At 59.4% G+C, this 57,152-nt stretch carries 54 protein-coding genes (2 of these 54 running past the window's edge); 16 read left to right on the forward strand and 38 right to left on the reverse strand.

Features of this window, described 5'->3' with window-relative positions:
• The 13 genes from KW403_RS04055 to KW403_RS04115 all read right to left on the reverse strand — a co-directional run.
• Nucleotides 1–66: the 5' portion of an NAD(P)(+) transhydrogenase (Re/Si-specific) subunit beta gene (locus tag KW403_RS04055; RefSeq protein ID WP_223021472.1), read on the reverse strand. It extends 1,332 nt beyond the left edge of the window; 66 of the gene's 1,398 nt are visible here — the first part of the coding sequence; its start codon is at nt 64–66; the stop codon falls past the left edge of the window.
• Nucleotide 67: 1 nt separating this feature from the next.
• Entirely contained in the window at nt 68–493 is a 426-nt protein-coding gene (locus KW403_RS04060) for a proton-translocating transhydrogenase family protein (protein ID WP_223021473.1), read from the reverse strand.
• Nucleotides 493–1,803, reverse strand: coding sequence for a Re/Si-specific NAD(P)(+) transhydrogenase subunit alpha (locus tag KW403_RS04065; RefSeq protein ID WP_223021474.1), 1,311 nt, complete (start codon nt 1,801–1,803; stop codon nt 493–495). The genes KW403_RS04060 and KW403_RS04065 overlap by 1 nt, the downstream gene beginning before the upstream one ends.
• Before the next feature lie 86 nt (nt 1,804–1,889).
• Complete coding sequence (locus KW403_RS04070; protein WP_223021475.1) at nt 1,890–2,117, reverse strand: aa3-type cytochrome c oxidase subunit IV; 228 nt, start codon at nt 2,115–2,117, stop codon at nt 1,890–1,892.
• A gap of 212 nt (nt 2,118–2,329) precedes the next feature.
• Nucleotides 2,330–3,163 carry an ABC transporter ATP-binding protein gene (locus KW403_RS04075; RefSeq protein ID WP_223021476.1) on the reverse strand — a complete coding sequence of 278 codons (834 nt, stop codon included), beginning with the start codon at nt 3,161–3,163 and terminating at the stop codon, nt 2,330–2,332.
• A gap of 77 nt (nt 3,164–3,240) precedes the next feature.
• Nucleotides 3,241–4,560 (reverse strand): ABC transporter substrate-binding protein, encoded by a 1,320-nt coding sequence (locus KW403_RS04080; RefSeq protein WP_223021477.1) that lies wholly within the window; start codon nt 4,558–4,560, stop codon nt 3,241–3,243.
• Between the two features lie 72 nt (nt 4,561–4,632).
• Nucleotides 4,633–5,709, reverse strand: a complete 1,077-nt coding sequence (locus KW403_RS04085) for a branched-chain amino acid ABC transporter permease (protein WP_223021478.1) — start codon at nt 5,707–5,709, stop codon at nt 4,633–4,635.
• 3 nt (nt 5,710–5,712) lie between these two features.
• Complete coding sequence (locus KW403_RS04090; protein ID WP_223021479.1) at nt 5,713–6,672, reverse strand: branched-chain amino acid ABC transporter permease; 960 nt, start codon at nt 6,670–6,672, stop codon at nt 5,713–5,715.
• A gap of 19 nt (nt 6,673–6,691) precedes the next feature.
• Nucleotides 6,692–7,516, reverse strand: coding sequence for an ABC transporter ATP-binding protein (locus KW403_RS04095; protein ID WP_223021480.1), 825 nt, complete (start codon nt 7,514–7,516; stop codon nt 6,692–6,694).
• Nucleotides 7,513–9,489, reverse strand: a complete 1,977-nt coding sequence (locus tag KW403_RS04100; protein ID WP_223021481.1) for an AMP-binding protein — start codon at nt 9,487–9,489, stop codon at nt 7,513–7,515. Before KW403_RS04100 ends, KW403_RS04095 begins: the two co-directional genes overlap by 4 nt.
• Before the next feature lie 269 nt (nt 9,490–9,758).
• The gene (locus KW403_RS04105; RefSeq protein WP_223021482.1) at nt 9,759–10,433 is read right to left on the reverse strand and encodes a Crp/Fnr family transcriptional regulator; all 675 of its coding nucleotides are present in this window, start codon (nt 10,431–10,433) and stop codon (nt 9,759–9,761) included.
• Between the two features lie 60 nt (nt 10,434–10,493).
• Nucleotides 10,494–11,273, reverse strand: coding sequence for an N-acyl amino acid synthase FeeM domain-containing protein (locus tag KW403_RS04110; protein WP_223021483.1), 780 nt, complete (start codon nt 11,271–11,273; stop codon nt 10,494–10,496).
• A gap of 169 nt (nt 11,274–11,442) precedes the next feature.
• The gene (locus KW403_RS04115; protein WP_246637884.1) at nt 11,443–13,452 is read right to left on the reverse strand and encodes a putative bifunctional diguanylate cyclase/phosphodiesterase; all 2,010 of its coding nucleotides are present in this window, start codon (nt 13,450–13,452) and stop codon (nt 11,443–11,445) included.
• 78 nt (nt 13,453–13,530) lie between these two features.
• Between KW403_RS04115 and KW403_RS19325 the strand changes: the two genes are divergently transcribed.
• Nucleotides 13,531–13,794, forward strand: coding sequence for a hypothetical protein (locus KW403_RS19325; RefSeq protein WP_246637885.1), 264 nt, complete (start codon nt 13,531–13,533; stop codon nt 13,792–13,794).
• Between the two features lie 46 nt (nt 13,795–13,840).
• Here the strand turns inward: KW403_RS19325 and KW403_RS04120 are convergent, their stop codons facing one another.
• Nucleotides 13,841–17,320: an indolepyruvate ferredoxin oxidoreductase family protein gene (locus KW403_RS04120; RefSeq protein ID WP_223021485.1), complete on the reverse strand. Its 3,480-nt coding sequence runs from the start codon at nt 17,318–17,320 to the stop codon at nt 13,841–13,843.
• 461 nt (nt 17,321–17,781) lie between these two features.
• Here KW403_RS04120 and KW403_RS04125 point away from each other — a divergent pair, with 461 nt between their 5' ends.
• Both KW403_RS04125 and KW403_RS04130 read left to right on the forward strand, forming a co-directional pair.
• Nucleotides 17,782–18,354: a TRAP transporter small permease subunit gene (locus tag KW403_RS04125; RefSeq protein ID WP_223021486.1), complete on the forward strand. Its 573-nt coding sequence runs from the start codon at nt 17,782–17,784 to the stop codon at nt 18,352–18,354.
• Nucleotides 18,354–19,745 (forward strand): TRAP transporter large permease, encoded by a 1,392-nt coding sequence (locus tag KW403_RS04130; protein WP_223021487.1) that lies wholly within the window; start codon nt 18,354–18,356, stop codon nt 19,743–19,745. Before KW403_RS04125 ends, KW403_RS04130 begins: the two co-directional genes overlap by 1 nt.
• Before the next feature lie 67 nt (nt 19,746–19,812).
• Here the strand turns inward: KW403_RS04130 and KW403_RS04135 are convergent, their stop codons facing one another.
• Nucleotides 19,813–20,907 carry a TRAP transporter substrate-binding protein gene (locus KW403_RS04135; protein ID WP_223021488.1) on the reverse strand — a complete coding sequence of 365 codons (1,095 nt, stop codon included), beginning with the start codon at nt 20,905–20,907 and terminating at the stop codon, nt 19,813–19,815.
• A gap of 348 nt (nt 20,908–21,255) precedes the next feature.
• On the opposite strand from KW403_RS04135, the gene KW403_RS04140 reads away from it, so the two are divergent.
• Nucleotides 21,256–21,864, forward strand: coding sequence for a TRAP transporter small permease subunit (locus tag KW403_RS04140; RefSeq protein ID WP_223021489.1), 609 nt, complete (start codon nt 21,256–21,258; stop codon nt 21,862–21,864).
• Entirely contained in the window at nt 21,857–23,704 is a 1,848-nt protein-coding gene (locus KW403_RS04145; protein WP_223021490.1) for a TRAP transporter large permease, read from the forward strand. The genes KW403_RS04140 and KW403_RS04145 overlap by 8 nt, the downstream gene beginning before the upstream one ends.
• A 69-nt stretch (nt 23,705–23,773) precedes the next feature.
• Here KW403_RS04145 and KW403_RS04150 read toward each other — a convergent pair whose 3' ends face one another.
• Entirely contained in the window at nt 23,774–24,880 is a 1,107-nt protein-coding gene (locus KW403_RS04150) for a TRAP transporter substrate-binding protein (RefSeq protein WP_223021491.1), read from the reverse strand.
• A gap of 269 nt (nt 24,881–25,149) precedes the next feature.
• Here KW403_RS04150 and KW403_RS04155 point away from each other — a divergent pair, with 269 nt between their 5' ends.
• The gene (locus KW403_RS04155) at nt 25,150–25,923 is read left to right on the forward strand and encodes a gamma-glutamyl-gamma-aminobutyrate hydrolase family protein (protein WP_223021492.1); all 774 of its coding nucleotides are present in this window, start codon (nt 25,150–25,152) and stop codon (nt 25,921–25,923) included.
• Here the strand turns inward: KW403_RS04155 and KW403_RS04160 are convergent, their stop codons facing one another.
• The 4 genes from KW403_RS04160 to KW403_RS04175 all read right to left on the reverse strand — a co-directional run bounded on the left by KW403_RS04160 (nt 25,924) and on the right by KW403_RS04175 (nt 29,184).
• Complete coding sequence (locus KW403_RS04160) at nt 25,924–26,331, reverse strand: hypothetical protein (RefSeq protein ID WP_223021493.1); 408 nt, start codon at nt 26,329–26,331, stop codon at nt 25,924–25,926. It lies immediately after the preceding gene.
• An 89-nt stretch (nt 26,332–26,420) separates the two neighbouring features.
• Nucleotides 26,421–27,413 carry a 2-hydroxyacid dehydrogenase gene (locus tag KW403_RS04165; RefSeq protein WP_223021494.1) on the reverse strand — a complete coding sequence of 331 codons (993 nt, stop codon included), beginning with the start codon at nt 27,411–27,413 and terminating at the stop codon, nt 26,421–26,423.
• Nucleotides 27,414–27,460: 47 nt separating this feature from the next.
• Nucleotides 27,461–28,480 carry a LacI family DNA-binding transcriptional regulator gene (locus tag KW403_RS04170; protein WP_223022437.1) on the reverse strand — a complete coding sequence of 340 codons (1,020 nt, stop codon included), beginning with the start codon at nt 28,478–28,480 and terminating at the stop codon, nt 27,461–27,463.
• A 227-nt stretch (nt 28,481–28,707) separates the two neighbouring features.
• Nucleotides 28,708–29,184 carry a MarR family winged helix-turn-helix transcriptional regulator gene (locus KW403_RS04175; RefSeq protein WP_223021495.1) on the reverse strand — a complete coding sequence of 159 codons (477 nt, stop codon included), beginning with the start codon at nt 29,182–29,184 and terminating at the stop codon, nt 28,708–28,710.
• Between the two features lie 172 nt (nt 29,185–29,356).
• On the opposite strand from KW403_RS04175, the gene KW403_RS04180 reads away from it, so the two are divergent.
• From KW403_RS04180 to KW403_RS04200, 5 genes are all read left to right on the forward strand, one after another.
• Nucleotides 29,357–30,121 (forward strand): creatininase family protein, encoded by a 765-nt coding sequence (locus KW403_RS04180; RefSeq protein WP_246637886.1) that lies wholly within the window; start codon nt 29,357–29,359, stop codon nt 30,119–30,121.
• 62 nt (nt 30,122–30,183) lie between these two features.
• Nucleotides 30,184–31,260 (forward strand): CobW family GTP-binding protein, encoded by a 1,077-nt coding sequence (locus KW403_RS04185; protein WP_223021496.1) that lies wholly within the window; start codon nt 30,184–30,186, stop codon nt 31,258–31,260.
• 3 nt (nt 31,261–31,263) lie between these two features.
• Entirely contained in the window at nt 31,264–32,238 is a 975-nt protein-coding gene (locus tag KW403_RS04190; protein WP_223021497.1) for a WD40 repeat domain-containing protein, read from the forward strand.
• A 108-nt stretch (nt 32,239–32,346) separates the two neighbouring features.
• On the forward strand, nt 32,347–32,997 hold the full coding sequence (locus tag KW403_RS04195; RefSeq protein ID WP_223021498.1) for an RNA polymerase sigma factor: 651 nt from the start codon (nt 32,347–32,349) through the stop codon (nt 32,995–32,997).
• 15 nt (nt 32,998–33,012) lie between these two features.
• The gene (locus KW403_RS04200; protein WP_223021499.1) at nt 33,013–33,402 is read left to right on the forward strand and encodes a VOC family protein; all 390 of its coding nucleotides are present in this window, start codon (nt 33,013–33,015) and stop codon (nt 33,400–33,402) included.
• 33 nt (nt 33,403–33,435) lie between these two features.
• Here KW403_RS04200 and KW403_RS04205 read toward each other — a convergent pair whose 3' ends face one another.
• From KW403_RS04205 to KW403_RS04215, 3 genes are read right to left on the reverse strand one after another with little or no spacing between them, the layout of a single operon-like run.
• Complete coding sequence (locus tag KW403_RS04205) at nt 33,436–34,707, reverse strand: glycerate kinase type-2 family protein (protein ID WP_246637887.1); 1,272 nt, start codon at nt 34,705–34,707, stop codon at nt 33,436–33,438.
• A gap of 14 nt (nt 34,708–34,721) precedes the next feature.
• Nucleotides 34,722–36,029 carry a guanine deaminase gene (guaD, locus tag KW403_RS04210; RefSeq protein WP_223021501.1) on the reverse strand — a complete coding sequence of 436 codons (1,308 nt, stop codon included), beginning with the start codon at nt 36,027–36,029 and terminating at the stop codon, nt 34,722–34,724.
• Between the two features lie 3 nt (nt 36,030–36,032).
• Nucleotides 36,033–37,247: a urate hydroxylase PuuD gene (locus KW403_RS04215; protein ID WP_223021502.1), complete on the reverse strand. Its 1,215-nt coding sequence runs from the start codon at nt 37,245–37,247 to the stop codon at nt 36,033–36,035.
• A 126-nt stretch (nt 37,248–37,373) separates the two neighbouring features.
• Here KW403_RS04215 and KW403_RS04220 point away from each other — a divergent pair, with 126 nt between their 5' ends.
• Entirely contained in the window at nt 37,374–38,294 is a 921-nt protein-coding gene (locus tag KW403_RS04220; protein ID WP_223021503.1) for a LysR family transcriptional regulator, read from the forward strand.
• A 3-nt stretch (nt 38,295–38,297) separates the two neighbouring features.
• Here the strand turns inward: KW403_RS04220 and KW403_RS04225 are convergent, their stop codons facing one another.
• Genes KW403_RS04225 through uraH form a run of 6 tightly spaced genes read right to left on the reverse strand, consistent with a single transcriptional unit; the run spans nt 38,298 to nt 43,853 of the window.
• On the reverse strand, nt 38,298–38,555 hold the full coding sequence (locus KW403_RS04225; protein ID WP_223021504.1) for a CopG family antitoxin: 258 nt from the start codon (nt 38,553–38,555) through the stop codon (nt 38,298–38,300).
• Complete coding sequence (locus KW403_RS04230) at nt 38,521–38,829, reverse strand: BrnT family toxin (protein WP_223021505.1); 309 nt, start codon at nt 38,827–38,829, stop codon at nt 38,521–38,523. The genes KW403_RS04225 and KW403_RS04230 overlap by 35 nt, the downstream gene beginning before the upstream one ends.
• Nucleotides 38,830–38,867: 38 nt before the next feature.
• On the reverse strand, nt 38,868–39,674 hold the full coding sequence (gene xdhC / locus KW403_RS04235) for a xanthine dehydrogenase accessory protein XdhC (protein WP_223021506.1): 807 nt from the start codon (nt 39,672–39,674) through the stop codon (nt 38,868–38,870).
• Nucleotides 39,675–39,679: 5 nt separating this feature from the next.
• The gene (xdhB, locus tag KW403_RS04240; RefSeq protein WP_223021507.1) at nt 39,680–42,022 is read right to left on the reverse strand and encodes a xanthine dehydrogenase molybdopterin binding subunit; all 2,343 of its coding nucleotides are present in this window, start codon (nt 42,020–42,022) and stop codon (nt 39,680–39,682) included.
• A 2-nt stretch (nt 42,023–42,024) separates the two neighbouring features.
• Nucleotides 42,025–43,488 (reverse strand): xanthine dehydrogenase small subunit, encoded by a 1,464-nt coding sequence (xdhA, locus tag KW403_RS04245; RefSeq protein ID WP_223021508.1) that lies wholly within the window; start codon nt 43,486–43,488, stop codon nt 42,025–42,027.
• A complete protein-coding gene (gene uraH, locus KW403_RS04250; RefSeq protein ID WP_223021509.1) occupies nt 43,488–43,853 on the reverse strand; it encodes a hydroxyisourate hydrolase in 366 nt (121 codons plus the stop codon). The genes xdhA and uraH overlap by 1 nt, the downstream gene beginning before the upstream one ends.
• A gap of 183 nt (nt 43,854–44,036) precedes the next feature.
• Here uraH and puuE point away from each other — a divergent pair, with 183 nt between their 5' ends.
• From puuE to KW403_RS04265, 3 genes are read left to right on the forward strand one after another with little or no spacing between them, the layout of a single operon-like run.
• On the forward strand, nt 44,037–45,473 hold the full coding sequence (puuE, locus tag KW403_RS04255; protein WP_223021510.1) for an allantoinase PuuE: 1,437 nt from the start codon (nt 44,037–44,039) through the stop codon (nt 45,471–45,473).
• Between the two features lie 16 nt (nt 45,474–45,489).
• Nucleotides 45,490–46,326: a bifunctional allantoicase/(S)-ureidoglycine aminohydrolase gene (locus KW403_RS04260; RefSeq protein WP_223021511.1), complete on the forward strand. Its 837-nt coding sequence runs from the start codon at nt 45,490–45,492 to the stop codon at nt 46,324–46,326.
• Nucleotides 46,323–46,850 carry an ureidoglycolate lyase gene (locus tag KW403_RS04265; RefSeq protein WP_223021512.1) on the forward strand — a complete coding sequence of 176 codons (528 nt, stop codon included), beginning with the start codon at nt 46,323–46,325 and terminating at the stop codon, nt 46,848–46,850. The genes KW403_RS04260 and KW403_RS04265 overlap by 4 nt, the downstream gene beginning before the upstream one ends.
• Before the next feature lie 47 nt (nt 46,851–46,897).
• Here KW403_RS04265 and pcaF read toward each other — a convergent pair whose 3' ends face one another.
• The 3 genes from pcaF to KW403_RS04280 all read right to left on the reverse strand — a co-directional run bounded on the left by pcaF (nt 46,898) and on the right by KW403_RS04280 (nt 49,802).
• Nucleotides 46,898–48,103, reverse strand: coding sequence for a 3-oxoadipyl-CoA thiolase (gene pcaF, locus KW403_RS04270; protein ID WP_223021513.1), 1,206 nt, complete (start codon nt 48,101–48,103; stop codon nt 46,898–46,900).
• A gap of 68 nt (nt 48,104–48,171) precedes the next feature.
• Nucleotides 48,172–48,948 carry a CoA-transferase subunit beta gene (locus tag KW403_RS04275; RefSeq protein WP_223021514.1) on the reverse strand — a complete coding sequence of 259 codons (777 nt, stop codon included), beginning with the start codon at nt 48,946–48,948 and terminating at the stop codon, nt 48,172–48,174.
• The gene (locus KW403_RS04280; protein WP_223021515.1) at nt 48,945–49,802 is read right to left on the reverse strand and encodes a CoA transferase subunit A; all 858 of its coding nucleotides are present in this window, start codon (nt 49,800–49,802) and stop codon (nt 48,945–48,947) included. The genes KW403_RS04275 and KW403_RS04280 overlap by 4 nt, the downstream gene beginning before the upstream one ends.
• 56 nt (nt 49,803–49,858) lie before the next feature.
• Between KW403_RS04280 and KW403_RS04285 the strand changes: the two genes are divergently transcribed.
• Nucleotides 49,859–50,665 carry an IclR family transcriptional regulator domain-containing protein gene (locus KW403_RS04285; protein ID WP_223021516.1) on the forward strand — a complete coding sequence of 269 codons (807 nt, stop codon included), beginning with the start codon at nt 49,859–49,861 and terminating at the stop codon, nt 50,663–50,665.
• 50 nt (nt 50,666–50,715) lie between these two features.
• On the opposite strand, the gene KW403_RS04290 is transcribed toward KW403_RS04285, so the two are convergent.
• From KW403_RS04290 to KW403_RS04315, 6 genes are all read right to left on the reverse strand, one after another.
• On the reverse strand, nt 50,716–50,973 hold the full coding sequence (locus KW403_RS04290; protein WP_223021517.1) for a hypothetical protein: 258 nt from the start codon (nt 50,971–50,973) through the stop codon (nt 50,716–50,718).
• Nucleotides 50,974–51,095: 122 nt separating this feature from the next.
• Nucleotides 51,096–51,998, reverse strand: a complete 903-nt coding sequence (locus KW403_RS04295) for a LysR family transcriptional regulator (protein ID WP_246637888.1) — start codon at nt 51,996–51,998, stop codon at nt 51,096–51,098.
• A 575-nt stretch (nt 51,999–52,573) separates the two neighbouring features.
• Entirely contained in the window at nt 52,574–54,817 is a 2,244-nt protein-coding gene (locus tag KW403_RS04300; protein ID WP_246637889.1) for a heavy metal translocating P-type ATPase, read from the reverse strand.
• Between the two features lie 85 nt (nt 54,818–54,902).
• Nucleotides 54,903–56,063 carry an N-acetylglucosamine-6-phosphate deacetylase gene (gene nagA / locus KW403_RS04305; protein WP_223021519.1) on the reverse strand — a complete coding sequence of 387 codons (1,161 nt, stop codon included), beginning with the start codon at nt 56,061–56,063 and terminating at the stop codon, nt 54,903–54,905.
• 25 nt (nt 56,064–56,088) lie between these two features.
• Nucleotides 56,089–56,847, reverse strand: a complete 759-nt coding sequence (locus tag KW403_RS04310) for a GntR family transcriptional regulator (RefSeq protein ID WP_223021520.1) — start codon at nt 56,845–56,847, stop codon at nt 56,089–56,091.
• Nucleotides 56,847–57,152, reverse strand: partial view of a glucosamine kinase nucleotide-binding domain-containing protein gene (locus tag KW403_RS04315; RefSeq protein ID WP_223021521.1) — the end only. It continues 585 nt past the right edge of the window; the window shows 306 of its 891 coding nt (coding positions 586–891); the start codon falls outside the window, past its right edge; its stop codon occupies nt 56,847–56,849. Before KW403_RS04315 ends, KW403_RS04310 begins: the two co-directional genes overlap by 1 nt.

Genomic DNA, 57,152 nt, shown 5'->3' on the forward strand with positions numbered 1-57,152 from the left:
CCTCAACGCGAGGATGAAGAGAATGCCGGAAACGAGATAAAGGAAGGATGCAAGATTGGCGCCCACGTCACTTGTCCTTCTTTTTGTACATGGCAAGCATGCGGCTGGTCACAAGGAAGCCGCCAAAGATGTTCACCGACGCCAGGATGAGCGCGATGAAGCCGAAGCCTGTGGCAAGGCCGGAGGCGGAGATGCCCACGGCAAGCAGCGCACCGACAACGATAACGGAGGAAATCGCGTTGGTGACCGACATGAGCGGCGTGTGCAACGCAGGCGTCACAGACCAGACCACGTAGTAGCCGACAAAGATCGCCAGCACGAAAATGGCAAAGCGGAACACGAACGGGTCGATTGCGCCACCGGATGCGCCATGCGCGAGTGCGCCGGCGGCATCGGCGACTTCGGCCGACTGAAGGCCTTCAAAGGCGGCGCGAACGCTCGCCGCGGCGCTGTCGAGCTGGTCGAGCGCCTTTTCTAGTGCGGTTGGTTCCATCAGGATTCTCCCCCCGATTTGGTTGCGGCAGGCTTATCGGCAGTGCTGGACGCAGCAGCCGGCTTATCTGCCGTTTTCTTCGTCGCGGCGGAGCCGGCAGCAGGTTTGGCTGCGGGCTTGCGCGCCGGCGTCTTGCGGGCCGGTGCCTTTTTCGGCGCCGCTGCCTTGGCAGCAGGCTTTGCGGTATCGACGAAATTGGGATGCACGACCTTTCCGTCATGGGTGAGCATGGTGGCCTTCACCAGCTCGTCTTCCATATCGACGGCAAGCACCTTCTTTTCCTTGTCGACCATGGTCTCCAGGAAGGTGTAGAGGTTTTTCGCATATAGAAGCGAGGCGGATGCGGCCACCCGGCCCGGCACATTGAGATGGCCGATGATCTTCACGCCATTGGCCGTTGAGACGACCTCTCCGGCCTTTGCACCTTCCACATTGCCACCACGCTCGACCGCCAGATCGACGATGATGGAGCCGGGCTTCATGGACTTGACCATGTCGGCACTGACAAGGCGCGGCGCGGGGCGGCCCGGAATGAGCGCCGTGGTGATGACGATGTCCTGCTTGGCGATGTGTTCGGCAACGAGCTCGGCCTGGGCTTTCTTCTCTTCGTCGGTCAGCTCGCGGGCATAACCGCCCTCACCCGAAGCATCCTTCAGAGCCTCGGTCATGATGAACTTCGCGCCGAGCGACTGGACCTGTTCACCCGCTGCCGCACGAACGTCGGTGGCGGTGACGACGGCGCCCAGACGGCGCGCGGTGGCGATGGCCTGAAGACCGGCAACGCCGGCACCCATGACGAACACCTTTGCGGCGGGCACGGTGCCTGCGGCGGTCATCATCATCGGCAACGCACGATCATATTCGGCGGCTGCATCGATTACGGCGCGATATCCGGCAAGGTTGGCCTGTGAAGAGAGAACGTCCATGGACTGGGCGCGCGTGATGCGCGGCATGAACTCCATGGCAAACGCTGTAACGCCCGCCGACGCCATGGCCGCCACATCGCCCTCATTGCCGTAGGGATCCATCGAAGCAAAGACGAGCGCGCCCTTCTTGTAGGTCTTGACTTCCGCCGGCGTGGGGCGACGCAGCTTCAGGACAACATCCGCCTTGCCGGCGTCAGAAGCCTTGCCGATCTTTGCTCCGACCTTCTCGAATTCACTGTCGACAATACGCGATTGTTCGCCTGCGTTTTTCTCGACGATCACGTCGAAACCGAGACCTACAAATCGCTTGACCGTTTCGGGAGAGACCGCAACACGGCCTTCCGTTACGTCAATTTCTTTAGGCACAAATATGCTTTGTCCCACCGTCATATCCTTTCGGTTGGACCGTCCCCCCAATTCACGGAGCTGAGGGAGCAGCTCCGCACGTCACATCACGGCAACAATGGCTCCTAGCGCAGCAGCCAGCTGCCGATCACCGAGAGCAGAATGAAGAGAACGGTGCTGGAGAAGAAACCAGCAGAGGTGAAGAAACCAAACGCCATAGCCACCAGAATGGCGACAACCACGACGCTTGAATATTTGATGACGGCCAGGAAAAGATCATAGGTCTTTTCGTGTTCGGCGTAGTCCATTTCCGCGCCCGTTTCGGCCGGTCCGGCCGGCAAATTCTCTGCCATCACAAAACCCCATGGGAATAGAATTGGTCTTGGGAGATAGCGAAAAGATGACCGAAGGGCAATGGGAGGATTGCCGCATGAACAAACCAATGCGGTTTGAGGCGCGATAAGAGAACCGTTTTCAGCAAATCGGTACGGAATGTGGAAAAATCAGCTCTTCTAGCGTGGAAAGGCGTTCCAAAATTCCGGCACCGAGCCCGAAAATGCATGAATCATGAAAGCCAGCGCTTGCGTCTCTTGTAGTGTTTGACATTGCGGAAGGAGCGCCGCCCCTCGCCGCCGACACCGAGATAGAACTCCTTCACATCCTCATTCTCGCGCAGCGCCTTTGCCTCGCCATCGAGCACGACACGGCCCGATTCCAGAATGTACCCGTATTTGGCATAGCGCAGCGCCACATTGGTGTTCTGCTCGGCGAGAAGGAAGGAGACGCCCTGCTCCTCATTGAGCTTTCTGACGATCTCGAAGATCTCTTCGACCAGTTGCGGCGCGAGCCCCATGGAAGGCTCATCGAGCAGGATCATTTTCGGTCGCGACATGAGCGCCCTGCCGATCGCTGTCATCTGCTGTTCGCCGCCTGAGGTATAACCCGCCTGCGAATTGCGCCGCTCCTTCAGACGCGGGAAATAGGTGTAGACGAGATCGAGATCCTCACGGATCGCCGTCTGCCCGTCGCGCCGGGTGAAAGCACCCGTCAACAGATTGTCCTCCACCGAGAGATGGCCGAAACAGTGCCGCCCTTCCATGACCTGAATGCAGCCGCGCCGCACAAGGTCGTTCGGCGAAAGATTCTGGACTTCAGCTCCGCCAAACAGGATGGAGCCCTTGGTCACCTCGCCGCGCTCCGCATGGAGCAGGTTGGAAATGGCTTTGAGCGTCGTGGTTTTGCCTGCTCCATTCGCACCGAGCAGCGCCGTGATCCCACCACGCGGAACCGAGAGGGATACACCTTTCAGCACCAGTATGACGTGGTCGTAGATGACCTCGATATTGTTGACTTCGAGGATCTGTTCATCTGTCTGCGGCGCGGGCGCTGGTGTCGTCATGCCGTCGGTTCCCATGTCTCGGAGATGTCTCGGAGAATGGCTCCCCGCACGCGGCGGGGAGCCGTGGCAAAAAGTGCCTACATGCTGCACTCTTCATTGAGCGGCCATGGCGCGTTGGCTTCCGCGTATTCCTTGGCCTTTTCATTTTCCAGTTTCTCGATTTCGGCACGGTCGGGTGTCAGCAGATCCGACGCCTTGACGAATTTCGCGCCGTCCCATTGCAGCATCCAGCCACCGCCATGGCCGGTGTGATCGGCGCAGGACGTGCTGAAGGGAACGAGCATGCCTTCGGCACCAAGCTCATTCAGGCGGGCTTCATCCAGATTGATATTCTCCAGACCCCAGCGCAGCTGCTCCGGGCTGGGATTGCGTACATCGAACTCTTCCTGCGCAGCCTTGATACCCTCGACCAGAATGACGGAGATCATGAGACCGCGCTGATAGAACACGGAATCGAACTCACCTTCACCCTGATTGATCTGCGACTTCCCGGCATCGACGACATATTTCTTGATGTCGGCCATGAGCGGAGCCTCCGAATTTGGCACGCTCCAGGAAATGGAGCGGTAGCCCTTGCCCTGATCGCCGACCAGCTTGAGGTCGCCGTCATGACCGGACCACCAGACGCCCACGAACTGATCCATCGGATACTTCGTCTTCACGGCTTCGGTGATCGCGCCGGCATTCATCGCACCCCAGCCCCACATCACCACGAAATCGGGCCGCTCGCGGCGGATCTGCAGCCACTGCGCCGACTGGTTCTGCATCTCCGTCAAACCGACCGGGATCGGAACCAGGTTGAAGCCATGCTTTTCCGCCAGCACTTCAAGCAGGGGAAGCGGCTCCTTGCCGAAGGGATGATCGAGATGAAGGAAGGCGATCTTCTTGTCTTTAAGACTGTCGAGATTGCCGTCCGAAATGTTCTTCAGGATCATCGATGCGCCATCCCAATAGGATGACGGCGGATTGTAGGCCCACTGGAAAACCTTTCCGTCGGCCATGGGCGAGAAGCCATAGCCCGGCGCGAGGATCGGGATCTTGTCGACATTCGACTTGGGCAGGACCTGAAGCGTGATGCCGGTCGACCAGGGCTGCGTGACCACGGCGCGCGCCTTGGTCTTCTCGTAGCACTCGACGCCTTTTTCAGTGTTGTAACCGGTCTCGCACTCGTCATATTCGAGTTTCACGCCGTTCAGCCCGCCATCGCGCTCGTTCAACAGGGTGATGTAGTCGCGCTGACCATTCATGAGCGGTGTGCCGGTGGCCGCGAAGGGGCCGGTGCGGTAAGCCAGGTTCGGAATGTAGATGCTTTCGTCCTGCGCGGCGGCAGGGACGGCAAAACCTGCGGCAGCGAACAACGCTGACGACAGGATCGCATTTCTGAGCATTCTCTTCATACTCTCTCCTCCACTTGTTCCGTTCTCCGAAAGGAAGGGGCGAACACTCCCCGTCTCACGCACCTTGCCCGCCTAATGCGGGAAAGGCCAAAGAATGAATTTCTCGCGGATCATCGCCCAGAATCGCGCGAGCCCGTGCGGCTCGATGATCAGGAAGGCGATGATGAGCGCACCAATGATCATGATGTTCAGATGCTCGACCATGGCGGAATCGAGCGGGATGCCGAATGCCTGCGGCACGCTGCCGATGATGACCGGCAGGGCCACAATGAGGATGGCTCCGAGGAAGTTTCCAAGGATCGAGCCCAACCCGCCAATGATGGCGATGAACAGCACCCGGAACGACAATGGGATGTCGAACAGGTTCGCCTCCGCCGCCCCGCGCCACAGAAAGACGAACAGCGCGCCGGCAATGCCCACCACATAGGACGAGACGAAAAAGGCCATGAGCTTGGAGCGCATCAGATTGATGCCGACAAGCTCGGCGGCGATGTCCATGTCGCGCACCGCCTTCCACATGCGGCCGATGCGCCCGCGCGTTATGTTGATGGCGAAGAAAGTGATCACGCAGACCACGCACAAAACAAAGTAGTATTGCGTGATGGCCGTGGCACGCGGGCCGGAAACGGTGATGCCGAACATGTCGATATTGGGCACCTGGATCGCGCCGGAGGCATTGTAATTGTAAAGCCATGCCCATTTCTGGAACAACCAGACAAGGAAAAACTGGGCTGCGAGTGTGGCGATGGCCAGGTAAAAGCCCTTGATGCGGAGCGACGGCAGACCGAACAGCACGCCGATCGCAGCGGAGAAAAAGCCCGACAGCGCAATGGCCACCACGATGTTCATCTCCGGGAAGATGGTGATGAGCTTGTAGCAGGCATAGGCGCCCACGCCCATGAAGGCCCCGGTGCCGAGTGACAATTGCCCGGCATATCCCGTCAGTATGTTGAGGCCAAGGGCGGCCAGCGAATAGATAAGCACCGGGATCAACAGCGCGCGGAAGGTGAATTCGCTTGCTGTGAGCGGGAAGATGATGAAGGCGAAGACAAGGACGACGCCGAGCAGGAACGCATCCTGCCGAATGGGAAAAAGCGCGTGATCGGCTTCATAGCTTGTCTTGAACTGGCCTGCTGTGCGGTAGAACATGAATTACACCCGCTCGATGATTTTTTCGCCAAAAAGCCCCTGTGGGCGGACAAGAAGCACAAGCAGCGCCAGCATGTAGGCGAACCAGGCTTCGGTGTTGCCGCCAAGCAGCGGCTGGCCCCAATAGATCTCGAAGAGCTTTTCCAGAATGCCGATGGCGAGCCCGCCGATGATCGCGCCCATGACGCTTTCCAGACCGCCCAGCATCAGCACCGGCAGCGCCTTGAAGGCGATCACTTCGAGCGCGAAGGACACACCGGCGCGTGCACCCCAGACAATGCCCGTGGCAAGCGCGATGACACCGGCAATGAACCAGACGATCACCCAGATGGTGGAAAGAGAAATGCCGACCGAAAGGGCAGCCTGATGGTCATCGCCAAGCGCGCGGATGGCGCGACCGATCTTGGATTTGTTGAGGAAGACCAGAAGAGCTGCCACCAGCACCATGGCGCCGATGACCGCCGTCAGGTCCTTTTCCTCGATAGAGACGAAGCCGCCAAACGGCTCGAACACGATGCTTCCGGTCGGAATGAAGAGCTGTTCGGTGATCATTACCTTGTTTTCGCCGCCGAAGATCAGTTCACCGAAGCCGATCAGAAACAGGGTGATGCCGATGGTCGCCATGAACAGGATGATGTCGGGCTGATTGACCAGAGGCCTGAGCACCACGCGCTCGATGGTCATGGCAAGCACCAGCATCACCGCCAGCGTGAGCGGCAAGGCAAGAAGCGCCGGAACGCCTTTTTCATAGAGGCCCACCAGCGTGAGGGCGGCGAACACGACCATGATGCCCTGCGCGAAGTTGAAGATGCGCGAGGATTTGTAGATCAGCACGAAGCCAAGCGCGATCAGCGCGTAGAGCACGCCGCCCACAAGCCCTTCCCAGAGCACCTGAAGCAGGAAATCGGGAGCGGCCGCCATATCGGCGAAGGGTTGCACCAGAACATCGTTCAAGAATTCCATGCGTTCCTCCGTCCTGCCTCTAGTGCGGGACGCCCAGATAGGCGTCGATCACGTCCTGATTGTTCTTCACCTCGTCGGGCGGGCCGTCGGCGATCTTCTTGCCGTAATCGAGCACCACCACGCGGTCGGACAGATCCATGACCACGCCCATATCGTGCTCGATCAGCGCGATGGTTGTGCCGCGCTGCTGGTTCACGTCGATGATGAAGCGGCTCATGTCTTCCTTTTCCTCAAGATTCATGCCCGCCATGGGTTCATCGAGGAGAAGAAGCGTCGGCTCCATGGCAAGCGCGCGGCCAAGCTCGACGCGCTTTTGCAGGCCATAGGGCAGTTTGCCCACCGGTGTGCGGCGAATGTGCTGGATCTCGAGGAAATCGATGATCTCCTCGACCTTCTCGCGGTGTTCGATCTCTTCGCGCAATGCCGGCCCGTGCCAGAGCATCTGCCAGCCAATGTTGCGCTTCATCCGGACAGAGCGGCCGGCCATGATGTTGTCGAGCGTCGACATGCCCTTGAAGAGCGCGACGTTCTGGAAGGTGCGGGCGATGCCCTGCCCCACCGCCTGATGCGGCTTCATGGAGCGACGCTCGCGCCCACGAAAGATGATGGTGCCCTGCTGCGGCGTGTAGAAGCCGTTGATGACGTTGAGCATAGACGTCTTGCCGGCACCGTTCGGGCCGATGATGGCGCGGATTTCGCCTTTCAGAACATTGAGCGAAATGTCGGTGATCGCCTTCACGCCGCCAAAGGCGAGCGAAACATTTTTCACATCGAGAAGCACGCCGCCCCGGGCGATGCCGTCATCGGCAGCAGCAAGCTGACCGGGATCCGGGCGCGGGTTCATTCGGCAGCCTCCCTTGCAATCTCTGCCGGAACGGCGTGGATCTCGGCATCGACGATCTTCACCGTCGCGCGGATGATGCCCTTGCGGCCATCCTCATAGGTGACCTGGGTTTCAACAAATTTCTCCGTCGAACCATCGTAAAGCGCCTCGATCAGCTCGCCATAGCGCTCGGCGATGAACTTGCGGCGCACCTTCTGGGTGCGGGTCAATTCGCCGTCATCGGCGTCGAGCTCCTTGTGCAGAACAAGGAAGCGCCTGATCTGGGAGGCCGCCATGAGCGGTTCGCGAGCGAGCCTGCGATTGGCCTCATTCACATGGGCGGCGATGGTCTCATAGACGCGCGGATGCCCGGCCAGCTCCTGATAGGACGCATAGGCGATGTTGTTGCGCTCGGCCCAGTTGCCGACCGCCTGCAGATCGATGTTGATGAAGGCCGCGCAGAATTCCCGCCCATGGCCGAACGCCACCGCCTCCTGAATGTCGGGGAAGAATTTCAGCGTGTTCTCGATGTATTTCGGCGCGAACAGAGCGCCATCGGAAAGCTTGCCGACATCCTTGGCGCGATCGATGATCTTGAGCTGCCCGTCGCTGTCGAAGAAGCCGGCATCCCCTGTGTGCACCCAGCCATCCTCGGTCTTGGTTTCGCGGGTTGCCTCATCGTTCTTGTAGTAGCCGACGAAAACGCCCGGCGAACGGTACATGACCTCGCCGCTCTCAGCGATGCGGATCTCGACCTCGGGCGACGGCAGACCGACCGTGTCGGGACGGATCTTCCCGTCCTCCTGTGCGGTGATGTAGACGGTGGCTTCCGTCTGGCCGTAGAGCTGTTTGAGATTCAGACCAAGCGAGCGGTAGAAGGAGAAAAGCTCCGGTCCGATAGCCTCACCCGCCGTGTAGCCGACCCGCATCTTCGAAAAACCCATGCGGTTTTTCAGCGGGCCGTAGACCATGAACTCCCCGAGCCCGTATTTCAGCCGATCGAGAAGCCCCACCTGTTCGCCATTCAAAATGCGCTCACCCACCTTGGCCGCATGGGCGAGGAAATGGTCGAACATGGCCTTCTTTATTTTTCCGGCATCCTCCATCCGCACCATGATCGCGGTCAGCATCGCCTCAAAGACGCGCGGCGGCGCGAAAAAATATGTCGGCGCGATCTCGCGGCGGTCCTCGTTCACCGTTTCGGGGCTTTCGGGACACGCGACGCAAAAACCCGCCGTGTAGGACTGGGCATAGGAAAAGAGGTGATCGCCCACCCAGGCCAAGGGCAGATAGGCGATGATCGTTTCGTCCTCGGTCAGATCGTCGAAGGCGTTGCCATTGATGGCGGAGCGGACAAAATTGTCGTTCGACAGCATCACGCCCTTGGGCCGGCCGGTGGTGCCTGAGGTGTAGAGCATCACCGATAGATCAGCGCCGCGCCCCTTCTCGATTTCAGTCAGCCAGTTGGCATTGGCCTCCGGTTCCTCGGCGAGACGACGAAAGCCCTCTTCACGCAAATGATCATAGGCATGGAGATGGGTGTGATCGTAATCCCTGAGGCCGCGCTCCTCGTCATAGACGATCTCGGTCAGAAGCGGCGCCTCGTCGGAAATGGACAGAACCTTGTCTACCTGTTCCTGATCCTCGACGACAGCGAAGGTGACCTCGGCATGGTTGAGCACATAGGCCATCTCTTCGGCGACGGAATCGGCATAGACCGGCACCGGTACTGCGCCCAGGGACTGGGCGGCTGCGAAGGTCCAGTAAAGCCTCGGCCGGTTGGAACCGATGACGGCGATCTTGTCGCCCCGTTTCAGGCCGATCGACTGGAGACCAAGTGCAAAAGCGCGCACCTCCTCCAGCTGCTTTGCCCAGCTCCAACTCTGCCAGATGCCGTAATCCTTGAAGCGCATCGCCGGCCGGTCACCAAACCGCTCGGCATTCCAGAGCAGATATTTGGCAAACGTATCCCTAGACGCGTCATGATGCGCCAAGTCGCTTCCTCCCGATGTCAGCGGTTGACCGCTGTTTTCCCGGCTCCTCCCAGAACCGGTTCTTGATTGGTTTGAGGGTTCCACGAAACCCGCAACCGATCAACACGCCCCTTGACAGACAGACGATCAGTTTGCCTTTATACTAACGGCATTGTGTGCGCGGATGCGAGTGTTTCGAGGGCGCAGGGCGCCTGCTCCGACCAAAGTCTAAAGCGACGGTCAGTCCAAAGTTCAAACAACAATAATGAAGAATGATGAGGTCTGCGGGATCAGGACTCGTAGTGACTCAGCGCACCGGCATCGACCACGGTGATGCGGCCGTGCTCTGCCTTGAGCAGACCTTCCTCCTCCAGCGCACGCAAGGCGCGATTGACCACCTGACGCGACACGCCGGCCAGAAGGCCGAGCTCTTCCTGGCTGATTTCAATGGTCGTTCCCGCGCGCGGGTAGAGCGTCCGATTGAAGAACCAGGAAAGATTGCGCGCGACACGGGCGGTGGGACCCAGAATGCGGTCATATTCGATGGTGGCAATGAACTGCCCCATGCGTTCGTTAAGCTGGCGAACCAGAAAGCGGTTGAAACCGGTGCTGTTTTCGAAGAGCCAAAGAAAACTTGAGCGTGACAGCATGGCAAGCCTCGTGTCGCGGATCGCCACGACATCATATTGCCGTGGTTCGTTCTTGAGCACCGATCCTTCCCCAAACCAGCCGCCATCCGTCACGCCGGCGAAGGTCATCGCCTTACCGGCAGCCGAGATGGCACTGATCTTGATGAGCCCTTCGGTAACGCCCGTCCAGTGATCGAGGCGGTCTCCCCGATGGCAGATGTAGCTGCCCTTGGAAAAGGTTCGTTCCGTCAGCCCGCGCCGGGCGCGGTCCAGTTCCTCATCCGTAAGTTCGGCAGCCCAGATCGTTTCTGCAGCCGTGTCCCGTTTTGTGCTCATACCACTTCGATAACCCGGCTTCCCGCGAGCGGCAAGCAGTCGCGCGGAGCGCGGCATGTGTCAGGCCGCGTGCTTGGAGTATTTCGCTGTGGGGAGAACGGTGAGAGGGGGCGTGTGATGGGCACTGCCACGTTCGAAAAGGAGCCTCTGTTCCGACCGAGCCGAAAGAAAAAAGGGAAACCGCTCCACGATGGGACCAAATTCTTTCGCGCAAACCCCTCCAAACAACATCAGTGGAATGCTGATGGGCGGATAGATACGCTCCGGACTCATCTGGCGGGCCCCGAAAATCCGGCGATAGAATGCGGTGTGCTCCTGGCGGATAAGACAGGCGCAATAGGTCGAGCGGAAATGCTCATAGGCGGCAATCACCAAACGCAAGGACACATAGGGCAATGCGCGGTATTCGCGCGCAAGCTCCGGATCAGCAGCAAGCATGCTGGGGTTGATGCAGGTGTCACCCTGCTCGATCAGCGGTGACATGATATCCCCGAACCCCTTGGTTACAGGCCCAAGCGGATTTTCCCGGTCGATCTGATGCAGCCGCACCGTGCTGACGAGGCGCTTGTCGATGTAAACGGCAAAATTGTAGCAATTGGGAAGATCGTCCAGATCGTCCTGAACGATCTGTCCCTTCGTCTCCGGCACGAAACCATGCGCGCGATAGGAACGGTACCGCAGATGAAAGATCTCTTCACGGTCTTCGCCTGTTTCGCACCGGCGATACTCGGTGCGCTCGAGTAGCGCCATCACGCCATCGATGAAGCTGGAAGACTTCCTTGACGGTTCGCCAACGAAGCGTTCAGCTCCCGGTTTCAGTCCGACCAGGCCGGTACTCATGACCATTGCCGCATGCCCCACGTCGACTTCTACCACTTCTCGTACAGTTAAGCGTAGCCGCATGACCAGCGATGTAAAGCTGAAACTCGTAATCAATCTGTTCAGGTTTTATTAACCTTAACAAAAGGTTTATGCACATGTGAGTTGCATGAGAGAATGGTTTGAAAAGTCAGTTGGATAGACGTTTCTGGCGCTCGAGCTGAGCCGGTGAGTAAAGATGTTTCATTTCAGCCATGGTTTCAATGCCCGATGCCGACAAGGCCGGACCAAACAGAAACCCCTGCAAGAGATCAGGCTTGACCGAGCTTTCGAGCAGCTTCAATTGATCGAAGCGCTCGACGCCTTCCACTGTCACGGCAAGGCCCAGTTTGCGCGAGAGTTCAACCACGCCTTGCAGAAGGTGAAGCGAGCGCTCACCTTCCTTCAGATTTGCGACAAAGCTACCGTCGATCTTGATTTTGTCGAGCGGCAGGGTGTGCAAATAGCTGAGCGAGGAATATCCGGTCCCAAAGTCGTCCAGCGCGATGCGAACGCCAAGCTTTTTCAAGCTATTGATGTAGCGAACCGTCGCTTCCGTATCGTTCAGAAGTGCGGTCTCCGTCACCTCGATCTCGAGACGATCCGGGTTCAATCCCGCGCTGTTGAGAGCACGCTCGACTTTGCCGACAACCGCGTCTGAGCGGAAGTCCTTCGCTGACAAATTGACGGACACACCCACATGCTCCGGCCATTTCACGCATTCCTCACAGGCTGCCTCAAGCACAATCGTACTGATCTCGGATATAAGCCCCATTTCCTCGGCGAGCGGTATAAAAACCGCCGGCGAGACAAGTCCCAGATCCGGGTGGTCCCAGCGACACAGCGCTTCACAACTCGTAATCCGCATTGTGGCAGCATCGACGATTGGCTGATAAACGACACGCAGGCTACGCGCTTCAATGGCATTGCGCAGATCGGCCTTCATCACCTGCCGGTTTCGGAAGGCGATATCCATCTCGGTTTCGAAAAGGCTCCAGGCATTCTTGCCCAATTCCTTGGCCCGGAAGAGCGCCAGATCCGCCTTGACGATCATGGAGTCCACATCACTTGCACGAACAGGCGCGACCACGGCTCCACCGCTGGCCTGAATGCGCATCGCATGTCCCGCTACATCGACCTCACCGGCGAGCGATGCGAAAATTTCCTCGAACTGTCGGGAAAACTCCTCTTCATCAGCCACCTGATTGAAATAGACCATGAACTCGTCGCCGCCGAACCGGCTGATGCGGACATTGGGTTTCGCAAACGCGGAAAGGCGCTCCGCCACGGCATAGATAAGACCATCCCCGACCGGGTGGCCAAGCGTATCGTTCACTGATTTGAAATCATCCAGATCAAGAACCGCAAGACCACAGAGGCGATCCTGATCGCCTGCTGCCATCGCTTCCGTTACCTTCTCATGGAAATACGCGCGATTGGGCAGGCTGGTAAGACTGTCATAGCGCGCCATGAAACGGATTTTCTCTTCTGCTTCGACACGACTTGTCACCTCCTCAAAGGTGAGAACACCCACCTCATCATGACCTTCGCGTGCAGCGAACTCAAAATGCCGCCCATTGGTCATGCGCAGCATCACCTTGCGGTTGCGCCCTTCACGCAGCGCCCGCGAAAGCTGCTCCTCGGCATAAGCATAATCTCTCTCCGAAAGCAGCCCGCTCGCCACACCGCGCATGAGCAGTGATTTCAGCGTCCGTCCCAGCATCTGTTCTGAGGACTTGAACCCAAGCATCTCTGCCGCTTGAGTGTTGCTCACCACCACCCGCTCCTCGTTGTTCAACATGAGCAGGCCATGATGCATCGTGTTGAGCGCGCGATCGAAGCGCTGCGCCAGCCGGGTCGAGCGTTTTTCCTCACTGATAGCAGTGAAGAGAACCGTGCGCACCAGATCTGCCATCTTGGTCACGACCAGCATGAATGGCGCGATGAAAAGCCCAAGCGCGAAATGATATAAATCGCCTTTCAGCATCAGTCCGAGCGCCATTGGAAACACAATTGTCAGCGTCAGGATCGACACCATCTTGTGCGAACCGTAGTTGCGTCCGGCAATCGTGATCGTTCCGCTGAGGATGGCCGAGACGGCTGCGAGCTCGCTGAAATTGTCTTCCGACAATGCAGTGGCGAAGAATCCAAACGCGCCCACGACAAATCCATGGAGGCTACCCCACCATAAATATCGCGCCTCCCAGGCAAGCGCTGACGGATAGTCGGAGATCAATGAATGATCGACGCGGGTAATCTTGAAATAGCGCCAAACACCCGCAATGAACATCGCCGGACCAAAAACAAGGAAAGCAGAATGGCCGGTCTTGTAGTAAAGAAGAATAGCTATCAGACCATAGCAAGCCGCACCAATGGGGAGCACGCCGACGTCCTGAAACAACGAGCGGATGTACCCAACGTAGACGTCTTCCGGTATGCTATTCCTGCTGTTTTTCACCGCATGAGCCCGATTGACCGGGAAGGTATGCCACAACAGCATTAAGAAAGGTTTAGTAAAGCTTATCAACCTGCTGCTTAAAGCAAGCCGGCTATTCTGCTGCTTTCAGCAACGGATCTTCCTTTTCACCATCTTCCAGACGTTGGATCAGTCTTGCTCGTTCCTGCGCCGCTTTCGCCGCGTTGGCTTCCTTGATGTGACCATATCCGCGAATGAGAGCGGGGACCGATGCCAGCGCCGCGGCGGCATTCGCTCTCTCCACAGAAAGCACCGTCTCGATACGATCAAGGTCACCTTCATATTCGGACAACAGGCGCCGCTCCATCCGACGCTCCTGTGTGCGGCCAAAAAGATCGAAAGCAGTGCCGCGCAGGCCCCGCAAACGCGCCAGGAGATGAAAGGCCGTCATCATCCACGGCCCAAAATTGGACTTCTTGGGGTGGCCGGCGGCGTCGCGCCGCCCGAGCATGGGCGGGGCGAGATGGAATTCGAGACGGTCATAGCTTTCAAATTCCGCAGCGAGCTGCCGCTTGAAGGCACCATCGGTGTAGAGGCGGGCCACCTCGTACTCATCCTTGATGGCCATGAGCTTGAACAGGTTCCGCGCCGCGGCCTCCGTCACGGCGGTGGAACCCGGCACAGCCTTTTCTTCCGCGGCGCGCAAACGGGCGATACGGCTGCGATAGCGCTCCGCATAAGCCTTGTTCTGATAACCGGTCAGAAAGGCTGCACGCCGATCGATGATCTCATCGAGTGTCTGCGAAACAGGACGCCGGATATCGCCATTGGAAGATTTAGCGACCAGTTGGCTCACAAACTCTGGATCATGTGCCGCGCGACGTCCCCACCGGAAGGCGGAAACATTCATGCGTACCGCCTGACCATTGAGCTCGATCGCTTTCTCGATGGCTTGGGCAGAGATTGGCAGACCTCCAAGTTGGTAGGCCATGCCGAGCATGAGCATATTGGCCCCGACCGAATTGCCGAAGAGAACGCTGGCCGTGCGCGTGGCATCAAAGAAATGCGCCTTATCTTCGCCGACCGCGGCGCGGATCGCCTTTTTCAGGCGCTCGGTCGGAAGCGAAAAATCTGCCGAGCGAGCAAAATCTCCCGGCATAACTTCTGCCGTATTGGCCATGAAAAGCGTGTGCCCCTGACGGGCCGCTGCGAGAACCTTCTTCGCGCCGGAAACCACCAGATCACAACCAAGAACGAGATCCGCCTCCCCGGCGGAGACGCGAATGGCGTGAATGTCTTCCGGTGTTTTGGCGACCCGGAGGTGGGTGAAAACCGCACCGCCCTTCTGCGCGAGCCCCGCCATGTCGATGATGCCAGCGCCCTTGCCTTCCAGATGCGCTGCCATGCCGACGATCGCTCCAATGGTCACGACACCCGTTCCACCGATCCCGTCCACCACTGCAGACCAGCCGCGCGCGAGATCATATTGGGTTGGTTCGGGCACACCTTCCAGCGGGTCACTGGCGCCGGTTGCGCCTTTTGCCTTCTTGAGTTTGGCGCCGTGCACCGTCACGAAAGACGGGCAAAAACCGTTCACACAGGAGAAATCCTTGTTGCAGCTCGATTGATCGATCCGGCGTTTGCGGCCGAACTCGGTTTCCTGCGGCTGCACCGAAACGCAGTTCGACTTGACCCCGCAATCACCACAGCCTTCGCACACGAGTTCGTTGATGAAGACGCGCTTGTCCGGATCAGGGAACGTGCCACGCTTGCGCCGACGCCGCTTCTCGGCGGCACAGGTCTGATCGTAAAGCAGGACGGAAACGCCCTTCACTTCGCGCAGATCGCGCTGCACCTGATCGAGATCGTCGCGGTGGTTGATCGTGGTGCCCTGAGGAAAGCTCACGGCCCCAGCGTATTTCTCAGGCTCATCGCTGACCACGGCGATGCGTTGCACCCCCTCCGCGCGCACCTGATCGGCGATCATGTCGACGGTGAGCCCACCCTCATGCGGTTGGCCACCCGTCATGGCAACGGCATCATTGTAGAGGATCTTGTAAGTAATGTTGGCGCCCGAAGCGATTGCAAACCGGATCGCCATGGAACCGGAATGATTGTAGGTGCCGTCACCGAGATTTTGGAAGAAATGCTCACGTTTCGAGAAGGGCGCCTGACCGATGAACTGGGCGCCCTCACCGCCCATCGCGGTGAAGCCTATGTTGGAACGATCCATCCAGGTGGCCATGAAATGGCAGCCAATACCGCCACCGGCAATCGAGCCCTCGGGAACATTGGTTGAGGTATTGTGCGGACAGCCGGAGCAAAAATAGGGTGTGCGACCCGAGACATCCTGGGTATCCGCAAGCATCGCCTGAAACTGGCGCAGCCGCGACACATGAGCGGATATCTCCTCCGACGGTCCGATCACGCGCAGAATGCGCTCGCCGATGGCGATGGCGATCTCATTGGGATCAAGCGCGGCCGTGGGCGCAAAAAGGCGCCCGCCTTTCTCGTCCACCTTGCCGATGATCTCTGGCTGATTGGCTGTCCCGTAGAGATTCTCGCGCAATTGCACTTCGATCAGCGAGCGCTTTTCCTCGACCACGATCACCATCTCGAGGCCGCGCGCGAATTCGCGCATGTGCTCGACATCGAAAGGCCATGGGCAGGCGACCTTGAAGAGGCGGATGCCAAGTTGTTTGGCACGGGCCTCATCGATCCCGAGATCATCCAGTGCCTGGCGCGTGTCGAGATAGCTCTTGCCGAGTGTGACAATGCCGATCTTTGCTTTCGCACCGCCTGAATAGATGATGCGGTTGAGGTTGTTTGCCTGGATGAAGGCGGCGGCGGCGGCGCGCTTGAAGTCGTAGAGTCGCGCCTCCTGCCCAAGCATGTTGATCTCGTTGCGAATGTTCAGACCGCCGGGCGGCATCTCGAATTCGGGCGTGACGATGTTCAGCCGCTCGAGCGACACGTCGACCGCAGCGGTCGATTCAATGTTGTCCTTGACGCATTTGATGGCCGTCCAGGTGCCGGCAAAACGCGACAGCGCATAGCCGTAAAGACCGTAGTCTATCAGTTCCTGGACACCGGCAGGGTTCAGGATCGGGATCATGGCATCGACGAAAGCGAACTCGCTGGCATTGGCGACCGTTGAGGACTCGGCAGTATGGTCATCGCCCATAAGCGCCAGCACACCACCGTGTTTCGATGAGCCTGCGTGGTTGGCATGCCGAAACACATCGCCGGAACGGTCTACGCCCGGGCCCTTGCCATACCAGACGCTGAAGACACCGTCATATTTGCCTTCGCCAAGAAGCTCGGTCTGCTGAGACCCCCAACAGGCGGTGGCCGCCAGTTCCTCATTCAGACCGGGCTGGAAGATCACATTCGACGCCTCAAGCTGCTTTTTCGCCTTCCAGAGCTGTTGATCGAGACCGCCAATGGGCGACCCGCGATAACCGGAAACGAACCCAGCAGTAGTCAGTCCAGCACGTCGGTCACGCTCACGCTGCATCAGAAGCATCCGCACGATCGCTTGCGCGCCGGATACGAAGATGCGCTCCTTCGTTAAATCGAACTTGTCATCGAGCGTGACGTCGTGAAGCGTCATATAACAATTCCTCCTCTGCGGATCACGGTCGGGAACGTTTCCGCAAGGGTAGTTTTCTATCCGCCCGGCATCCCGTCAAACGAATTTGCGGGCTCCGCAACAATGAGCAACGCCAGAACAGGACATGGCATTTTCAAGGACATTTTATTAGCCGAGCCGCATGAACGGCGCACGAATCTGACCGGAGCATACGTGCATGGTCCCCGAACGCACCCATCCGCACAGCCTATACACTTCATTATTTAGGGTCGGGACTTCGGATCGACAGGCAAATTGGCTACTTTTCCCACCAGGTTACTTTTTCAGCGCAAGCAAAGCTGCTAATCAATCGCTGCCTGGTTGTCAGGTTGCAGGGTAGGACAGGAAACAACTTCCGCCCGCATAGGGGAAACGCAAGAGGGCCATATGGCATACCATCAAGCGCTGCACGCCGTGCGCGCCAACGGCGGAGGCAACTGACCGTGCGCGCAATAGCTTTTCTGGTCCGCGCAATCAGCGGTCTTAACGCCCTTGTCGGCAATGTCTTTTCCTGGCTGTCGCTGGCCATCGTTTTGGTTTGCTTCACCGTTGTGGTTCAACGTTACGTCTTTTCAACCAGTTTTGTATGGATGCAGGATCTCTACATCTGGCTGAACGGGGCGATGTTTACAGCCGTCGCCGGTTTCGCTCTTCTCAGAAACGACCACGTGCGGGTGGATATTTTCTACAGGCCAGCCAGCACCCGACGCAAAGCGATCGTGGATCTGATCGGTGTGATCCTCTTTCTTTTCCCATTCTCCTGGATCGTTTTCTACTACGGTTGGAGCTTCGTCAGCCGTGCCTGGCGATTGGGAGAAGCATCCGCCAATGTGGGCGGCATGCCAGGGCTGTTCATTCTAAAGGCCTTCATACTCGGCTTTGCCGTTCTGCTTGCTCTGCAGGGCCTAGCAATGGCGCTGCGCTCGATTTTGGTCCTGAGTGACAGGGAAGACCTGTTACCGGAAGGCCTGCGCTACGAAATCAGTGACGACGAACAGCCGGAGGCGAACGTTTGATGGATCCGGTTCTGATTGGCGAGCTCCTTTCGGGGCTCATGTTCTTCGGCATTATCGGCTTTCTTCTACTGGGCTTTCCCGTCGCCTTCACGCTGGCCGGCGTGTCGCTCATGTTCGGTCTTGTCGGCATGTGGTTCGGCGTGTTCGATCCCTCGAATTTCGGCAGCCTGGCAAACCGCTATATCGGCTACATGACCAATGAGGTGCTTGTTGCTGTCCCGCTCTTTATTTTCATGGGCGTGATGCTTGAGCGCTCCAAGATCGCCGAGCAGTTGCTTCTGACCATGGGCAAGCTCTTCGGCAATCTGCGGGGCGGGCTTGGCATATCTGTCATCATCGTGGGCGCGCTTCTGGCCGCATCCACCGGCGTGGTGGGCGCCACCGTTGTGACCATGGGCCTGATCTCGCTGCCGGCAATGCTGCGCGCGAATTATGATCCCCGGCTTGCGACCGGCGTCATCTGCGCGTCGGGCACGCTCGGCCAGATCATCCCGCCCTCCACTGTTCTCATCTTCATGGGCGACATGCTTTCGGGCATCAATGCGCAGGTGCAAATGGCCAAGGGCAACTTCGCCCCGGTTCCTGTATCGGTGGGCGACCTCTTCGCGGGCGCTCTTCTCCCCGGTGTGCTGCTAGTCGGCCTTTATCTCGGATGGACGCTCCTGAAAGCGATTTTCGATCCGGCCTCCTGTCCAGCCACCCCGGTTCCCGCGGAAGAGAAGAAGGAACTGCTGGGAGAGGTCGCAGTCGCGCTCTTGCCCCCGCTGCTGCTCATCATGGCCGTACTCGGATCCATCCTCGGTGGCATTGCAACACCGACAGAAGCCGCCTCCGTGGGCGCTGTCGGCGCGATGGTGCTTGCCGCGCTGCGCTGGCGACTCTCCTTTGCCGTGCTGCGGGAAACGGCAATCGCCACGGCCTCCATCACCTGTATGGTGTTCATCATCCTGTTCGGCGCTTCGGTGTTTTCCATCGTTTTCCGCCTGATGGGTGGCGATAATCTGGTGCATGAGTTCCTCGCCAACCTGCCCGGCGGCACGCTGGCGGCGGTCGCCGTGGTGATGTTCATCATGTTCCTGCTGGGTTTCATTCTCGACACGTTCGAGATCATCTTCATTGTTATCCCGATCACCGCACCGATCCTGCTTGCGCTCGATGTCGATCCGGTCTGGCTTGGCGTTCTTGTCGGCGTGAACCTGCAGACAAGCTTTCTCACGCCACCTTTCGGCTTCGCACTGTTCTATCTCCGCGGAGTGGCGCCCGATTCAGTGAAGACGTCCATGATCTACAAGGGGGTCTTCCCCTTCGTGCTGCTGCAGCTCCTGGCCATAGCGATCATGTTCATGTTCCCCGAGATCGCCACCTGGTTGCCCAGAGCAATCTACAGCTAGGCTCTCGAACAGCAGACAACAAAAAAGCCCGGCAAAAGCCGGGCTTTTTCGTCGACCTTGATCCGGATCAGATCGAGAAGTACTTCTTGCGAGCCTCGACGAAAGCACCGTCGGTGCCTTCCGTACGGGTGCGCAGAATGTTCAGCGACTCGATGAAGCTCTCGGTCGTCTTCTTCGTCAGAGCGTCATCGGAGTCGCGCAGCTCACCGAGAATCTCGGTTGCAGCCTTTGCGCCTGCCTCGATGATGTCGTCGGGGAACTGGCGAACGTTGACGCCATGCTCATCGACGAGCGTCTTCAGGGCACGCGGGTCATTGGCGTAGAAATCCGAGGCCACCTGATCATACTCCGCCTGGCAGACATCCTTGACGATCGCCTGCAGGTCAGAGGGCAGTTCCTGGTATTTCGCCTTGTTGACCACAAGCTCGGTCGCCAGACCCGGTTCCACAAAGCTCGGGAAGTAATAGTTCTTGGCCACCTGATAGAAGCCAAGTGCCAGATCATTGTATGGACCGACAAACTCAGCCGCATCGAGCGTGCCCGACTGAAGCGCCTGGAAGATTTCGCCGGCAGCCATGTTCGTAACCGTCGCGCCAAGCTTTTCCCATACGCGGCCGCCGAGGCCAGGTGTGCGGAAACGCAGACCTTTTACGGAATCCAGACCCGTCAGTTCCTCGCGGAACCAGCCACCAGCCTGTGTCCCCGTATCGCCGGACAGGAAGCCCTGAACGCCGAACTGGTCATAAATCTCGTCCCAGATTTCCTGACCGCCCATATAGCGGACCCAAGCCGCCATCTCACGCGAGGTCATGCCGAAAGGCACACCCGTAAAGAAGGAAAGGGCCGGGCTCTTGTTCTGCCAGTAATAAGCTGCGCCGTGGCTCATCTCAGCCGAACCGTCGATGACGGCATCGAGCGACTGCAGCGGCGGAACAAGCTCACCTGCAGAGTAGACCTGCACGGTCAACCGACCGTCGGAAGCTGCCGTGATGCGATCTGCAAGGCGTTGAGCGCCAACGCCCAGGCCCGGAAAATTTTTCGGCCAAGTGGTGACCATGCGCCAGGTCTGGTTGCCCTGCGCAATCGCCGGCGTGGCGAATGTGGCAGCACCCGCCCCTGCGGCGGCCAGTCCTGCTTTCCCTAGGAAAGAACGACGATCCATGAATACCTCCCAATAGAACATCAAGCGAAAAAAAGGGCCGCGGAACGGCCTCTTCGACTGTACTACAGCGCCGGCAACAACCTCCCCAGCGCAGCGGAAACTTATCAATACACGCACAAACACAACTGTCCAGACCGCTGACTGCAAGGAGCCCGGAATTGCAACCTCTGTTCGATTTGGCTGTGTTTATGCGGCTGCAACAGCTTTAGCACTGCCCTGTATCGCCTTGTCTGAGCCTTCAATGTCGACTTTTGGCTCACTTGAAGGCAGGCTGAAGATGCAAGACAAAGCATAAGACCCGAGAATCACAAAAACGATCCGGGGGGAACACATTGCTGGGAGGAAAGCATGGCGGGGCTTCTTGGCCTTTCGCGCCTCATTGATGCTGTCAACCAATTCATCGGCAAGCAGGTCTCTTGGCTGATCCTTGTTGCGGTACTGGTATCAGCCTACAACGCCATCATTCGGTTTCTCGGTAACGGCCTGCCTGCCTATCTGCCGATACCGAGGGCATCCAACAGCCTGCTTGAGCTGCAATGGTACCTCTATGGCACCGTGTTCATGCTCGCATCCGCCTACACTCTGCAGCGCAATGAGCACATTCGCATCGATATCATTTCGAGCCTGTTCTCGAAGCGGACGCGGGATTGGATCGACCTCTTCTGCCACGTATTCTTTTTGCTCCCCTTCGTCTCCCTGATCGTCTGGTTGAGCTGGCCCTGGTTCAGACGCTCTTTCCTTTCTGGCGAGATTTCCGCCAATGCGAGTGGTCTGATCATCTGGCCGGCCAAGTTCATGGTACTCGCCGGCTTCGTTCTTTTGACGGCGCAGGCCATATCCGAAATCGTCAAGCGATATGCGGTCCTGCGCGGACTGATCGACGAACCTACCCCTCAACACGAGATCCATCCGGCAGCCGAAGCAGCCATTGAGATGGAGGAGAAGCGCGATGATTGACCTGATCGCGCACAATCTCGCGCCCATCATGTTCGTCACCGTGATGGCGATGCTGCTCGTTGGATACCCGGTGGCGTTCACTCTCGCCGCCGGCGGCCTTCTTTTTTTCGTTTTTGGCGTGGAGCTCTCCCATGTCTCCAGCGAGATCCGTCTTTTCTGGCCGCTGCTCCAGTCACATCCCGAGCGCATCTACGGGATCATGTACAACGACACGCTGCTCGCCATTCCATTTTTTACCTTCATGGGGCTGATCCTAGAACGCTCCCGGATGGCAGAAGACCTGCTTGACACGATCGGCCAGCTCTTCGGCCCGGTGCGTGGCGGGCTCGCCTATGCGGCCGTGCTGGTCGGCGCTCTGCTTGCCGCCACGACGGGTGTCGTTGCGGCATCGGTTATCGCCATGGGCCTCATCTCACTGCCGATCATGATGCGCTACAACTACAATCGCGGCTTTGCGACCGGCACCATCGCCGCATCCGGAACGCTGGCGCAGATCGTGCCTCCCTCGCTCGTCCTGATCGTCATGGCCGATCAGCTTGGACGATCCGTCGGAGACATGTATGTGGGCGCCCTTTTGCCGGCACTCGCCATTATTGGGGCATACTGCCTGCTGGTCTTCGCAGTGACGATCATCAAACCCAGCTGGGCGCCGGCTCTGCCCCCTGAAACCCGCACACTCGGCGGCGGCGTAACATCACTGGTCTTGCTCATTGCGGCATCAGTCGCGATCTATTTCGCTACCTATCACACGCTGTTTGCCGACATGCGTAGCGAGGTGAGGCTGGTCTGGGCTGCAACGACGGCCACGCTTTTCGCGCTCGCGTTTAGCCTTGCCAACCGCCATTTGAAGCTCAACATCCTATCCCGTCTCGCTGAGCAGGTTGTGATCGTCCTGATACCGCCGCTGGCGCTGATCTTCCTCGTGCTGGGAACGATCTTTCTTGGCATTGCAACGCCCACTGAAGGCGGTGCAATGGGCGCGACCGGCGCACTCGTTCTCGCGCTGGTCAAGCGCAGACTATCCTTCTCTGTCCTCAAACAGGCGCTCGACGCCACCACGAAGCTTGCTGCCTTCGTGATGTTCATCCTGATCGGCGCGCGAGTGTTCGGCCTTACCTTCTACGGCATCAACGGCAATGTGTGGATCGAGGAACTGCTTCTGGCACTGCCTGGCGGGGAAACCGGCTTCCTTCTCACCGTGACCGTCATCGTGTTCATTTTGGGCTGCTTTCTCGACTTCTTCGAGATCGCTTTCATCATGGTCCCGCTTCTGGTGCCGGCTGCCGAGACGCTGGGCATCGACCTGATCTGGTTCGGGGTCATTCTCGGCATCAATCTACAGACATCGTTCCTGACGCCACCCTTCGGCTTCTCGCTTTTCTATCTGAGATCCATCGCACCGATGAAAGAATGGAAAGACGAAGTTTCCGGGCGCATTCTGCCCGCCATCAAGACAACGGAAATCTACAAGGGCGCCATACCGTTCATCATCATCCAGTTTCTGATGATCATTCTGGTGATTACGTTTCCCGGCCTTGTGACGCACTACAAGCAGGAGAGCACCGTTGATCCGAACGAGGTCGAGATCAATATCCCGTCCTTCGGCGATAACGGTTCCGGAGGGCCCGGTTTTGGCCTGCCGGGCGGTTTGGGGGGATCCCCCTTCGGCTCCCCGCCGTCTACGCAAAATGACGGGGACGGCCAACAAGACAACGGCTTGCAGCTACCGGGGCTCGGCGGGCTCCCACCAATTGGCGCATCACCAAAGGACGCTGACGAGGAAAGCCCGCCTGAACAGCCGACAATGCCGGACCTCAGTCAGCCCCCAAGTTTCAACTGATGCATTGAGCCAATAGAAAACCCCGGGGGAGACATCCCTCCGGGGTTTTCTTCAAGCGTCAGAAGCAGATCAGAGTTTGCCTGCTCGCTGCTGGATCATCATGAATGTGTCGAATGTATATTCGGACAACTGGGCCCAGAGATACGCATCCTTCTTGAAGGCCTGCTGATTGTCGTAGATCTTCTTGAAGGTGGGGTTTGAGGCGTTGATTTCCTCATAGGTCTCCATGGCGGCGTTATAGCACGCTTCAAGGATCTCCTGACTGAAGGGACGCAGTTGTGCCCCATCCGCCACCAGCTGCCGCAGAGCCGACGGGTTCTTGTAGTCGTAACTCGCCATCATGTCGGCATTGGCCGCACGGCACGCGGCGTCGAGCACCGATTGATAGGCGGCAGGCAGTTCGTCCCACTTTGCCTTGTTGAACATGGCATTGAGGACCGGCCCGCCTTCCCACCAACCCGGGTAGTAATAATACTGGGCGACCTTGTTGAAACCCAGCTTCTGATCGTCATAGGGCCCAACCCACTCGGTCGCGTCGATGGTGCCTTTCTCGAGCGCAGGATAGATATCGCCACCGGCGATCTGTTGGGGCACCACGCCGAGCTTCTCGATGATTTTGCCGCCCATGCCTCCGATGCGCATCTTGAGGCCTTTGAGATCCTCAACGGTGTTGATCTCCTTGCGGAACCAGCCTCCCATCTGGGAGCCTGTATTGCCGCAGGGAAGCGTGTGAAGCCCTTCCGTGTGGTAGAACTCGTTCATCAGATCATTGCCGCCACCATAATAGAACCACGCGTTCTGCTGGCGGTAGTTGAGCCCGAACGGAATTGCCGTGCCCAACGCATAGGTCGGATCCTTGCCCCAGTAGTAGTAGGATGCTGTGTGCGCCATCTCGACGGTGCCGGCGGCTGCCGCATCAGCGGCCTGTAGCCCCGGCACGATCTCGCCGGCAGCAAAGACCTGGATCTCGAAATTGCCGTCCGTTGCCCCTTTCACGAATTCGGCCATCGTTTCGGCAGCGCCATAGATGGTGTCGAGCGCCTTGGGGAACGAAGACGTGCAGCGCCATGTGATTTTTGGCATCGACTGGGCGATAGCAGGTGCAGAAAGTGCCGACGCAGCGGCAACGCCTGTCCCTGCCATGCCTGCCTTCTTGAAGAAGGTTCTGCGGTCCATATGTATTCCTCCCATTCTGGAACCGTCTGCCGCAGTGCCCATGGCACCCGGCTGCATTCCGGCCTCGCCGCCCGCTGCTGTTTGCTTTTGTCAGGCACCGAAAACCACTGGTATCAATGCATGCATGGCGCCCCAAGTCCAGCAAATGGACCCTGTCTGCGACCAATGTCGAAGGCCCAACGAAATCCTCGGACTGCCCATTGGAAAGGCGCTAGAAATCTCTACATTCGCTTCCTTAGGAGCGACCGCCAACCAACGGGTTTTTTCGAATGCGCACGCCACTGATCGCCGTCTCGACCGATGCAAAAGATTTCGAGAAATATACGTGGCACGCCACGCCTCAGCCCTATCTTGATGCAGCCATCTCCACAGCCGGTGTCTTGCCGGTTTTGCTTCCCTCGCTCGGTGAAAAGCTGGATCTGGACAGTTTGCTGGAGAGTGTCGATGGCGTTTTGCTGACGGGATCGAAGTCAAACGTCTATCCCGCGCTTTATGGCGGCGAACCGAGCGAAGAGAACGGCCCTTACGACCACGCACGCGATGCCACCACGCTTCCTCTGATCCGCAAGGCTGTTGAACGCGGCGTGCCGCTTCTGGCCATCTGCCGCGGCATCCAGGAATTGAACGTCGCACTGGGAGGCACATTGGCGACGGAAATCCAAGAACGCGAAGGCGCGTTCGACCATCGTGGTCCTCAAGAGGCGGAACAGGACACACGTTTCGCCATTCGGCAGACGGTGAAGGTGGCGCCGAATGGCTGCCTCGCTCGCATTTTCGATACGTCAGAAGTTCGCGTGAACTCGGTCCACAGGCAGGGCGTGGATACGCCCGCTGCAAGCCTTGAGATCGAAGCCGTGGCCGATGATGGAACGGTGGAGGCCGTTTCGGTCAAGAATGCGGCCGGGTTTGCCGTCGGCGTCCAGTGGCATCCCGAATATTGGGCTCACAAGGACAGTGCCTCGGCCCGCATTTTCGAGTCCTTCGGAGATGCGGTTCGCCGGCACGCGGCCAAGCGCAGCAAGACGAACATCGCGGCGGAGTAGTCAATGCCCGGGGTACATGCTCAGCAGAGGTGTCTGCGGGCGCAGCGATTCATAGGCTGCGCCGTCGCCGGGATAGAACTCCACCAACGCCTCTCCGGTCGCTGAGACGAATGCGACCGTGCCGTCTTCCCGCTCCTCCCATATGCGCGCTTCCGCAAGGCGTGGCAGCAGCCGGGCACAGTTTCCGTCAAGATCAAGCTGCGTGTTCTCCAGTCCCGGCGCGTGGCGGACACGGCAGACCCCGCTAAGCCCCACTCCCATCAGGGTGAATTCGGAGACAGCCTCTTCCTGGAACGCGGTCTTCTGCTCGCCCAGCGCTTCAGCCATTTCAGACACCTGCGGTTCCGAGAAATAACCGAGAGCTCCCACCAGGGCGAGCGCCAATGCGCCCGACGCAACAAGTTTCATAAATCAGGAACTCCATCGTCAACGGAATGTCTTTCCGGAGCTTCCGATTTTCTGATTAATGGTTCGCTAACGCATACAACTTTAAGGCGTTATTTCATCGACGAGGAGGCGCTCCTGCGCTCCACGTTTACGGTTTCAGGCACCGGCGTGATGGCTCGGTTCTGCGTGAACCAGGAAATGAGATTGTCGACAACGAGATCCGCCATCGCCTGGCGGGTCACGACCGAAGCCGAGCCCACATGCGGAAGCAGCGATACGTTCTCCAACGCAATCAACGCCTCTGGTACTTGCGGTTCGTTCTCGAAGACATCCAGCCCCGCGGCGAAGATGGTGCCTTTTTCCAATGCGGTGATCAGAGCAGCCTCGTCGACCGTGCTGCCGCGACCGATATTGATAAACACGCCATTTTCGCCAAGCGCCTTCAACACGTCAGCGTTGACCGCGTGGTGGGTCTCCGCGCCGCCTGGCGCAACGCAGATCAGTGTATCGACTGCTGCAGCCAACCCGACTAACGTGTCGTGATATGCATAGGGCACATCCGTAAGTGGCCGGCGGTTGTGGTAGGCAATCGGCAAGCCGAAGGCGACGAGACGGTGGGCGATGGCACGACCGATACGCCCCATTCCAAAAATGCCGACGGTTCGACCACGCAATGAACCGCGTGACGACGGGTAGCCCCCCTCCCGCGTCCAGCGCCCCGCACGCAGCCACGTCTCAGCCCGGGGAAACTCGCGAACGGTATTGAGCAAAAGCCCCACTGCGGTATCGGCGACTTCCTCGGTAAGAATGTCAGGCGTATTGGTGACCATGACATCGCGCCGGCTGGCATGCCCGGCATCGACTGTATCGTAACCAACCCCGAAATTGGCGATGATCTCCAGATTGGGCAGCGCATCAATGAAGGCGGCATCGACCACTGTCATGGCAGCCATGCCGCGCACCTTTTCCGCCATCTCCTCGGTCACAAGTTCCGGAGCGGCCTTCTCGATCGTCAGGAGGTCGAAGTTCGCACCAATGCGCTCCATTGCATGCGCGTGCAGTTTCCCTGGCACCAGAATCGCGGTCTTATTTGTTTCTGCCAATTCCAATCTCCTGATCGCGTAAGCCGGCGAATGTCCTACGGATGAATTCAGCGCTCGACTGGTTTGCCGGTTGACTGACGCACATGAAGTTCCGGCTTGATAAGCTCCTGCGCCGGGTTCACTTCGGCCCCGTTGAGCCGGTCGAGCAGAACGCGCGCAGCCCGCCGCCCCACGTCGCGTTGTCCATTCCAAACCGTCGTTAATGCCGGTGTGGCAATCGCTGCCTCTTCGAGGTCGTCATAGCCTGTAACGGAAATGTCTACGCCCGGCACCAGACCGGCACGGGCGATGCCGTTCATCAGGCCAATCGCGACGAGATCGTTCCAGCATACCGCAGCCGTGGGCTTGTCCTTGAGCGCCAAAAACGCTCCGGCAATCTCGAAGCCGGCCTGTTTGGTGCGTGGTCCCGGAAAACGCCATTGCGGCTTTATCTCGAGCCCCGCCTTGCCCATCGCATCCACGTAACCCTGATACCGATCACGACCGGTTGATGTCTGATCTGTACCGCCGATCATTGCTATGCGTGTGTGGCCAAGCGAAATCAGGTGGTTGGTTGCAAGACCGGTTCCATATGCATCATCACCGCGAAACACCGGCACACGCGCGCCCTCGACAGATCGCGCAATAAGCACTGTCGGCAAACCATTTTCTTCCACAAGGCGAATATCCTGTGGCGGCGTGCCGATAGCCGGCGACATAATCACGCCGTCGGCGCCCAGTTGAAGGAGCGTGTCGATGAAGGTGCGCTGCTTTTCAAGCTGATCGTAATGGTTCGACAAAAGAAACGTTTGCCGGGAGCGATCCAGTTCAGTTTCGATGGAACGCAGAATTTCGGCAAAGAACGGATTCATGATGTCATGCACCACGACACCGATAATGCCCGAGCGTGACGTTCTCAAACTGGCTGCGCGCCGGTTATAGATATAACCGATCTCGCGCGCATGCTCCTTGATCCGCTGGCGCGTTGTGTCCGCCACCAGCGGGCTGTCACGCAATGCCAGTGAAACGGTGGCCGTGGAGACGCCAAGCGCCTCTGCGATGGTGGAAAGCTTGATCTTCTGCGCCAGCCTGAAGTCCCCCACATGCGGATGGCCGTCGATGTCAGACATGGCACGATCCGCAATCGTTCCGTCTGCTCACCAGGAGACGGGTCCGCGAATACACCCTGCCTAAACTGTTTAAAGACCTGATTACGCCACGGATGACTGAAAGGTCAATCAGGATGCGTGTCCGTAATGTCCCCTTCCGGCAAAATCCGATCAGTTTTGTGGGCTAAGGACCGGAAGATCAGGGGCTAAGCATCGACGTCGACAGTTTCATCGTCGTCGGCTCCCTCGAAACTGGTACCGTTGAGGTTGGCTTCGATTTTCAGAAGAAGATCTGTCAGGATTTGACGATCTTTCTTTTCGAATCCTTTGAGCGCGATTTTTTCTGTCTTGCGCACAGACTTCTCGATGGCGCGAATCGCCTGCTCGCCATCTTGAGTTAAGAAGACATAGGCTCGGCGGCCGTCTTCCTTCGATAATCGCTTTTCGAGAAAGCCCTGATTCGCCAGACGATTGATGGTTTTGGTAATCGTTGGCGGTCGGACCCCCAGAAGATTGGCGAGTTGACTGGGCGTCTGCCCATTCTCCACCGACAACGCCAGCATTAGCTTATCTTGCCCCGCATATAGCCCATACTCTAAAAGCCGTTCGGCCAGAGCGGTACGTGAAAGCCGAGCAGCCGACTGTAATAAGCCAATGGTCGCGCCCTTTGCAGCTTTGGCCATACAAACTCCCCTTTAGACATCCTCAACGATGAGATAGAACGCCCCGTACACAAAATAGCCCTAAAGCCCTCCATTGCAACCATAGATTGCTCTTGTTTAGACAAATAATTATCCACTACTTTCGGATAAGAGTTTTGCCAGATAAATGTCTTGATACATCGCGGGGTACACTGTGAACACACAACATAACACCCACGCAATCGCAGAGAAAATCGCGATCCTGCCGATCGGAGCGACCGAGCAGCACGGCCCTCATCTGTCCCCGGATACAGACTGGGTCATTGCGCAAGGAATTGTAGAAGTAGTCAAAAAAGAAGTTCCGAAGAATCTGGACGTCGTCGTTCTCCCCGTTGAGAAGATCGGATACTCGATCGAGCACTCCGATTCTCCCACCACCCTAAGCATGACCTTCGAAGAAGCGGCGAATCGGTGGATCGATATTGGAGCCCAGCAATTCCGAGCCGGTGTGCGAAAACTGGTCATACTGAACGCACATGGGGGGAACTCGCCCTTGCTCACCATTGTCACGACGGAGCTGCGCGTGCGATTCGGCATGCTGGCTGCGGCCACAAGCTGGACCCGTTTCGGATATCCGCCGGGTCTGGTTTCCGAGGATGAGCGAGCACTCGGCATTCACGGGGGCTTTATTGAGACTTCGGTGATGCTTGCCTTGCGCCCAGACCTTGTGGACATGCAGAAAGCGGCGGACTTCCAGTCCGCTCAGGAGGGGTTCAGAAGCAGCTTCAAGCATCTGCGGGCCTATGGTCCGCACGCCTTTGGATGGATGATGCGGGACCTCGCGCAAGAAGGCGTTACTGGAAATGCGTCTGCGGCGAATGCAGAGGCAGGCCGCCATATCATCGCCCACAGCGTTGCCGGCTTCCTCGAGCTGCTGGAAGACGTACACCGGTTCGATCTTGGCCATTTTGAACAGTGACCGTGCAATCGAAGACCCTCGGTCTTATATAGTCGAAAACCATTCTAGTTTTGCGAGAAATCATGTCCGACGTGCAGACTGAGACCCCCAGCGAAGCCGAAGCGAAACAGATCCCCGTTACGGTTCTGACCGGTTACCTCGGCTCCGGCAAAACCACCCTTCTGAACCGGATCCTCTCGGAAGATCATGGCAAGCGCTATGCGGTGGTCGTCAACGAGTTCGGTGAGATCGGCATCGACAACGACCTGATCGTGGAATCCGACGAGGAAATCTACGAGATGAACAATGGCTGCGTTTGTTGCACCGTGCGCGGCGATCTCGTGCGTGTGGTCGAAGGCCTGACCCGGCGCACGGGCCGGTTTGACGCCATCGTGGTGGAAACGACGGGCCTGGCCGATCCGGCACCGGTGGCGCAGACTTTCTTCATGGATGACGATGTGCGCGCCAAAACGCGGCTCGACGCCGTTGTTGCCCTGGTGGATGCCAAGCATCTGCCACTGCGCCTCAAGGATTCCAACGAAGCGGAAGATCAAATCGCCTTCGCCGATGTCGTGATCATCAACAAGACCGATCTTGTCACCCCTGAAGAACTCGCCGCCGTCGAGGCAACGATCCGGGCGATCAACCCGATGGCGCGCATCCACCGCGCCGAGCGCGCCGGCGTATCGCTCTCGGATGTGCTGGACCGAGGCGCGTTCGATCTGAAGCGTGTTCTCGACAACGATCCGCACTTCCTCGACCATGATGATCCCGACCATGAGTGCGGCCCGGACTGCGATCACGATCATCATCATCACGACCATGATCACGGGCACCATCACGGCGAAGCATCTCCCATTCATGATGCGGGCGTGAAATCGCTTTCCCTGCGTGCGGGCGAGATGGATCCGAAGAAGTTTCTCCCATGGCTTGAGAAAACCACGCAGATGGACGGCCCGAACATTCTGCGCCTGAAGGGCATCATCGCATTTGCCGGCGATCCCGACCGTTTCGTGGTGCAGGGCGTGCACATGATCATTGAAGGTGATCATCAGCGGCCCTGGCGCGAGGACGAGAAGCGCGAGACGAGACTCGTCTTCATCGGGCGCGATCTCGATACCGAGCGTCTGCAACGCACGTTCGAAGCCTGTCAGGCCTGAAGCATGCCCACCGTTGCACCGCTTGAGCTCGACAATCACTGCATCGCCGTCGCCTGGCTGAATGACATTCCGCATTTCGCACTGGCGGACGGCGTCGTGCATCGCCTCGACAATGGCCATAAATGGACCGAGGTCCATGATGGCCTTTTGGCTGCCTGCACTGATGAGAAAAACGCCAGCCTCATCACCGGGGGAGAAGACGGGCGCGTGGCGAAGATTTCATTCGAGGGGTCGGTGGAAACGCTGGCGGAGATCGGGCGCAAATGGGTGACGAGCGTGGCGGCCGGTCCGCAGGGCGCGGTCGGATTTGCGGTCGGGCGCAATGCCTATGTGCGCTTTGCAGACGGAAAACAGCGTGAATTTCAACACCCGCGTTCGGTAGAGGACGTTGCGTTCGCGCCGAAGGGAATGCGCCTCGCCGTCGCCCGCTACAATGGCGCAACGCTGCATTTTCCGGCGACCGACGGCAAGCCGACGGAACTGGAATGGTCCGGCGCGCATACTAGCATCACCTTTTCACCGGACGGGAAATTTCTCGTCAGCACAATGCAGGAAAACGCTCTTCATGGCTGGAAGCTCGCCGATGGAAAGCATATGCGCATGGCCGGCTATCCGGCAAAGGTGAAGAGTTTTTCCTGGAGCACGAAGGGCAAGTGGCTCGCCACCTCCGGCGCACCGGGCGCTGTCATCTGGCCATTTCAGGCCAAAGATGGCCCGATGGGCAAGGCGCCGCTCGAACTTGGCACACGGGGCGACACGATGGTGACGCAGGTGTGTTGTCACCCCACGGAGGACATTGCTGCAATCGGATATGCCGATGGCATGATCCTCGCCGGGCGTTTCGCGGATCAGAAAGAGGTCTTGCTGCGCAGACAAGGCAAGGGTGCGATCACCGCCATCGCCTGGGATGATGAGGGGCGTCGTCTCGCCTTTGGCACTGAAACCGGCGAAAGCGGCGTGATCGATATCGCTGGCTGATCCTTCGCGCCCCCAGCGATCTTCTCTTGCGACAGACGCGCGGTCCTATAGCGTTCGCTTCCGAACGACCACAGAATGGAGCAGGTGGTGAAGAACAGGCGAACAGCAATGGATGCCCCTCCCCGGCTGGACCTCAACCCCACCACCTATCAACACCTGCTAAAGACAGCCCGTCGCCACGCTTCGCACCTCGTCGAAGCCGAAGACCTCGTCCATGAAACGCTGATCGTCGCACTCACGGTCGACAAGCGTCCGGAGGTGGCAAATCGCGCCTGGTTGCAGGGCGTGATGCGCAATGTGGCGGCGACCAAACGGCGCTCGGCCGTCCGCCGGGTAATACGCGAGAACGCCGCAGACATTTCCGGATCCGGCTCCGAAGCCGTTCTTCCGGCCGAATTCCTGGTGAACCTGCCAAGAAGCCAGAGGATTGTCGCGCTCCTCGCTCTGGGCGGCCATACGCGCAAGGAAATCCGCCATCTCCTGCGCATATCCGATGCAGGTCTGCGGCAACGCATTGCTGCACTGCGCGCGCGCTGGCGCAATGAAGCCCACGAGAGCGGTCATCCGGGTGAAGAGCACTTGTCGGGCACGCTCGCCTTCGGCGCAATCCGGCAAAACCTCCTTCCGCTCGCCCGTCACAGCGGGGCATTCCTTGCAAGTCATGACCCCGATGGACATCTCTTCGCGATCAGTTTTTCTTCTTCCCAGCCTCACGAAACGGGTTTCTGCGGCAATAGGAAAGCAGAACCAGCAGTGTAACATCAGGAGACCCACATGCTTTCCAACATTCGCATCGGCAATATCTGCTACTACGTCAACGACATCGACCGGACGGAGGCGTTCTATCGCGATGTGGTTGGACTCGATGTCCAGCGGATGGAGGGGGACGAGGAGACGGGCGACTGGCTTCTTGCCAGCATCGAAAACAATATCGAGCTTATCTTCTTTCAGATGGAATCCCATCCCGGCAACACCCCCATCGTGGTGTTCGATTTATCTGAAGGGGGTATTGATGAAGTCGTGACGGGGCTGGCTGAAAAGGGCGCGACGATCGTCACGCCCGTCAGTCACGCGCCGGGCGGCTGGTCGGCGGAGTTTGCCGATCCGGATGGACACGTTCTTTCCGTCTATCAGCCGGAAGACCGACCGCGCAGCCGTGTGTAGAATATTTCGGCCAATCCGGTCGAGTGGGCGGGATTAGCGTACCAGAACCACACGCAGATCGTTGACATTCGTGCCGGTAGGACCCGGCACGAACAGATCACCGAGCGTGTCGAACGCGCCCCAGGCGTCATGTTTGGCCAGAAGCGCCTTCGGATCGTGCCCTGCCTGACGCAACCGCACGACCGTGTGGTGATCGGCAAAGGCACCCGCATTGTCTTCGGAACCGTCTATGCCGTCAGTGTCGGCGGCGAAAGCGGAAACGCCCGCGACACCCTCGATGCCAAGCGCAAGGGCCAGCAGAAACTCGGTGTTGCGACCGCCACGGCCTCCCTTGCCAGAAAGCGTCACCGTGGTCTCCCCTCCGGACAACAGCATGACCGGCTTCTGGAAAGGCCGGTCCTTCGCGGCGATCTCACGCGCGATTGCCGCGTGAAACCCACCCGCTTCTCGCGCCTCGCCTTCTATCGCATCAGACAGGATCACGGCCGGCACGCCCTGCTTCTCGGCTTCGCGAGCCGCCGCTTCGAGCGAACGGGCGGCCGAGGCAATAACGTGGACCTCATTCTGCGCAAATCGCGCATCATCGGGAGATGGAGCATCGGCCTGCGGCGAAGCAAGATGCTGCATGACGGCCTCGGGCAGATCCATGCCGAAGGCTTCCACAATGGCCAGCGCATCGGCGCGGCCTGCGGAATCGGGAACGGTGGGCCCGGAAGACACAAGAGCCGGGTCGTCCCCCGGTATGTCGGAGACCACGAGCGACACGACACGGGCAGGATGTGCGGCAGCCGCCAACCGGCCTCCCTTGATCGCGGAAATGTGCTTGCGGACAGTGTTCATGGCCGAGATGGGCGCACCGGAGGCAAGCAATGCCTCGTTGACGGCTATCTCATCGGCGAGCGTCAGGGAGCCTGCAGGTGCAGGAAGCAAAGCCGAGCCACCACCACACACCAGCGCGATCACCAAGTCATCCGGTCCGAGACCGGCAACTGTTTCCATGAGACGTTTCGCGCCGGCAAGGCCTGCCTCATCCGGCACCGGATGCGCTGCCTCCAGCACTTCTATGACGCGGGTTGGCGCACCGTATCCGTAGCGGGTGACGACAGTGCCCTCAAGCGGGCCATCCCAAGCCTCTTCAAGCGCTGCCGCCATTTGCGCTGCGCCCTTGCCGGCACCGACAACGATCGTGCGCCCCTTGGGCTTTGGCGGAAGGAACCTTCGAATCGTTTTGGAAGGGTCAGCGGCAGAGACGGCAGCCTCGAACAGGGTTGTGAACAATGTTTTCGGATCGATGCTGCGGTTCAAATGCGCCCCCTCATTTACAAGGCGCTTTTGACCGCCTCTCCTGAGACATAGGTTTCTACGATTGCGCGGTCGTCGGCAAGCGTTTGAAGCAGGAAAAGCTCCTCTGCCAATGTTTCCACACATTCCATGCGCAGCTTCATGACCGGTGTCGCCCGCGCGTTCAAAACGACGATATCGGCGTCCGTGCCCGGATCCAGCGTGCCAATCCGCTCCGACAGGGACAACGCCTCGGCATTGCCGCGCGTGATCTGCCAGAAGGAGGCGAGCGGGTTCAGCTTCTCACCATTGAGCGCGATCACCTTGTAGCCCTCGTCCATGGTGCGCAGCATGGAGTAATTGGTGCCACCGCCCACATCGGTCGCCGAGGCGAGCCTCAGCGGCTTCTCACGCCTGCGATAGCGCTGATAGTCGAACAGGCCGGAGCCGAGAAAGAGGTTTGAGGTGGGGCAGAACACGGCGACCGAGCCCGTGTCCGAAAGCACATCCGCCTCGCGCTCGGAAAGATGAATGCAATGGCCGAAAAGTGCCTTCGGCCCAAGGAGGCCATAATGCTCATAGATGCCGGTGTAGTCGGGCGCGTCGGGGTACAGATCCAATGTGAAGGCGATCTCTTCATGATTCTCGGACAGGTGCGTCTGCAAGTGCAGATCGGGGAACTCCCGCATCAGCGCCGACGCCATCTCCATCTGTTCCGGGCTCGAGGTGATGGCAAAACGCGGCGTGACAGCATAGTGGAGCCTGCCCCTTCCATGCCACGCGCCGATCAGCGCCTTGGTATCGTCATAGGATGTTTGCGGCGTATCCGTGAGGGCAGCAGGCGCTTCGCGGTCCATCATCACCTTACCGCCAACAACGCACATGTTGCGCGCCAGCGCCTCGCCGAAAAAGGCCTCAGCGCTTTCCTTGTGAACCGAGCAATAGGCGGCCACGGTGGTCGTGCCATTGCGCACCAACTCATCAAAGAAAAGCCGGGCAATGCGGCGGGCATGCTGAATGTCGGAGAATTTCGTTTCTTCAGGAAAGGTGTAATTGTTCAGCCAGTCCAGAAGCTCGGCGCCATAACTCGCAATCACCTGCATCTGCGGGAAATGCGCGTGGGCGTCGATGAAGCCCGGCAGGATGAGATGTGGGCGATGGTCCACCACCTGATGCCCTGCTGTGGCGGTGGCCACGACCTGCGCATGGCTGCCGGAAGCGAGAATGACGCCATCTTCGACCAGAACCGCACCGTCTTCCTCGAAAAGACAGGCCTCGTGATCGTCGATGCTGCGCGGCTCGGCCTTGAACGAGAGAAGCCTTCCACGGATGAGTTTCTGTGCCATGCGCTAACGCGCCTCCTCGAACCAGGTCACGATCAGCCGCCGCTCCTCTTCGGTGATGCCCGATACATTGCCGGGCGGCATGGCGTGGCTGCGGCCTGCCTGCAGATAGATTTCGCGTGCATGCCCGGCAATGGAGACATCCGTGTCGAGCACAACATTTTTCGGCGGGAAGGGAACACCTTCATAGCCCGGTACGGCGGCATGGCACATGGCGCAGCGCCCCATCACCGTGTCACGCACAGCAGGAAAATGCGCGGACGTCACAAAGGTCTCTCCTGTCGCCGAAAGCTTCGTCTCGCCCGTCAAAACCTGCGGGACGGTGGAAAGCCACATGATGAGAATGAAGAGGACGCCGGCCAGCCCCCAGGTCCAGTGCGGGGTGCCTTTGCGGGCGTGGACGGTGTTGAAGTAGTGGCGGATCAGCACGCCGATGATGAAGATCAGCGATGCGATGACCCAGTTGAACTGGGTGCCGAAGGCCAGTGGATAATGGTTCGACAGCATCAGGAACACGACCGGCAGCGTCAGGTAATTGTTATGCAGCGAGCGCTGCTTTGCTTGCAGGCCAAGCCTCGGGTCGGGCGTGCGCCCAGCCTTGAGATCCGCCACCACAATCTTCTGATTCGGGATAATGATCAGGAAGACGTTCGCGGTCATGATCGTCGCAGTGAAAGCGCCCAGATGCAGGAAGGCCGCGCGACCCGTGAAGAGCTGCGTATAGCCCCACGCCATGGCAACGAGGATGGCATAGAGTACCAGCATCAGCGTCGTGTCATTCTTGCCGAGCGGCGATTTGCACAGAAGGTCGTAGAGCAGCCAGCCAAGGCCGATGGAGGCAAGCGAAATGAGGATACCGCCCCAAGCCGGCACATCGAGCACATTGCGGTCAATGAGATAGAGATCCGCCCCCGCATAGTAGACGATGGCAAGCAGCGCAAAACCGGACAGCCAGGTGGAATAGGACTCCCATTTGAACCAGGTCAGGTGCTCCGGCATGGACGCCGGCGCGACCATGTATTTCTGGATGTGGTAGAAGCCACCGCCATGGACCTGCCATTCCTCGCCGTGGACACCCTCGGGCATCCCTGACCGCTTCACGAGGCCCAGATCGAGCGCAATGAAATAAAAGGATGAGCCGATCCAGGCGATGGCCGTGATCACATGCAGCCAGCGCACACCGAAGGACAGCCACTCCCACAAAACCGCGTATTCGTTCATGCCACTTTCCTCAACTCCACCGGGCGCAGGGTGACGGAACCCGATATAAACGGAAAGCGGATAAGAGCACGATGACTTTCAAAATTTTTTGGAAAATAATGCGCGCGAAATCATCGGGGGCAGTGAATGGCCTATCTCGACAATATCGCCGTTTTTGTCCGCGTCGTGGAACTGGGAAACCTGTCTTCGGCCGGGCGCGACATGCGGCTTTCTCCGGCAGTTGCCTCGAACCGCGTGAAGGAGCTGGAGAAGCACCTCGGCGTGCGGCTCTTCAACCGCACCACGCGGCAACTGACCCCGACGGAACAGGGGCGCGTGTTCTATGAGGGGGCACGCAAGGTGCTTGAGGCAGTGGCGGAGGCCGAAGCCTCGGTGGCCGACCTTTCCGGCCAGCCGCGCGGCACGATCCGTGTCACCGCGCCGCTCGGCATCGGCAAGCGGCTGATCGCCAGCGGCATTCCCGAATTTCGTGACCGGTATCCCGAGATCGAGGTTCGCTTGCGGCTGTCGGACCATGAAGTGGACATGATGCGCGAAGGCATCGACGTCGCCTTCAAACTTGGAATACTGGAGAATTCCTCCTTCCGCATGCGCGGCATCATGGATTGCGAGCGCGTTCTGGCGGCGGCGCCCGATTATCTGAAACGACGCGGCGAACCGAAGACGCCCGAAGCGCTGATCGATGAGCGGCACGATTGCCTGATGTTGCGCTTTCCCGGCGCGCGCGAGCATTTCTGGGTGCTGCAGACGCCGGAAGGCGCTCGGAAATTCGAGGTGGGCGGTCCGTTCGATTCCGACGATGGTGACGTTGTCACCGACTGGGCGCTTGCCGGGCGCGGCATCATCAACAAGCCCCGCTTCGAGATCGGGCCCTTTCTGCGCGATGGAAGGCTTAGGGTGGTTTTGCCGGATACGCCGCCCGTACCGGTGAAGCTCGCCGCGCTCTACCCGCACAAGAAGTTACAGGACCCGAAAGTGCGGCTTCTGGTTGATTTCATGGCAAGCCGCTGCCAGAAGATGATCGGTGAGACCCTGTCAGAGCAATAATGGTCAGCCTGCGCGCAGGCTTTCCAGACCGCGCTGAACAAGCTCGCGCATGAAGCGCTGATAGGGTACCCCGCGCTTCTCCGCCTCAGCCTTCACCGCGTCGAGTTGGCTTTGCGGCATGCGCATATTGACCCGCGCCGCCTTGTTCTCGAACTCGAAACCGGCGGGTTTGAACGCACCGAAATCCAGATCGGACAGATCCTGATCGAGAAAGTCTTCCGCATCCTTATCGGTTTTCAGTTTGGGAACGCTGCGTTTCATAGCGTTTCACCTCCTTGGCATGCATGTAGCGCGCTGGGATGGGACGGATAAGAGGTCGCCCATCGACCACCCGAAAGGTCACGCCTATGAACATGGCACGCCCCTGCGGGTTGCGTCCTATGACGATATAGCGGTCTTCGTGCCCGGAATGTGCCGGGTCCGGCGCAATCAACGGGTCATGAAGAAGCGCGTGCTCGATCTCAGACTTCGAGACACCGTGCTTTGCACATTTCGGCCAGTTTCCGGCATCCCAGTCAAAGCCCGCGACCTTCATTCATGAAGTATGTAAGTTTGTACATACAATTGTCAATATCACGACTGTAGGGCCACCAGTATCTCCGCAGCCGCCATGGCTGCGATGACGGCTGGGCGCTTGTCGTGCACGGCGTTCCCGCCGATGGGGGTGACGAGCTTCGAGAAGCGGTGTTCGTCACCGCCGTTTTTCAGATACCAGCTCTTGAATGTGGCGCGTTTGGTTTTGGAGCCGATCATACCGACATAGGCCGCATCGTCACGCGCGAGCGCTTCTGCAACCAGGAGGAAGTCGAGCGCGTGATCGTGGGTCAGGATCACGAAGGCGGTTCCGGCGGAGGCATCACGCACCGCCTCTTCCGGAAGGGCTGTAAGGCGCGTCTCCACATGATCCGGGAAATCCTCAATTGCTTCCTTGCGGGTCTCGATTACTCGCACCCGCACCGGCAGTGGCGTGAGTGCTGAAGCCAGCGCATGGCCGACATGACCGCCGCCAAAAAGGATCACCTGCGGAAAGGTGCTTGCCTCTTCGGCAGCACGCTCTACGAGCGCCGGGCGCGCCGCCTGATCGAGAAGGCGAATGTCGAGCGCCACCCGGCCACCGCAGCACTGGCCGATTTCCGGGCCAAGCGGAATGTCGAGAGCACCGTTTGCAAGATTGTCCGCGATGAGTTCCCGCGCTTTGGCAATCGCCATGAATTCGAGTTGACCACCACCGATGGTTCCGAAAATTGCCTTTGGCGAAACCAGCATCCACGCGCCCTCTTCGCGCGGGGTGGAACCCTTCGCCTCGCACACCTCGACGAGCGCGACGAACGTCGAGTTTTGCAGGAAGGTCCCAAGACCGGAGGTCGGATCGGCCGCCATATCGATCAGCGCGCGCCTTCCGCCCTCACCCGCTCCACCGCCATCAGCACACGCTCAGGCGTGGCCGGTGCATCGAGACGCGGGCAAACCTTGTGATCAGCAACGCTCGCCACCGCATCCGACAGCGCGTGCAACACGCACATGGCCAGCATGAAGGGCGGCTCGCCCACGGCCTTGGAGCGATGGACCGTCGGCTCGGCATTCTCCGCCCAGTCGGCAAGCGCGACGTTGAACACTTTCGGGCGATCGGACGCGAGCGGGATCTTGTAGGTGGAAGGCGCATGGGTCCGAAGCCGTCCCTTGCCATCCCAGACCAGCTCTTCGGTCGTCAGCCAGCCCATGCCCTGAATGAACCCGCCTTCGATCTGGCCAATGTCGATGGCGCGGTTCAGTGAACGACCAGTCTCATGCAGGATATCGACCTGCTCGACCATGTATTCGCCGGTCAGCGTGTCGATGGAAACCTCGGCGCAGGCTGCGCCATAGGCGAAGTAGTAGAACGGGCGTCCCTCTCCCTTGTCGCGATTCCAGTGGATTTTCGGCGTCTTGTAGAAACCGGCGGCAGAAAGCTGGATGCGGGCCATATAGGCCTCGCGGATCAACTCGGCAAAGGGGATCTCGCGGTTGCCGATGCGCACACGGCCCGGAAGGAACACGACCTGATCCTTCGGCACGTCATGGGCTTCGGACGCGAAGTCGATCAGCCGGTCCTTGATCTGGCGGGCGGCGTCCTGCGCGGCCATGCCGTTCAGATCGGACCCGGAGGAGGCCGCCGTGGCGGACGTATTGGGCACCTTGCCGGTGGTCGTGGCAGTGATCTTCACCTGATCGATATCGATCTGGAATTCTTCGGCCACCACCTGCGCCACCTTGGTGTAGAGCCCCTGCCCCATCTCGGTGCCGCCATGGTTCAGATGCACGGAGCCATCCGTATAAACATGCACCAGCGCGCCGGCTTGGTTGAAATGAGTGGCCGTGAAAGAAATGCCGAACTTGACTGGCGTCAGCGCAAGGCCGCGTTTGATGACTGGGCTTTTCGTATTAAAGGCCGCGATTTCGCGTCGGCGGGCGGCATAACCGCTGCTTTCCTCCAGTTCCGCGATGACCCGTTCTGCGACATTATCCTCCACCGTCTGGTGATAGGGCGTGACGTTGCGGTCATCGGTGCCATAGAGATTCTTCTTGCGAATTTCGAGCGGATCCTTGCCGAGTGCGAAGGCCACCTCGTCTATGATGCGTTCTGCACCGACCATGCCCTGAGGTCCGCCGAACCCGCGAAAAGCGGTGTTGGACACGGTGTTGGTGTAGAGTGGGCGCGAGACGGCGCGCGCGGCGGGATAGAAATAGGTGTTGTCGCAGTGGAACAGCGCCCGGTCGGTCACCGCACCCGAGAGGTCGGCGGCATAGCCACAGCGCGCCGCATAGGTGAAGTCGACGCCGAGAATGGCGCCCTCGTCATCGAAACCGACTTCATAGTCGATCAGGAAATCGTGGCGCTTGCCGGTCGCGGTCATGTCGTCGTCGCGGTCGGGGCGCAGCTTGACGGGACGGTTGAGTTTCTTTGCGGCGATGGCCGATACAACGGCAAACAGATTGGCCTGGGTTTCCTTCCCGCCGAACCCCCCGCCCATGCGCCGCACCTCGATAGTGACGGCATGGGAGGGGACGTCCAGTGCGTGGGCCACCATGTGCTGCACCTCGCTGGGGTGCTGGGTGGAGGAAAACACGGTGACGTCGCCATCTTCGCCCGGCATCGCAAAGGCGATCTGCCCTTCGAGATAGAAGTGGTCCTGTCCGCCGACGCGCATCTGCCCCTTGATGGAATGCGGGGCGGCGGCGATGGCGGCGGCACTGTCACCGCGCTCAAGCTTGAGAGGTGCGGTTACAAGGCGGGCATCGGCGCCCGCATCGGCAATGTCGATCAACGCCGGTTCTTCTGCATAGTTGATCTTTGCCAAACGGCCGGCGCGGCGGGCTGCCTCGCGCGTGTCGGCGATGACCGCAAAAATGGGCTGGCCGAAGAACTGAACCCTTTCGTTCGCGAAAATGGGTTCATCGTGCAGTCCGGTGGGGCTGATGTCGTTTTCGCCGGGGATGTCGTCCGCCGTCAGAACGGTGACGACACCGGGCGCAGCACGCACCTTCGAGAGGTCGATGTTCGTGATCGCACCATGCGCAACCTCAGAAAGGCCAAGGCAGGCATGCAGTGTGCCCACGGGTTCGGGCATGTCGTCGATGTAAACGGCTTCGCCGCTCACATGCTTGTGTGCCGAATCGTGTTTTTGATCACTGGCGACGCCGCCAGCGATCCTTGCCTTGTCCAGATCGAGCGTTTCGTGCCGTGTCATGATCAGGCCGCCTCATATCTGGAAAGGTTTGCAGAGCCGCCCATGCTTTCAAGATAGAAGCGGCGGAGCAGGTTTTTCGCGGCCATCATGCGATAGTCGGCGGAGGCGCGCATGTCGCTGATTGGCTGGAAATCCTTCTCATAGCCCGCGAGTGCTGCCTCGACCGTTTCCTCAGTCCACGGCTTTCCGACAAGCGCTTTCTCGACCGATTTTGCGCGCTTTGGTGTCGCCGCCATGCCGCCATAGGCGATGCGGGCGGCCTCGACCCGGCCATCGGTGATCCTGATGTCGAAAGCGCCAAGAACGGCGGTTATGTCTTCATCGCGGCGCTTGGAGATCTTCCAGACGGCGAAACGGGAGCCTTTTTGTGGGAGCGGCACAGTGACCGCCTCGACGAATTCACCAGGCGCACGGTCCTGCTTGCCATAGTCGATGAAGAAATCTTCCAGCGGAATGGTGCGGCGCCCGCTGCCCTTGCGGAGCGTAAGCATTGCACCAAGCGCAATCAGTGGCGGAGGTGAGTCACCGATGGGCGAGCCGTTGGCGATGTTGCCGCCAATCGTGCCCATGTTGCGCACCTGCTCGCCGCCAATACGGTCAATCAGCGCGCCAAATGCGGGAATGCGTTTCGCCAGAAATGCAAATGCATCTGTATAGCTCACGCCAGCGCCGATATGGATCGTGCCATTGTCTTCGCGGATTTCGCGCAATTCATCGAGCCCGCCAATAAACACCACCGGCGCGATCTCGCGCATGAATTTCGTGACCCAGAGCCCCACATCCGTGGCACCGGCAACGATGGTGGCTTTGGGGGCGTTTTCGAGGATCGCGGCGAAATCATCGACATTGGCGGGAACAAGCAGGCGATCCTGGCCGGAACCGATCTCCACCCTCGCGTCATCCTTCATCTGGTTAAGCGCGGCGATGACTGTGGCGCGCTCTGCTAACAGCGGATCCGACGCCGCATTGCCATAGGTGGAGGCGGCCAGCGCAGCGCGCACGATGGGCTCGTAGCCGGTGCAGCGGCACAGATTGCCCTGCAGCGCCTTTTCGACAGCGCGCTCGGTGGGCTGAGGTTCACGCATCCAGAGCGCATAGAGCGACATGACAAAGCCCGGCGTGCAGAAGCCGCATTGCGAACCGTGATGATCCACAAGCGCCTGCTGAACCGGATGCAGACTGCCATCGGCACGTTTCAGATGCTCAACCGTCACCACGTGGCAGGCATCGAGCGAACCCAGAAAGCGGATGCAGGCATTGACGCTCTCATAGATGAGTTCGCCCTTGCGCAAACGGCCTACAAGAACGGTGCAGGCACCGCAGTCGCCTTCGGCGCACCCTTCCTTGGTGCCTGTCAGGCGCTGCCGCAGGCGCAGATAATCAAGCAGGGTTTCGTCCGGGCGCACATCGCCCAGCGCGACAGGTGCGCCATTCAACAGAAAGCGGATTTCAGAACGCGCGGCCATCAGCTTCCCCTGTAGGTCGAGTAGCCATAGGGCGAGAGAAGCAGAGGCACGTGATAATGCGTGTTTTCAGCCATGCCGAAGCGGATCGGAATTTGATCGAGAAAGGCCGGGGCCGGAAGCTCGGCACCGTGGGCCCGCAAATAGGCGCCGGCCTCGAACACCAGTTCGTAAAAGCCGGTGCGAAAAGCTTCGCCTTCAAGCAGCGGCCCATCGCAGCGGCCATCGCTGTTGGTCGTGACCGTTTTGACATGGACCCGCGCCTCGCCCTCCAGGCGGTAAAGCGCAATCACCAGTCCTCCGGCCGGTTTTCCGCTGGCCGTGTCCAGCACATGGGTCGTCAGACGACCCTCACCCGCATTGCTCATGCGGCCTCCCTATCAATTCGCTCAAGCCACTTGCGCGTCTACCACTTGATTGTGGGGCAAATTGATTGCGAGCATAAGAGGACGTGCGAAGGAAGAACAACAAAACTCTTTCAAATTTTTCAGGAAAGTACCTCCCGCATTCCATCTATTATCCTTGCCCTTAGCGAATTTCGGACAGATTGCATGACCCGCTACCTGAGAAACATGACTGGCTATGGCCAGACTCCACCCAGTGCTGACTGGCCCGGCGGCGCCAAGATCGCCGTGCAGTTCGTCGTTAATTACGAGGAAGGCGGTGAGAATTGCATATTGCACGGCGACGAAGCCTCGGAAGCCTTCCTTTCGGAAGTGGTGGGCGCGGCCCCCTGGCCCGGCATGCGCCACTGGAACATGGAATCGATTTATGAATATGGCGCGCGGGCCGGGTTCTGGCGGCTTCACCGCATGTTCACTGCAGCCGGCGTGCCCGTCACCGTTTTCGGTGTCGCTACGGCCCTTGCCCGAAGTCCGGGACAGGTGGAGGCGATGCAGGAGGCAGGCTGGGAAATCGCCTCGCACGGCCTGAAATGGATCGACTACCGCGCGCACACACAGGAAAGCGAGCGCACTGACCTGCTGGAGGCGATCCGGCTGCACACGGAGGTAGTGGGCGAGCGCCCGCGCGGCCTCTACCTGGGACGCACCTCGGTCAATTCAGTGAAGCTGGCCATCGAGGAAGGCGGGTTCGACTGGATCTCCGACACCTATGACGACGACCTGCCCTACTGGATTGACCATGACGGCCACGGGCACGGCACGCGGCCACAACTGGTCATCCCCTATACGCTGGACGCCAACGACATGCGCTTTGCCACCGCACAGGGCTTCAACTCGGGCGATCAGTTCTTTAGCTATCTGAAAGACGCTTTCGACACGCTTTACGCGGAGGGGGAAGAAGGCCGGCCGGGCATGATGAGCATCGGCCTGCATTGCCGGCTCGCAGGCCGGCCGGGACGCGCCGCATCCCTCCAGCGCTTCATCGACTATGTGAAGAGCCGCGAGCATGTGTGGCTTGCAACACGTGGCGAGATTGCCCGGCATTGGCGCGAGAAACATCCCTATGAAGCGCCGGCCCTGCGCCCGAGCCGCATGAGCGAACCGGAGTTCATCGAGCGGTTCGGCAGCATTTACGAACGTTCGCCATGGATCTCCGAGCGCGCGATGAAGCTGGAGCTTGGTCCCGCGCACGACACGGCTGGGGGGCTTGCCAATGCGCTCGCCCGCGCCTTCCGTTCGGCCAGTGAAGACGAACGCCTTGGCGTTCTCAAGGCCCACCCAGACCTTGCCGGCAAGCTGGCGGCGGCCAAAAGGCTGACCGAGGAATCGAGCAGGGAGCAGGCTTCGGCAGGGCTGGATGCACTGACCGACACAGAGAGAGAGCGCTTCACCGAACTCAACACTGCCTATACGCAGAAATTCGGGTTTCCCTTCATCATCGCTGTCAAGGATAACACCAAAGACAGCATTCTGAAGGCCTTCGAAACCCGGTTAGAGAACAGCCGCGACGAGGAATTCGCCACCGCCTGCCGGCAGGTTGAACGGATCGCCCGGCTGCGGCTGAACGACATCCTTCCCGCATGAGATCAGGACAAAGAAGATGAGCGCCCGCACCTACTACGCCCCGCCTGGCGGGCATCCGCCGCAGACCCAGCTCCTGACCGATCGCGCGGTTCTGACGGACGCCTATGCGCTGATGCCGAAGGGCGTCATGCAGGACATCGTCACCAGCCTTTTGCCGTTCTGGGAGAAGACGCGCTGCTGGATCATTGCGCGACCACTCTCCGGCTTTGCCGAGACGTTTTCGCAATACATCATGGAAGTGGAGCCGGGCGGCGGAAGCGACCAGGCCGAGCTCGATGAGACTGCGGAAGGCGTGGTTTTCATCGTCGAGGGCGAGCTGACCGTCGAGATCGGCGGCGAGACACACCAAATGACGCCCGGCGGCTACGCCTATCTTCCGCCATCGAGCGGCTGGACCGCGCACAATGCGGGCGATGCGCCCGCGCGCTTTCACTGGATCCGCAAGGGCTATGAGCCTGTCAAAGGCCTCGGCGTACCAGATCCTCTTTTCCTGAACGAGGCCGATATCGCGCCCTCTCCCATGCCAGGTACGGATGGCAAATGGGCAACGACGCGCTTCGTCGACCCGGCTGATCTGCGCCACGACATGCATGTGACCATCGTCACGCTGGAGCCCGGCGCTGTGATCCCTTTCGCCGAGACGCATGTGATGGAGCACGGGCTCTATGTACTGGAGGGCAAGGCCGTCTACCGGCTCAATCAGGACTGGGTGGAGGTGGAAGCCGGCGACTTCATGTGGCTGCGCGCCTTCTGCCCGCAGGCCTGCTACGCAGGTGGACCAGGAAATTTCCGCTACCTGCTTTACAAGGACGTCAACCGACACGCCAAGCTCGCCGGCAGCTTCGCGCGATGAAACGGATCAACGCCGAGACACTGACACGCGCGGCCTTCACGCCCTTCGGCGACGTGATCGAGACCGAAGGCGCGGAAAGCTTCCTCATCAATGCCGACAAGTGCCGCCGCTTTCACGATCTGGCGACGGTCGAAACGGCGGGTGAGAATGCGCGTGTTCTGATCAACATCTTTCACGGCACGCCCTATGCGCTGCCGCTCAGGCTTTCCATGGTGGAGCGGCACCCGCTTGGAAGCCAGGCCTTCATGCCGCTATCGCCGGCTCCCTTTCTGGTGATCGTCTGCCCGGGTGAAGACGGGCGGCCCGGCGAACCCCGCGCCTTCATCACCCGCCCCGGACAGGGCGTGAACTATGCACGCGGCACCTGGCACGGTGTACTGACCCCCATCGGAGCGCCGCAGGATTTCGTGGTGATCGACCGGGGTGGCGACGGCAACAATCTGGAAGAATTCCACTTCCCTGCCCCTTATGAAATCGCCGGGCCAGCTTTTTCACCGCCCCCTCCTTCGACGAGTTCAGGATGAGGGCTGTCTATGTATGAGAGCGGGTTGCCCCGTCCGGTCTCCTACGCCTAGACTCGCTCCATCGCCAGGGCGATGCCCTGTCCGACGCCGATGCACATGGTGGCAAGCGCCAGCTTGCCGCCAGTTACCTGCAACTGGAGTGCGGCAGTGCCGGAGATGCGCGCGCCCGACATGCCGAGCGGGTGACCGAGCGCAATCGCACCGCCATTGGGGTTCACATGGGGTGCGTCCTCAGGGATGCCAAGATCGCGCAGAACGGCGATACCCTGCGACGCGAAGGCCTCGTTCAACTCGATGACATCGAAGTCGGAAGGCTTCAGGCCAAGCCGCGCGCAGAGCTTTTTGGTTGCCGGTGCCGGACCGATGCCCATGATACGTGGCGGGACGCCAGCCGTCGCGCCGCCAAGAATGCGGGCAATCGGGGTCAGACCATATTTCTTTGCCGCCTCTTCCGAAGCGATGATGAGTGCGGCCGCTCCATCATTGACGCCGGAAGCGTTGCCGGCCGTGACCGTGCCGCCCTCGCGAAAAGGTGTTGGCAGCTTGCCCAGCTTTTCCACCGTGGTGCCGGGACGCGGGTGCTCATCCTGATTGACCACAATCGGTTCACTCTTCCTCTGGGGAATGGTGACGGGAGTGATTTCCTTTGCGAGACGCCCATTCTCCTGCGCGGCGACAGCCTTGTCCTGGCTGCGCACGGCAAAAGCATCCTGATCGGCGCGGCTGATGGAAAAATCCGCCGCCACGTTCTCACCGGTCTCCGGCATGGAATCGATGCCATACTGCTTCTTGAGCATCTTGTTGACGAAGCGCCAGCCAATCGTGGTGTCGTAGATTTCGGCATTGCGGGAAAACGCCGTCTCCGCCTTCGGCATGACAAAGGGGGCGCGGCTCATGGATTCCACACCGCCGGCGATCATCATCTCCGCCTCGCCGGCCTTGATGGCGCGGGCGGCGATGGTGATCGCATCCATGCCCGAACCGCAAAGACGGTTTACCGTGGAACCCGGCACCTCGATGGGCAGGCCCGCAAGAAGCACGGCCATGCGCGCCACGTTGCGGTTGTCCTCACCGGCCTGATTGGCACAGCCATAGAACACATCATCGAGTGCTGCCCAATCGACCTTCGGATTGCGCTCCATCAGCGTCTTGATCGGCAAGGCTGCCAGATCGTCGGCGCGAACAGAGGACAGCGCGCCGCCGAATCGACCGATCGGCGTGCGGATGTAGTCGCAGATGAAGGCTTCAGCCATGGTCGGGTTCTCCTAGTCAGAAATCCCGGGCAGTGCCCGGTCGCCGCGTGCCATGCGGACCAAAAAGATCATGCGCCCTTATGGGCCGCTTCGGTGCGGGCTTTCAAGTCGCGCAATGTCGCAAGTTCGAGTTCCGTGGGCGGTGGCGTCTCTTCCACACCATCGGCAAACCTTACCACCCAACCACAGGTTTCCTGTACCTGGTCGCGCGTGACGCCCGGATGCAGCGAAACGACCGTGAACTCCTTCGTCACCGGATCCGGCTTCCATATCGCAATATCCGTGATGAGCAGCGTTGGCCCCTTGGTGTCGATGCCGAGCCGCTCTCGATGATCGCCACCATCGCCATGTCCAAAGGAGGTGTAGAAGTCGATCTTCTCCACCATGCCCCGCTTCGACTGGGCTAGCGTGATGTAGACTTCCTGCGAGGAGGTGGCGATTTCGGGAGCACCACCGCCGCCGGGAAGCCGCGTCTTCGGGCTGTCATAGTCACCGATGACCGTGGTGTTGATGTTGCCGTATTTGTCGATCTGGGCCGCGCCGAGAAAACCAATGGTAATGCGCCCGCCCTGCAGCCAGTAGCGGAACATTTCCGGCACCGGCACGGTGGTCAACGCGGTATCGCAGAGTTCTCCATCACCGATGGAAAGCGGAAGCACATCAGGCGCCGTGCCGATGGTGCCGGATTCATAAATTAGTGTGATGTCTGGCGCATGGGTAAGCCGTGCAATGTTGCAGGCAGCAGACGGCGCACCGATGCCGACGAAACAGACATCGTCGTTCTTCAGCGCGCGCGAGGCGGCAATGGTCATCATTTCATTTGGGGTGAATTCGGGCTTGCTCATCCTGCGTCCCTCAACTTTTCGACGCGGGCGGCAAAATCCTCGGGCGTCGCATCAAGCACATTCTTCTGCATCCAGTCGCGGAACAGGTCGCGGTCTGCGGCGATCTTGTCCCATTTCAGATATTCGGCGTTGTCACGCGCGTAATAGCCATGGGTGTAGGAGGGATGCGCGCCTCCTGGCACCACGGCGATATCGGTCACCGTCCAGTGGGGCAGTATGGTCAGATTGGGATGCAGGTCGGAGAAGTCGTCAACGACTTCTTCAACGGTCACGACCGCGCGCTTGGCTGCGAGCACGGCTTCTTTCTGGATGCCCACAATGCCCTCGACCAGAACATTGCCCCTCCGGTCGGCTTTCTGCGCATGAATGAAGGTAATGTCGGGCCTCAGCGCCGGGACCGCGGCCAGGCTCTCGCCCGTGAAGGGGCACTCGATGGACCTGATGTTCGGGTTCACACGGGCAAGCTCGGCACCGCGATAACCCCGGAAAATCGCACAGGGAAGCCCCGCCGCGCCCGCCTCATAGGCATTGGCCATGGCGGCGTGGGAGTGCTCCTCGATCTCGATCTTGTGGGGAAAGCCATTCTCCACGGCGTCGCGCATGCGGCGCAGAAGACCGACGCCCGGATTGCCGGCGTAAGAGAAGATCATTTTTTTGGCCAGCCCCATGCCGATCATCTGGTCATAAACCACATCGGGGGTCATCCGGATCAGGGTGAGATCCCGAAAACCCTGGCGGATCGCCTCATGGGCGGCAGCGGTGGGGATGAGATGCGTGAACCCCTCGAAAGCGACACTGTCGCCATTGCCGAGATTCTCAGCGACCGCCTGCGACAGCGGAACAAAACGCGCCATGGCATTCCTCAAAAGTTCGTATTGCGAACATAAGTTTTATATGTGATACTTATTAAATGGAGAACGATACTGTGTCAAATACCCCCGCCACACCTGACGCCCAGGTTTCACGCGATCTCGTGGGCTCGCTGCAGAAGGGGCTTGGCGTTCTCGAGATTCTGGCAAATGCGCCGGACGGCATGACGCTGACGGAAGTGGCGAAGGAGGCCGAACTGACGCGCGCGGGCGCACGACGCCTGTTGCTCACGCTGGTGGCGAGCGGTTATGCCCGTCAGGAGAACCGACAGTTCTTGCTGTCCGCCAGACTGCTTGGCCTGGCACGCACATGGATGGGTGGGGCTGCGCTCTGGCGCTATGCAGAACCCATCATGCGGCGGATTTCTGAAACGCTTGGCGAATCCTGCTCAGCAGCGGTTCTGGAAGGCGAAGAGGTGGTGTACGTCGCCCGGGTAGCGGGAAGACGCATCGTTTCGGTTGCCCTCAACATTGGCACGCGTTTGCCGGCCTACTGCACGTCAATGGGTCGAGTGCTTCTGTCAGACCTGGACGCGCCCGAACTCTCCTGTTTTCTCGCGCAGGCGTCGATCAGCCCCAAGACCGGGAGAACGTTGACGGACCGGGCCGCACTCTCCGAAGCCGTAATGATGGCCGGCGCGCGCGGCTATGCCATTGTCGACCAGGAACTGGAACTCGGCCTGCGGTCGATTGCGGTGCCGGTCCGCAACAAGACGGGACGCATTGCGGCTGCGCTCAACGTCTCCACCCAATCGGCGCGCTTCACCTGTGTCGACATGGAGCAAACAATCCTGCCCGTTTTGCAAGCGGGCGCGCGTGAGATCGAAGACTTTCTCGCTTTGCAGTAATGTCTTGTCACCACTGGCGGTTACCTCGTTCCCGGGGAGACTATGGCGTGTCATGCCGAACTCCTTGATGCTCTGTCAGATTGATCGGGAGATTGCTCGATTGTCTGGCGCATACGGCGCGCAAGTCGCGCCTCCAGCCGGGCTGAGAGAACACGCTCGAGCATGTCGCGTGAACCGGGCAGCGTATGCGCCTTCGACATCGCAAAGAGAGAGTCGACAATGGAAATCTCGTCCTGTGGTGACAGGAGAGCCTCAATTTGCGCATCGGTTTGCGCGTCCGGACGGGCGTTGTGAATCGATCTGCTCATGTTTTGGAATCTTGCGCGCCGAACCTGACGGCAAAGCGGCGGCTGGGTGAAATTTTGACGACAGTTTCTAGGCATCATCACGCCGCGCAGAAGACTGCGCGGCGTTAGGCATGTGCGGGGGTTTATTGACGGGCCAGACTATGCCCGTGATAGGCGGAGGTTGGCGGCGTGAGGCGGTGGAGCTCTCCCTGGAGGAGTTCGAAAATGTCCATAGCCAACCGCAGGTTGAAACGCTTGTCATCAAAGAACATCCCGTACCGGATATCAAGGCCGCCGGGGATGATCTCTGCGCAATCCTCAAGTGACGAGGAATTTCCTTCAAAGACAAACCCGGGCAATGGAGACGCGGCAACGCCGCCGACCACCAGCTTCATAGCGCTTGTGAGATCGTCCACCTCGCCAATCACCTCGTAGGGAACGTTGCGCTGGCGAAGCCAGTCACGCGCGACAATGCCCAAGGGAGATTGCGGATTTGCTAGCACCACGGGTATCGCCGCGGAGTTGCGCTTTATCTGATCAGTCAGACCACGCGCGCCCATCCATCGCATTGAGTAATCGCAGATCAGATCGGGCCCCAGTTCATTGGGGTAGAGTGCGCGAAACGCCGCATCCACCTGCCCCAGATCGTACATTTCTTCCAGTCGTCGGGAATCCGAAATACGCCAGCTCACAGCTTCCTTGATCTTGCCCAGTCGCCCCAGACCGCCGAGGAGCAGCGGGGCCGTGTAGGTGCAGATCCCCACTTTGAGTTTGGAAACATTTTTCTCATACCCGACCGTTCGAAGCCGGCGCTCGAGATCGAGCATTTGCCGAATGAGGCCCGAAATTTCTTCTTTCACGACAATACGGTTGCCGAGCTTCTTGATAAGAGGTGTTCCGATTGCCCGCTCAAGCCGCCCCAAATGCATACTGACCGCTGGCTGGCTGATGCCCAGCTTCTGCGCCGCTCCGGTCAGGCTGCGTGTGTCGATAACCGCTTCTGCGGCTCGCAAAGTTGCGAACGAAAGTCCATCCTGTTTGTGCATGCCCATATGCTCTACGCCTCGCTTGATAAGAGTGGAAATCTGACCCGAAGGACGCCGCCGCGAATGCGGCACGCAACACTGTTGAGAGACGGCAAAGTCCGTCCGTCCGCATCACGCGCTTCATTCGCGTAATGCAGTTTCGAGGCTCTGCGGAAAACGCCCGACACCGGCAGAGAGGCCCCTACCGATACCTCGCCGATCCATCACGTCCGGGGCCTTCATGACCTCAGGCGGAGATCTCCGCAGCGCTAAACACTTGTCCGCTGAAACACACTTTCCCCCAGAATTCGCAACGCCCTCCAACCACCAGATTGGCTAAACGATAACGTATTCCCATTACATATACAACCTATAGTGGTTTATGTGGATATCTTTCCACTCAGGGCAGCGCCATGGATTACCTGAGATATAAATATTATTATTTTACAACACGATAGTGAAAAATAATATCGAGAAAACCAGAGACGGCGCGCGGCGCACGGGCGCTCAAACCAGCATGTATATACGTATACAACCGCGTATAAAAACGCCGGCCAGAAGGCCGGCGTCCGCTCTTCATCAGGCATTCGAAACTGCTAACGTTCCACACGAAAGCCGAGAAGCCGCAAAGCGTTGAGCGTCACAAGAACGGTTGCGCCCGTGTCGGCAAGGATAGCGATCCACAACCCGGTTATACCAAGCACCGTTGTCACCAGGAAAACGGCCTTCAAACCGAGGGCGATGGTGATGTTTTGACGAATATTGACCATCGTCGCCCGTGCCAGGCGCAACATCCCGCCTACATCGCTCACGCGGTTTCGCAGAAGAGCCCCATCCGCCGACTCCAGTGCGACATCAGTGCCCGAACCCATCGCCACCCCGACATCGGCTGTGGCGAGTGCGGGCGCATCATTGATCCCGTCGCCAATCATCATCACCGTATTATTTGCGGTCAGCTCGCGAATGGCAGAAACCTTGTCGTCGGGCAGGAGCTCGGCACGAAACTCCATAGAAAGGCTTCGGGCTATAGCCTCGGCAGTGCGGGCATTGTCTCCGGTGAGCATGACAGACCGCACACCCATTTGAGCAAGTTCACGCATCGCCACAGTTGCATCTTCACGAGGTTCGTCGCGCAAGGCGATCAGCCCACGAAGCGCATTGGCCTGAAAGACGGCGGCAACCGTCTTGCCCTGGGTTTCCAATGCTTCTGTGCGCTGCCAGGCTTCGCGGGTCATCGCCCCCTGTTCTTCCGCATGGCGTGGCGACCCTACAGTCACGGTTTGTCCGTCTATCCGCGCTTCCACTCCGCGACCGGGGATGACCCGAGCATCGCTCGCCGGCTCAACCGACACCCCGAGTTTCTCAGAAAAACTCAAAATGGCCGCCGCGAGGGGATGATTGGACCCCGCCTCAACACTGGCTGCCAGAGACAGAAGGCGACGTTCTTCGCCATCAGGCGACCAGATATCCGTTACCGCAGGCCGCCCCACCGTCAGCGTACCGGTCTTGTCGAGCGCCACCAGATCAACTCGTGCGGCAGCCTCCAGAACAGCGCCACCCTTCAACAGAAGACCGCGACGAGCGCCGGCCGAAAGGGAGGATGCAATAGAAGCAGGGACCGAAATCACCAGTGCACACGGACATCCGATCAAAAGCAAAGCCAGCGCCCGATAGAGCCACACATCCCAGGGAGCAGCCACTGCCAATGGCGGCACCACCGCCACCAGAGCAGCAAGGGCCACGATCGCGGGCATGTAGTAGCGGCTGAACCGATCAATGAAACGCTCGGTGGGCGCACGCGCCTCCTGAGCTTCCTCTACCAGTCGGATAATGCGGGCTATGGTGTTGTCTTCCGGCGCGCGGGTTACACGAACCCTGATCACCGCGTCGGTGACAATCGACCCTGCAAACACCTCCTCCCCTTCGCCCTTCGATTTCGGGACGGATTCGCCGGTCACGGGCGCTTCATCGATCCCTGCAATGCCATCTACGATCTCGCCGTCGGCGGGAATCCTGTCACCCGGTCGCACGACGACGATCTGCCCGATAAAGAGCTCTGACGCCTTTACCTTTCGGGTCTCGCCCTTCTCTTCAATCAGGGCTGTTTTGGGGACCAGATCTCCCAGAGCCCTGATGCCGGCACGGGCGCGATCTGCAGCCACGCCCTCCAGCAGCTCACCGACAGCGAATAGAAAAACCACCAGCGCGGCTTCTTCGGCAGCGCCGATGAACAGCGCGCCTGAAGCCGCCACGCTCATCAACATTTCGATCGTGAAAGGCATGCCAACATGCAGAGCCGCGAACGCCCTGCGCGCGACCGGCGCGACACCGATCAGACAGGCGACCACAAATGCCCACATTCCCATTTCGCCGGGCAGAAAGAACTCGGCTCCCCACGCAGCGGCCAACAACAGGCCGGTCAGGATGACGAGATGTCCCTTCCCTGTGCGATACCAGCTTGCGTTAGCCTCGCCCGCGCCATGCACATGACTGGCGATACCATGCCCCGGTTCCGGTGACCCGGCATCCGGGTGAGGCCGCCCCTTACCACCACAACATGCGCCCACGCTGGCATCTCCACCAGCATCCGCCCGAGCCTTTTGGCGTGCGGAAACCTTGTAGCCCAGCTTTTCGACCATCCGTTCGATGGTTTCCCGTGCGGTCTTGCCCTCATCAAGAGCAAGCGCCAGTGTCTCGGACATGACCGAAACCTTGACATCGCTAACGCCCGGCAGGCGCTCAAGCGCTGTCCGTATCTTGCTGGCGCAATTCGCGCAATCCATACCGCCCACGGTCCAGGAATAGATGTTTGCGGCGTTATCATCCTGTTTCAAGGACACGATGATTCTCCTTGCAGTCAATCAATGACAGCAAGGATAGGAGCTCTAGTCACTAGAGCTTCAAGAGGAAAAATAAAGATTTTGCTCAGAGGAGCGAATACACCGCTTCACCGCCGATCCAGGTCGAAACGACACCTAGATCATCGTCGAGTATGACGAAATCCGCGTCCTTTCCCACCGCAAGACGACCCTTGGAATGATCGAGCCCTATGGCCTGCGCAGGATAAACGCTCACCATGCGCAGCGCCTCTTCAAGCGACAAGCCTACCGTACGGTGAAGATAGACAACCGTGGAGATCATATCGATGTCTGCGCCAGCCAGAGTGCCATCCGCCAGTGTCAGGCGCCCATTTTCCCTCATGATGGTCCGCCCGTTCAGCGTGAAAGACGTCATGTCCGTCCCGATGGTCGACATGGCATCCGTCACGGCGAAGAGGCGCGCCGGGCCATTCTTGGCGCGCAGCGCAACACCGATGGCCACCGGATCGACATGAATGCCATCGGCAATGATTCCCACCCAAAGCTGCCCGCTCTGCAGTGCTGCCCCCACCACGCCCGGCTCACGATGCGCAAGCGGGCTCATCGCATTGAAGAGATGTGTGACAAGCGACGCGCCTGCCTCGGCATAGGCCAGCGCGGTCTTGCAGGTGGTGTTCGTGTGGCCGAGACTGACCTTTACGCCGCCATCCACCAGGGTGCGCACCTGATCGACTGTCACATTTTCCGGTGCAAGCGTCACAATCAACGACGGCAACCCTTTGCGCGCCTCGATCAAGGCGGCAAGATCCCTTTCTTCCATCGGCCGGATGAGGGCCGGGTCGTGGGCACCCTTTCGCTCGATAGAGAGATGCGGCCCCTCCAGGTGTAAACCGAGGAACCCTGGCATGCCGGTGCGCGCAGCCTCCAGACCGGCAGCGATTGAAACGGTCGTCGAATCGCGTGTATCGGTGATCAAAGTCGGCAACAGACCAGTGGTGCCGAACCGCGCATGCGCACGGCAGATCGTGCTGAGCCCTTCCACTCCGCAATCGCCGTCGAACATCACCCCACCACCGCCATTGACCTGAAGATCGATGAAGCCGGGGACAATCATGGCGCCGCCAGCTTCACGCACTGGCAACTCGCGCAGAACGTTTTCACGCGCCTCGACGGCCGAGACCCTGCCATTGTCGACAATCAGAGCATGATCGTCGAACCAGGTTTCCCCGTCAAAAATGCGCGCGCCGGCAAGAGCGAAAGAAGACATGCTGAGTTCCAACTGTCAGAGTGCGTCAGCGCTCGGGAATCTTCAGTTCGGCGACGAAATCGTATGCGTCACCGCGATAGACCGAACGGGTGAATTCGATGACCCGGCCGTTGGGCAGGTAGGAAACGCGCTCAATATAGAGCGCGGCCTCGCCGGGAATGACCTGAAGAAGCGACGCCTCCCGCTCGTCCACGTTCCGGGCGGAAATCCGTTGCGTGGCGCGGCACGGCCGTGCAGACCGCTTGCCAAGCGCATCGTAGAGGGAATCGGTCACTGAAGCCGGATCAGGCAGGAAGCTGCCGATGATGGAGGCACGCTCGATAGCCATCGGCACATCGTCAGCGATGCGCAGCCGCTCCAGTCTTGCGACCGTATCCCCCATTGAGAGGCCCAGCACCATCATTTCGTCGGGTGATGGTGCAGCAACCATGCGCTCCAGCCATTCGGAACGCGAGGATAGCCCGCGCCGCGCCATATCCTCTGTGAACGAGGTGAGAAGCGATAGCGATTGCTCAACCCGTGAAACGGTAGGGGCAACGAATGTGCCGGAACCATGCCGGCGGATGAGGCGTCCCTGCCTGACCAGATCATCGACCGCACGCCGCACGGTGACCCGGCTCAAATCCGTGAGTTCGGCAATGTCGCGCTCCGTGGGCAGCGCCTCACCTTCTTTCAAAATTCCACTGCTAATGGCGTCTTCCAGAAGCCTTTGCAGACGCATGTACAAGGGGCCCGCCCCCATGGAAGCGACCTTGTGCGCACTGAAAAGGCCAGGCGCGGCCATCACCCGTTCTCCCCAACCGCTTGCGGCGGGAATGCGCGCAGCGCCAGTTGAACGGCACCCGACAGCGCATCGCCACGCGGTTCCTGCAGGATGGCGCTATGGCGCGGAGAAAGGCGTTTACGATATTCCCCCGCCAACCCACCCAAGAGGCACAAACGCTCACACCCTTCAAAGACGATTGCGTCCAGCGCCATGGTGATGTCGCGCACTGCGTCAAGAAGGATATCGCGTGCTAGCACGTCACCCTTCTCGTCATGCTCGAACATCAGCGGCGCAAAGGCTCCGTAATCGGCAGGTCGCGCCGT

Origin of the sequence: Nitratireductor kimnyeongensis, assembly GCF_019891395.1 — a bacterium.
Classification (GTDB): domain Bacteria; phylum Pseudomonadota; class Alphaproteobacteria; order Rhizobiales; family Rhizobiaceae; genus Nitratireductor; species Nitratireductor kimnyeongensis.

What these genes read in the sequence shown, in the direction of transcription:
- KW403_RS04060 (WP_223021473.1), bottom strand. Translation starts at nt 493, where the DNA reads ATGGAACCAACCGCACTAGAAAAGGCGCTCGACCAGCTCGACAGCGCC.
- KW403_RS04070 (WP_223021475.1), bottom strand. Translation starts at nt 2,117, where the DNA reads ATGGCAGAGAATTTGCCGGCCGGACCGGCCGAAACGGGCGCGGAAATG.
- KW403_RS04075 (WP_223021476.1), bottom strand. Translation starts at nt 3,163, where the DNA reads ATGACGACACCAGCGCCCGCGCCGCAGACAGATGAACAGATCCTCGAA.
- KW403_RS04080 (WP_223021477.1), bottom strand. Translation starts at nt 4,560, where the DNA reads ATGAAGAGAATGCTCAGAAATGCGATCCTGTCGTCAGCGTTGTTCGCT.
- KW403_RS04085 (WP_223021478.1), bottom strand. Translation starts at nt 5,709, where the DNA reads ATGTTCTACCGCACAGCAGGCCAGTTCAAGACAAGCTATGAAGCCGAT.
- KW403_RS04090 (WP_223021479.1), bottom strand. Translation starts at nt 6,672, where the DNA reads ATGGAATTCTTGAACGATGTTCTGGTGCAACCCTTCGCCGATATGGCG.
- KW403_RS04095 (WP_223021480.1), bottom strand. Translation starts at nt 7,516, where the DNA reads ATGAACCCGCGCCCGGATCCCGGTCAGCTTGCTGCTGCCGATGACGGC.
- KW403_RS04105 (WP_223021482.1), bottom strand. Translation starts at nt 10,433, where the DNA reads ATGAGCACAAAACGGGACACGGCTGCAGAAACGATCTGGGCTGCCGAA.
- KW403_RS04110 (WP_223021483.1), bottom strand. Translation starts at nt 11,273, where the DNA reads ATGAGTACCGGCCTGGTCGGACTGAAACCGGGAGCTGAACGCTTCGTT.
- KW403_RS19325 (WP_246637885.1), top strand. Translation starts at nt 13,531, where the DNA reads ATGATCGACGCGGGTAATCTTGAAATAGCGCCAAACACCCGCAATGAA.
- KW403_RS04120 (WP_223021485.1), bottom strand. Translation starts at nt 17,320, where the DNA reads ATGACGCTTCACGACGTCACGCTCGATGACAAGTTCGATTTAACGAAG.
- KW403_RS04130 (WP_223021487.1), top strand. Translation starts at nt 18,354, where the DNA reads ATGGATCCGGTTCTGATTGGCGAGCTCCTTTCGGGGCTCATGTTCTTC.
- KW403_RS04135 (WP_223021488.1), bottom strand. Translation starts at nt 20,907, where the DNA reads ATGGATCGTCGTTCTTTCCTAGGGAAAGCAGGACTGGCCGCCGCAGGG.
- KW403_RS04140 (WP_223021489.1), top strand. Translation starts at nt 21,256, where the DNA reads ATGGCGGGGCTTCTTGGCCTTTCGCGCCTCATTGATGCTGTCAACCAA.
- KW403_RS04145 (WP_223021490.1), top strand. Translation starts at nt 21,857, where the DNA reads ATGATTGACCTGATCGCGCACAATCTCGCGCCCATCATGTTCGTCACC.
- KW403_RS04150 (WP_223021491.1), bottom strand. Translation starts at nt 24,880, where the DNA reads ATGGACCGCAGAACCTTCTTCAAGAAGGCAGGCATGGCAGGGACAGGC.
- KW403_RS04155 (WP_223021492.1), top strand. Translation starts at nt 25,150, where the DNA reads ATGCGCACGCCACTGATCGCCGTCTCGACCGATGCAAAAGATTTCGAG.
- KW403_RS04160 (WP_223021493.1), bottom strand. Translation starts at nt 26,331, where the DNA reads ATGAAACTTGTTGCGTCGGGCGCATTGGCGCTCGCCCTGGTGGGAGCT.
- KW403_RS04175 (WP_223021495.1), bottom strand. Translation starts at nt 29,184, where the DNA reads ATGGCCAAAGCTGCAAAGGGCGCGACCATTGGCTTATTACAGTCGGCT.
- KW403_RS04185 (WP_223021496.1), top strand. Translation starts at nt 30,184, where the DNA reads ATGTCCGACGTGCAGACTGAGACCCCCAGCGAAGCCGAAGCGAAACAG.
- KW403_RS04190 (WP_223021497.1), top strand. Translation starts at nt 31,264, where the DNA reads ATGCCCACCGTTGCACCGCTTGAGCTCGACAATCACTGCATCGCCGTC.
- KW403_RS04195 (WP_223021498.1), top strand. Translation starts at nt 32,347, where the DNA reads ATGGATGCCCCTCCCCGGCTGGACCTCAACCCCACCACCTATCAACAC.
- KW403_RS04200 (WP_223021499.1), top strand. Translation starts at nt 33,013, where the DNA reads ATGCTTTCCAACATTCGCATCGGCAATATCTGCTACTACGTCAACGAC.
- guaD (WP_223021501.1), bottom strand. Translation starts at nt 36,029, where the DNA reads ATGGCACAGAAACTCATCCGTGGAAGGCTTCTCTCGTTCAAGGCCGAG.
- KW403_RS04215 (WP_223021502.1), bottom strand. Translation starts at nt 37,247, where the DNA reads ATGAACGAATACGCGGTTTTGTGGGAGTGGCTGTCCTTCGGTGTGCGC.
- KW403_RS04220 (WP_223021503.1), top strand. Translation starts at nt 37,374, where the DNA reads ATGGCCTATCTCGACAATATCGCCGTTTTTGTCCGCGTCGTGGAACTG.
- KW403_RS04225 (WP_223021504.1), bottom strand. Translation starts at nt 38,555, where the DNA reads ATGAAACGCAGCGTTCCCAAACTGAAAACCGATAAGGATGCGGAAGAC.
- KW403_RS04230 (WP_223021505.1), bottom strand. Translation starts at nt 38,829, where the DNA reads ATGAAGGTCGCGGGCTTTGACTGGGATGCCGGAAACTGGCCGAAATGT.
- xdhC (WP_223021506.1), bottom strand. Translation starts at nt 39,674, where the DNA reads ATGGCGGCCGATCCGACCTCCGGTCTTGGGACCTTCCTGCAAAACTCG.
- xdhB (WP_223021507.1), bottom strand. Translation starts at nt 42,022, where the DNA reads ATGACACGGCACGAAACGCTCGATCTGGACAAGGCAAGGATCGCTGGC.
- xdhA (WP_223021508.1), bottom strand. Translation starts at nt 43,488, where the DNA reads ATGGCCGCGCGTTCTGAAATCCGCTTTCTGTTGAATGGCGCACCTGTC.
- uraH (WP_223021509.1), bottom strand. Translation starts at nt 43,853, where the DNA reads ATGAGCAATGCGGGTGAGGGTCGTCTGACGACCCATGTGCTGGACACG.
- puuE (WP_223021510.1), top strand. Translation starts at nt 44,037, where the DNA reads ATGACCCGCTACCTGAGAAACATGACTGGCTATGGCCAGACTCCACCC.
- KW403_RS04260 (WP_223021511.1), top strand. Translation starts at nt 45,490, where the DNA reads ATGAGCGCCCGCACCTACTACGCCCCGCCTGGCGGGCATCCGCCGCAG.
- KW403_RS04265 (WP_223021512.1), top strand. Translation starts at nt 46,323, where the DNA reads ATGAAACGGATCAACGCCGAGACACTGACACGCGCGGCCTTCACGCCC.
- pcaF (WP_223021513.1), bottom strand. Translation starts at nt 48,103, where the DNA reads ATGGCTGAAGCCTTCATCTGCGACTACATCCGCACGCCGATCGGTCGA.
- KW403_RS04275 (WP_223021514.1), bottom strand. Translation starts at nt 48,948, where the DNA reads ATGAGCAAGCCCGAATTCACCCCAAATGAAATGATGACCATTGCCGCC.
- KW403_RS04280 (WP_223021515.1), bottom strand. Translation starts at nt 49,802, where the DNA reads ATGGCGCGTTTTGTTCCGCTGTCGCAGGCGGTCGCTGAGAATCTCGGC.
- KW403_RS04285 (WP_223021516.1), top strand. Translation starts at nt 49,859, where the DNA reads ATGGAGAACGATACTGTGTCAAATACCCCCGCCACACCTGACGCCCAG.
- KW403_RS04290 (WP_223021517.1), bottom strand. Translation starts at nt 50,973, where the DNA reads ATGAGCAGATCGATTCACAACGCCCGTCCGGACGCGCAAACCGATGCG.
- KW403_RS04295 (WP_246637888.1), bottom strand. Translation starts at nt 51,998, where the DNA reads ATGCACAAACAGGATGGACTTTCGTTCGCAACTTTGCGAGCCGCAGAA.
- nagA (WP_223021519.1), bottom strand. Translation starts at nt 56,063, where the DNA reads ATGTCTTCTTTCGCTCTTGCCGGCGCGCGCATTTTTGACGGGGAAACC.
- KW403_RS04310 (WP_223021520.1), bottom strand. Translation starts at nt 56,847, where the DNA reads ATGGCCGCGCCTGGCCTTTTCAGTGCGCACAAGGTCGCTTCCATGGGG.